Annotated in this window: 59 protein-coding genes (2 of these 59 cut by a window edge); 24 read left to right on the top strand and 35 right to left on the bottom strand. The window is 73.3% G+C overall.

Annotated features, from left to right (window positions below; genetic code table 11):
• Positions 1–1,522 carry the 5' portion of an MMPL family transporter gene (locus GGE06_RS11015; RefSeq protein ID WP_116165696.1) on the bottom strand. Its footprint begins 758 nt before the window's first position, so only the first 1,522 of its 2,280 coding nucleotides appear in the window; the start codon lies at positions 1,520–1,522; its stop codon lies off the left edge, out of view.
• A gap of 175 nt (positions 1,523–1,697) precedes the next feature.
• On the opposite strand from GGE06_RS11015, the gene GGE06_RS11010 reads away from it, so the two are divergent.
• Positions 1,698–2,870 carry a sensor histidine kinase gene (locus tag GGE06_RS11010; protein ID WP_184930707.1) on the top strand — a complete coding sequence of 391 codons (1,173 nt, stop codon included), beginning with the start codon at positions 1,698–1,700 and terminating at the stop codon, positions 2,868–2,870.
• Positions 2,845–3,507, top strand: a complete 663-nt coding sequence (locus GGE06_RS11005; RefSeq protein ID WP_116162997.1) for a response regulator — start codon at positions 2,845–2,847, stop codon at positions 3,505–3,507. Before GGE06_RS11010 ends, GGE06_RS11005 begins: the two co-directional genes overlap by 26 nt.
• Before the next feature lie 144 nt (positions 3,508–3,651).
• On the opposite strand, the gene GGE06_RS11000 is transcribed toward GGE06_RS11005, so the two are convergent.
• Positions 3,652–4,158: a DinB family protein gene (locus GGE06_RS11000; RefSeq protein ID WP_116163000.1), complete on the bottom strand. Its 507-nt coding sequence runs from the start codon at positions 4,156–4,158 to the stop codon at positions 3,652–3,654.
• Positions 4,159–4,282: 124 nt separating this feature from the next.
• Between GGE06_RS11000 and GGE06_RS10995 the strand changes: the two genes are divergently transcribed.
• Positions 4,283–4,975 (top strand): RraA family protein, encoded by a 693-nt coding sequence (locus GGE06_RS10995; protein ID WP_116163002.1) that lies wholly within the window; start codon positions 4,283–4,285, stop codon positions 4,973–4,975.
• Positions 4,976–4,984: 9 nt separating this feature from the next.
• On the opposite strand, the gene GGE06_RS10990 is transcribed toward GGE06_RS10995, so the two are convergent.
• The 4 genes from GGE06_RS10990 to GGE06_RS10980 all read right to left on the bottom strand — a co-directional run bounded on the left by GGE06_RS10990 (position 4,985) and on the right by GGE06_RS10980 (position 6,931).
• Entirely contained in the window at positions 4,985–5,422 is a 438-nt protein-coding gene (locus tag GGE06_RS10990; protein WP_116163005.1) for an OsmC family protein, read from the bottom strand.
• A gap of 65 nt (positions 5,423–5,487) precedes the next feature.
• Entirely contained in the window at positions 5,488–5,697 is a 210-nt protein-coding gene (locus tag GGE06_RS10985) for a hypothetical protein (RefSeq protein WP_116163007.1), read from the bottom strand.
• Positions 5,698–5,820 carry a hypothetical protein gene (locus tag GGE06_RS43390; protein ID WP_281402325.1) on the bottom strand — a complete coding sequence of 41 codons (123 nt, stop codon included), beginning with the start codon at positions 5,818–5,820 and terminating at the stop codon, positions 5,698–5,700.
• Positions 5,821–6,277: 457 nt separating this feature from the next.
• Positions 6,278–6,931 (bottom strand): class I SAM-dependent DNA methyltransferase, encoded by a 654-nt coding sequence (locus GGE06_RS10980; RefSeq protein WP_116163009.1) that lies wholly within the window; start codon positions 6,929–6,931, stop codon positions 6,278–6,280.
• Between the two features lie 164 nt (positions 6,932–7,095).
• Between GGE06_RS10980 and GGE06_RS10975 the strand changes: the two genes are divergently transcribed.
• Entirely contained in the window at positions 7,096–9,459 is a 2,364-nt protein-coding gene (locus tag GGE06_RS10975; RefSeq protein ID WP_184930706.1) for a molybdopterin cofactor-binding domain-containing protein, read from the top strand.
• Positions 9,460–9,473: 14 nt separating this feature from the next.
• Complete coding sequence (locus GGE06_RS10970; RefSeq protein WP_116163013.1) at positions 9,474–9,953, top strand: (2Fe-2S)-binding protein; 480 nt, start codon at positions 9,474–9,476, stop codon at positions 9,951–9,953.
• A gap of 28 nt (positions 9,954–9,981) precedes the next feature.
• Here the strand turns inward: GGE06_RS10970 and GGE06_RS10965 are convergent, their stop codons facing one another.
• Positions 9,982–10,674: a FadR/GntR family transcriptional regulator gene (locus GGE06_RS10965; RefSeq protein ID WP_116163015.1), complete on the bottom strand. Its 693-nt coding sequence runs from the start codon at positions 10,672–10,674 to the stop codon at positions 9,982–9,984.
• 181 nt (positions 10,675–10,855) lie between these two features.
• On the opposite strand from GGE06_RS10965, the gene leuA reads away from it, so the two are divergent.
• Positions 10,856–12,595, top strand: a complete 1,740-nt coding sequence (gene leuA / locus GGE06_RS10960; protein ID WP_184930705.1) for a 2-isopropylmalate synthase — start codon at positions 10,856–10,858, stop codon at positions 12,593–12,595.
• On the top strand, positions 12,592–13,500 hold the full coding sequence (locus GGE06_RS10955) for an ABC transporter ATP-binding protein (protein ID WP_312883095.1): 909 nt from the start codon (positions 12,592–12,594) through the stop codon (positions 13,498–13,500). The genes leuA and GGE06_RS10955 overlap by 4 nt, the downstream gene beginning before the upstream one ends.
• Here GGE06_RS10955 and GGE06_RS10950 read toward each other — a convergent pair.
• On the bottom strand, positions 13,430–13,804 hold the full coding sequence (locus tag GGE06_RS10950) for a MerR family transcriptional regulator (RefSeq protein WP_116163022.1): 375 nt from the start codon (positions 13,802–13,804) through the stop codon (positions 13,430–13,432). The two genes, GGE06_RS10955 and GGE06_RS10950, sit on opposite strands and share 71 nt — an antisense overlap.
• 63 nt (positions 13,805–13,867) lie before the next feature.
• Between GGE06_RS10950 and GGE06_RS10945 the strand changes: the two genes are divergently transcribed.
• Positions 13,868–15,094 (top strand): MFS transporter, encoded by a 1,227-nt coding sequence (locus tag GGE06_RS10945; RefSeq protein WP_184930703.1) that lies wholly within the window; start codon positions 13,868–13,870, stop codon positions 15,092–15,094.
• A gap of 130 nt (positions 15,095–15,224) precedes the next feature.
• Here GGE06_RS10945 and GGE06_RS10940 read toward each other — a convergent pair whose 3' ends face one another.
• The 6 genes from GGE06_RS10940 to GGE06_RS10915 form a co-directional block, all read right to left on the bottom strand.
• Entirely contained in the window at positions 15,225–16,052 is an 828-nt protein-coding gene (locus GGE06_RS10940; RefSeq protein ID WP_184930702.1) for a hypothetical protein, read from the bottom strand.
• On the bottom strand, positions 16,052–17,326 hold the full coding sequence (locus GGE06_RS10935) for a VWA domain-containing protein (RefSeq protein ID WP_116163029.1): 1,275 nt from the start codon (positions 17,324–17,326) through the stop codon (positions 16,052–16,054). Before GGE06_RS10935 ends, GGE06_RS10940 begins: the two co-directional genes overlap by 1 nt.
• A 52-nt stretch (positions 17,327–17,378) precedes the next feature.
• Positions 17,379–17,915: a hypothetical protein gene (locus tag GGE06_RS10930; RefSeq protein ID WP_116163031.1), complete on the bottom strand. Its 537-nt coding sequence runs from the start codon at positions 17,913–17,915 to the stop codon at positions 17,379–17,381.
• 108 nt (positions 17,916–18,023) lie between these two features.
• On the bottom strand, positions 18,024–18,749 hold the full coding sequence (locus GGE06_RS10925; RefSeq protein ID WP_116163033.1) for a flavodoxin family protein: 726 nt from the start codon (positions 18,747–18,749) through the stop codon (positions 18,024–18,026).
• A 119-nt stretch (positions 18,750–18,868) separates the two neighbouring features.
• Entirely contained in the window at positions 18,869–19,132 is a 264-nt protein-coding gene (locus tag GGE06_RS10920) for a DUF6296 family protein (RefSeq protein ID WP_116163035.1), read from the bottom strand.
• A 10-nt stretch (positions 19,133–19,142) separates the two neighbouring features.
• Complete coding sequence (locus GGE06_RS10915; RefSeq protein WP_184930701.1) at positions 19,143–19,985, bottom strand: N-formylglutamate amidohydrolase; 843 nt, start codon at positions 19,983–19,985, stop codon at positions 19,143–19,145.
• Positions 19,986–20,152: 167 nt separating this feature from the next.
• Between GGE06_RS10915 and GGE06_RS10910 the strand changes: the two genes are divergently transcribed.
• Together GGE06_RS10910 and GGE06_RS10905 are read left to right on the top strand one after the other, a co-directional pair.
• Positions 20,153–20,710: an HPP family protein gene (locus GGE06_RS10910; protein WP_116163039.1), complete on the top strand. Its 558-nt coding sequence runs from the start codon at positions 20,153–20,155 to the stop codon at positions 20,708–20,710.
• A 221-nt stretch (positions 20,711–20,931) separates the two neighbouring features.
• The gene (locus GGE06_RS10905; protein ID WP_184930700.1) at positions 20,932–22,425 is read left to right on the top strand and encodes a SulP family inorganic anion transporter; all 1,494 of its coding nucleotides are present in this window, start codon (positions 20,932–20,934) and stop codon (positions 22,423–22,425) included.
• A gap of 12 nt (positions 22,426–22,437) precedes the next feature.
• On the opposite strand, the gene GGE06_RS10900 is transcribed toward GGE06_RS10905, so the two are convergent.
• Positions 22,438–22,866 (bottom strand): ATP-binding protein, encoded by a 429-nt coding sequence (locus tag GGE06_RS10900; RefSeq protein WP_116163043.1) that lies wholly within the window; start codon positions 22,864–22,866, stop codon positions 22,438–22,440.
• Positions 22,867–23,046: 180 nt separating this feature from the next.
• Between GGE06_RS10900 and GGE06_RS10895 the strand changes: the two genes are divergently transcribed.
• Positions 23,047–23,916, top strand: a complete 870-nt coding sequence (locus GGE06_RS10895; protein ID WP_184930699.1) for an RNA polymerase sigma factor SigF — start codon at positions 23,047–23,049, stop codon at positions 23,914–23,916.
• Positions 23,917–23,953: 37 nt separating this feature from the next.
• Here GGE06_RS10895 and ehuA read toward each other — a convergent pair whose 3' ends face one another.
• The 10 genes from ehuA to GGE06_RS10845 form a co-directional block, all read right to left on the bottom strand.
• Positions 23,954–24,751, bottom strand: coding sequence for an ectoine/hydroxyectoine ABC transporter ATP-binding protein EhuA (gene ehuA, locus GGE06_RS10890; RefSeq protein WP_181924731.1), 798 nt, complete (start codon positions 24,749–24,751; stop codon positions 23,954–23,956).
• Positions 24,741–25,376 carry an ectoine/hydroxyectoine ABC transporter permease subunit EhuD gene (ehuD, locus tag GGE06_RS10885; protein WP_116163050.1) on the bottom strand — a complete coding sequence of 212 codons (636 nt, stop codon included), beginning with the start codon at positions 25,374–25,376 and terminating at the stop codon, positions 24,741–24,743. The genes ehuA and ehuD overlap by 11 nt, the downstream gene beginning before the upstream one ends.
• The gene (ehuC, locus tag GGE06_RS10880) at positions 25,376–26,050 is read right to left on the bottom strand and encodes an ectoine/hydroxyectoine ABC transporter permease subunit EhuC (RefSeq protein ID WP_116163052.1); all 675 of its coding nucleotides are present in this window, start codon (positions 26,048–26,050) and stop codon (positions 25,376–25,378) included. Before ehuC ends, ehuD begins: the two co-directional genes overlap by 1 nt.
• A 12-nt stretch (positions 26,051–26,062) precedes the next feature.
• Entirely contained in the window at positions 26,063–26,953 is an 891-nt protein-coding gene (gene ehuB / locus GGE06_RS10875) for an ectoine/hydroxyectoine ABC transporter substrate-binding protein EhuB (protein WP_184930698.1), read from the bottom strand.
• Positions 26,950–27,846 carry an ectoine hydroxylase gene (gene thpD, locus GGE06_RS10870; protein WP_116163056.1) on the bottom strand — a complete coding sequence of 299 codons (897 nt, stop codon included), beginning with the start codon at positions 27,844–27,846 and terminating at the stop codon, positions 26,950–26,952. Before thpD ends, ehuB begins: the two co-directional genes overlap by 4 nt.
• A gap of 31 nt (positions 27,847–27,877) precedes the next feature.
• Positions 27,878–28,288 carry an ectoine synthase gene (locus tag GGE06_RS10865; RefSeq protein ID WP_116163058.1) on the bottom strand — a complete coding sequence of 137 codons (411 nt, stop codon included), beginning with the start codon at positions 28,286–28,288 and terminating at the stop codon, positions 27,878–27,880.
• Positions 28,289–28,316: 28 nt separating this feature from the next.
• Positions 28,317–29,597 carry a diaminobutyrate--2-oxoglutarate transaminase gene (gene ectB, locus GGE06_RS10860; RefSeq protein WP_221518025.1) on the bottom strand — a complete coding sequence of 427 codons (1,281 nt, stop codon included), beginning with the start codon at positions 29,595–29,597 and terminating at the stop codon, positions 28,317–28,319.
• A 73-nt stretch (positions 29,598–29,670) separates the two neighbouring features.
• Positions 29,671–30,201, bottom strand: a complete 531-nt coding sequence (gene ectA, locus GGE06_RS10855; protein ID WP_116163063.1) for a diaminobutyrate acetyltransferase — start codon at positions 30,199–30,201, stop codon at positions 29,671–29,673.
• A 348-nt stretch (positions 30,202–30,549) separates the two neighbouring features.
• Positions 30,550–31,353, bottom strand: a complete 804-nt coding sequence (locus GGE06_RS10850) for an endonuclease I family protein (protein WP_116163065.1) — start codon at positions 31,351–31,353, stop codon at positions 30,550–30,552.
• A 198-nt stretch (positions 31,354–31,551) separates the two neighbouring features.
• Positions 31,552–32,016 (bottom strand): Lrp/AsnC family transcriptional regulator, encoded by a 465-nt coding sequence (locus tag GGE06_RS10845; protein WP_116163067.1) that lies wholly within the window; start codon positions 32,014–32,016, stop codon positions 31,552–31,554.
• Positions 32,017–32,134: 118 nt separating this feature from the next.
• Here GGE06_RS10845 and GGE06_RS10840 point away from each other — a divergent pair, with 118 nt between their 5' ends.
• The 3 genes from GGE06_RS10840 (at position 32,135) to GGE06_RS10830 (ending at position 36,787) form a co-directional block, all read left to right on the top strand.
• A complete protein-coding gene (locus GGE06_RS10840; RefSeq protein ID WP_184930697.1) occupies positions 32,135–33,256 on the top strand; it encodes an asparaginase in 1,122 nt (373 codons plus the stop codon).
• 317 nt (positions 33,257–33,573) lie between these two features.
• Positions 33,574–35,016 carry an aspartate ammonia-lyase gene (locus GGE06_RS10835; RefSeq protein WP_116163071.1) on the top strand — a complete coding sequence of 481 codons (1,443 nt, stop codon included), beginning with the start codon at positions 33,574–33,576 and terminating at the stop codon, positions 35,014–35,016.
• Between the two features lie 121 nt (positions 35,017–35,137).
• Positions 35,138–36,787 (top strand): GMC oxidoreductase, encoded by a 1,650-nt coding sequence (locus GGE06_RS10830; RefSeq protein ID WP_116163073.1) that lies wholly within the window; start codon positions 35,138–35,140, stop codon positions 36,785–36,787.
• 57 nt (positions 36,788–36,844) lie between these two features.
• On the opposite strand, the gene GGE06_RS10825 is transcribed toward GGE06_RS10830, so the two are convergent.
• The 4 genes from GGE06_RS10825 to GGE06_RS10810 form a co-directional block, all read right to left on the bottom strand.
• Entirely contained in the window at positions 36,845–37,333 is a 489-nt protein-coding gene (locus GGE06_RS10825) for a carboxymuconolactone decarboxylase family protein (protein WP_116163075.1), read from the bottom strand.
• A complete protein-coding gene (locus tag GGE06_RS10820; protein WP_184930696.1) occupies positions 37,333–38,409 on the bottom strand; it encodes an NAD(P)H-dependent amine dehydrogenase family protein in 1,077 nt (358 codons plus the stop codon). The genes GGE06_RS10825 and GGE06_RS10820 overlap by 1 nt, the downstream gene beginning before the upstream one ends.
• A gap of 80 nt (positions 38,410–38,489) precedes the next feature.
• Complete coding sequence (locus GGE06_RS10815; RefSeq protein WP_184930695.1) at positions 38,490–38,930, bottom strand: GNAT family N-acetyltransferase; 441 nt, start codon at positions 38,928–38,930, stop codon at positions 38,490–38,492.
• Between the two features lie 31 nt (positions 38,931–38,961).
• On the bottom strand, positions 38,962–40,374 hold the full coding sequence (locus tag GGE06_RS10810; RefSeq protein ID WP_184930694.1) for a pyridoxal phosphate-dependent decarboxylase family protein: 1,413 nt from the start codon (positions 40,372–40,374) through the stop codon (positions 38,962–38,964).
• Positions 40,375–40,625: 251 nt separating this feature from the next.
• On the opposite strand from GGE06_RS10810, the gene GGE06_RS10805 reads away from it, so the two are divergent.
• The gene (locus GGE06_RS10805) at positions 40,626–41,417 is read left to right on the top strand and encodes a L,D-transpeptidase family protein (protein WP_116163083.1); all 792 of its coding nucleotides are present in this window, start codon (positions 40,626–40,628) and stop codon (positions 41,415–41,417) included.
• A 69-nt stretch (positions 41,418–41,486) separates the two neighbouring features.
• Here the strand turns inward: GGE06_RS10805 and GGE06_RS10800 are convergent, their stop codons facing one another.
• Positions 41,487–42,869, bottom strand: coding sequence for an NAD(P)/FAD-dependent oxidoreductase (locus GGE06_RS10800; protein ID WP_116163085.1), 1,383 nt, complete (start codon positions 42,867–42,869; stop codon positions 41,487–41,489).
• A 136-nt stretch (positions 42,870–43,005) separates the two neighbouring features.
• Here GGE06_RS10800 and GGE06_RS10795 point away from each other — a divergent pair, with 136 nt between their 5' ends.
• Positions 43,006–43,578: an NADPH-dependent FMN reductase gene (locus GGE06_RS10795; protein WP_116163087.1), complete on the top strand. Its 573-nt coding sequence runs from the start codon at positions 43,006–43,008 to the stop codon at positions 43,576–43,578.
• Positions 43,579–43,592: 14 nt separating this feature from the next.
• Here GGE06_RS10795 and GGE06_RS10790 read toward each other — a convergent pair whose 3' ends face one another.
• The 3 genes from GGE06_RS10790 to GGE06_RS10780 all read right to left on the bottom strand — a co-directional run bounded on the left by GGE06_RS10790 (position 43,593) and on the right by GGE06_RS10780 (position 45,913).
• Positions 43,593–44,765: a YncE family protein gene (locus GGE06_RS10790; protein ID WP_184930693.1), complete on the bottom strand. Its 1,173-nt coding sequence runs from the start codon at positions 44,763–44,765 to the stop codon at positions 43,593–43,595.
• Between the two features lie 169 nt (positions 44,766–44,934).
• Complete coding sequence (locus GGE06_RS10785; RefSeq protein WP_116163091.1) at positions 44,935–45,516, bottom strand: dienelactone hydrolase family protein; 582 nt, start codon at positions 45,514–45,516, stop codon at positions 44,935–44,937.
• 97 nt (positions 45,517–45,613) lie between these two features.
• A complete protein-coding gene (locus GGE06_RS10780; RefSeq protein ID WP_184931002.1) occupies positions 45,614–45,913 on the bottom strand; it encodes a hypothetical protein in 300 nt (99 codons plus the stop codon).
• A 192-nt stretch (positions 45,914–46,105) separates the two neighbouring features.
• Here GGE06_RS10780 and GGE06_RS10775 point away from each other — a divergent pair, with 192 nt between their 5' ends.
• The 6 genes from GGE06_RS10775 (at position 46,106) to GGE06_RS10750 (ending at position 52,299) form a co-directional block, all read left to right on the top strand.
• Positions 46,106–47,314 carry an RNA ligase gene (locus GGE06_RS10775; RefSeq protein ID WP_116163095.1) on the top strand — a complete coding sequence of 403 codons (1,209 nt, stop codon included), beginning with the start codon at positions 46,106–46,108 and terminating at the stop codon, positions 47,312–47,314.
• Between the two features lie 2 nt (positions 47,315–47,316).
• The gene (locus tag GGE06_RS10770) at positions 47,317–48,234 is read left to right on the top strand and encodes a phosphatase domain-containing protein (protein WP_116163097.1); all 918 of its coding nucleotides are present in this window, start codon (positions 47,317–47,319) and stop codon (positions 48,232–48,234) included.
• Positions 48,235–48,301: 67 nt separating this feature from the next.
• Positions 48,302–49,003, top strand: a complete 702-nt coding sequence (locus GGE06_RS10765) for a ribonuclease H family protein (protein WP_116163099.1) — start codon at positions 48,302–48,304, stop codon at positions 49,001–49,003.
• A 288-nt stretch (positions 49,004–49,291) separates the two neighbouring features.
• Entirely contained in the window at positions 49,292–49,975 is a 684-nt protein-coding gene (locus tag GGE06_RS10760; RefSeq protein ID WP_116163101.1) for a GNAT family N-acetyltransferase, read from the top strand.
• A gap of 267 nt (positions 49,976–50,242) precedes the next feature.
• A complete protein-coding gene (locus tag GGE06_RS10755) occupies positions 50,243–51,379 on the top strand; it encodes an enoyl-CoA hydratase/isomerase family protein (protein ID WP_312883094.1) in 1,137 nt (378 codons plus the stop codon).
• Positions 51,376–52,299: a glutaminase gene (locus tag GGE06_RS10750; protein WP_116163105.1), complete on the top strand. Its 924-nt coding sequence runs from the start codon at positions 51,376–51,378 to the stop codon at positions 52,297–52,299. The genes GGE06_RS10755 and GGE06_RS10750 overlap by 4 nt, the downstream gene beginning before the upstream one ends.
• A gap of 19 nt (positions 52,300–52,318) precedes the next feature.
• Here the strand turns inward: GGE06_RS10750 and GGE06_RS10745 are convergent, their stop codons facing one another.
• Entirely contained in the window at positions 52,319–52,927 is a 609-nt protein-coding gene (locus tag GGE06_RS10745; RefSeq protein ID WP_116163107.1) for a TetR/AcrR family transcriptional regulator, read from the bottom strand.
• A gap of 88 nt (positions 52,928–53,015) precedes the next feature.
• Between GGE06_RS10745 and GGE06_RS10740 the strand changes: the two genes are divergently transcribed.
• Complete coding sequence (locus GGE06_RS10740) at positions 53,016–53,414, top strand: DUF4345 domain-containing protein (RefSeq protein WP_184930691.1); 399 nt, start codon at positions 53,016–53,018, stop codon at positions 53,412–53,414.
• 15 nt (positions 53,415–53,429) lie between these two features.
• On the opposite strand, the gene GGE06_RS10735 is transcribed toward GGE06_RS10740, so the two are convergent.
• Positions 53,430–54,116, bottom strand: coding sequence for a lysophospholipid acyltransferase family protein (locus tag GGE06_RS10735; RefSeq protein WP_116163109.1), 687 nt, complete (start codon positions 54,114–54,116; stop codon positions 53,430–53,432).
• A 198-nt stretch (positions 54,117–54,314) separates the two neighbouring features.
• On the opposite strand from GGE06_RS10735, the gene GGE06_RS10730 reads away from it, so the two are divergent.
• A protein-coding gene (locus GGE06_RS10730) for a hypothetical protein (protein ID WP_184930690.1) crosses the window boundary here: on the top strand, positions 54,315–54,590 show its 5' portion. It continues 219 nt past the right edge of the window; the window shows 276 of its 495 coding nt (coding positions 1–276); its start codon is at positions 54,315–54,317; the stop codon falls past the right edge of the window.

Here is a 54,590-nt window from a genome sequence, read left to right as displayed (position 1 = left end):
CCGTGGCCTCGTCCTGAGGGCTGGTGGTCGGGAACACCACGAGGGTCGCGACGCCGGTGGCCCGATCGATGCGCGCCGGCGCGACGGACGCGATCCCCGGATCCGCCGCGACCCCCGCGACGAGACGGTCCACCACTCCCGGATCACCGGCGGGGTCCGCGGCGATGACGAGGGGACCGTTGGTGCCCGGGCCGAATCCCTCGGCGACGAGTTCGTAGGCCCGGCGCTCGGTACGGCTCTGCGGCAGTGAGCCGTCGTCGGGCAGGCCGACGCGCAGGCCGAGCACGGGCAGCGTCGCCGTCATCAGCAGCGCCACGGCGCCGACCGCGTACGGCACCGGGTGCCGGCCGACGTGGCCGAGCCAGCGCCGCCACCCGACGGCGGGGACGGCGCCCGCCGCCGTGTCCCGTCGTCGGCCGAGGCGGCCCGGCCGCCCGGCCCGAAGTGCCCGGCCGATCCGGCCGATCCGGCCGGGCCGGCCCAGCCGCGGGCCGGCCGCGCCGAGGAAGGCCGGCAGCAGCGTCACCGACGCGAGCACCATCGTCAGGACGACGATCGAGACGGCAACCCCGCCCACCGTCATGAACGGCACGTTCGCGACCGCCAGGCCGAGGATCGACACGACGACGGTGCCGCCGGCGAAGACCACCGGCCGCCCCGCCGTTGCCACCGCTCGTCCGGCCGCCTCCTGCGGATCGAGCCCGCACGCGAGGTACTCCCGGTGCCTGGCGAGCACGAACAGCGCGTAGTCGATGCCCACTCCGAGCCCGACCATGCTGCCCAGGACCGGTGCGAAGGTGGGGACCTCCGTCACCCCCGCCAGTACCGTCATCGTGGCGACCCCGACGGTCAGCCCGAAGACCGCCATGCCGATCGGCAGCGCGGCGGCGACGAGCGAACCGAACGCCAGGAACAGGATCGCGGCCGCGGCGAGGAGGCCGATCAGCTCGCTCGCGCCGCCGTCGGGGTCGGAGAAGGCGTAGAAGAGGTTGCCGCCCATCTCGATGCGCAGCGGCAGCTCGGCGCGCAGCCGGTCGCCGAGAGCGACGAGGGCGTCGAGGTCTTCGGCCGACAGCCGGCTCTGGTCGGGGTACTGCACCCGGACGACCGCGATCCGCCCGTCGGCCGAAACGAGGCCGCCGCGCACGGCGGTGTCCCCGCCCGCGTCGAGCGCCCCCGCCGGGTCGCTCGTGCCGAGCACGTGCGGCAGCCGCTGCACCTCGGCCCGCAGCCGCGTGAGAGCGGTGCGCGCGCCGTCGTCGTCGAAGAACGTCGCACCGTCGTCGAGGGGGGTGACGACCACTTGGGCGGTCATCCCCTCCTGGCCGGTGCCTGCCCGCTCGATCAGTTCCGCGGCCCGTCGGGAGTCCAGTCCCGGAGCGGTCATCGAGTCCGCGGTCCGCCCGCCGATGGCGACGGCGGCGAGGACGGCGAGCGTGGCGGCGAGCAGCCATGACGCGATCACCCGCCAGGGATGGCGGGCGGCGCTTGCGCCCAGGCGCAACAGGGCTTTCGAGAGCATCGGGTCCTCCAACCACCTCGTCGGCCGTCCTTGTACGGCCGCCGATGCCGAGGCTCGTCGCCACGGCGCTCCGCGGCATCGGCCCGCGGGCCGCGGATCCGTCGGCCCCGGGGCGGAGCGACGACCCGTCCTTTCGGCCGATGCGCGGCACGCCGCGGTCCCTAGGCTGAGAACCGTGCTCCGAGACGACCTGCGAACCCTGTGGACCGAACCCCGGCCGCCCGACGCGCCCGCCCGGGTGCGGCGGGACTGGGCGCTGCTCGCCGCGGGCCTTGCCGGTGTGGCGCTGGAGGCCACCCTGCGCGAGGACGTCGTGTGGCGGCCGGTGGCGGTGGTGTTCACCGTATGGCTGTGCCTGCTGCCCCTGTGGCGCCGGACCCGCCCGCTGGCGATGGTGACGCTGGCGTTCGGTTCGGTGATCCTGCTTCCGGTGGCCTCGCTCGTCGCCGCACCGCGCGAGCCCGTCGGCCTGTACACCGGCGCGGTCGTGCTCGTGCTGGTGTACGCGCTGCCCCGGTGGGGATCGGGACGCGAGATCGTGCTGGGCGGCGCGGTGATCCTCGCGGCCGACGCGCTGTGTGTCGTCACGGACGGGACCCCGGTCGTCGAAAAGGCCGTGGGCTTCGTCTTCCTGCTGCTGCCCGGCGTGGTCGGGGCTGCCGTGCGGTTCCGGGTGACCGCTCGCGAGCGGCAGTTGGAGCAGGTGCGCTCCCGCGAGCGCGAGCAGCTCGCCCGGGAACTGCACGACACGGTGGCCCACCACGTGTCGGCCATGGTGATCATCGCCCAGGCGGGCCGGGTGCTCGCGGGCGCCGACCCGTCCGCCGCCGTCGAGGCGTTGGAGGGGGTCGAGGAGGAAGGGGCGCGCACGCTGGAGGAAATGCGCGCCATGGTCGCCGCGCTGCGCGACCGCGGGGTCGGCGCCGAGCTGGCGCCGCCTGCCGGTGTCGCGGATCTGGAGCGCCTGGTGCGCACCCCGGGTGGTCGCCTCAGGGTCGACCTGGGGCTCGACGGCGAACTGGACGCGCTGCCCCCGGCCGTGGACGCGGCCGTCTACCGGATCGTGCAGGAGTCGGTGACCAACGCGCTGCGCCATGCGGTCGACGCGACCGAGCTCGTCGTCCGGGTCGCCGCGGAACGGCACACGGTACGGGTGAGCGTGCGCGACAACGGCCGGCGCACCGGCCGGGGTCGCGACGGATACGGACTTACCGGACTTCGCGAGCGCGCGACCCTGCTCGGCGGCACACTACGAGCCGGCCCGGGTACCGACCGGGGCTGGCATGTCGAAGCCGAACTGCCGAGAGCGAGGATCGAGAGCGGTGTCCATTCGCGTCCTCGTCGCTGACGACCAGACGATCATCCGCACCGGGTTGCGGATCATGCTGAACGCCCAGCCCGGCATCGAGGTGGTCGGCGAGGCCGCCGACGGGCGGGAAGCGGTACGTCTGGCCCGCGAACTACGCCCCGACGTCTGCCTGTTCGACATCCGCATGCCCGTACTCGACGGGCTCGGGGCCACCCGGCTGGTCGCCGGCCCGGGCGTCGCCGACCCGCTGGCCGTGGTCGTCATCACCACGTTCGACCTCGACGAGTACGTCTACGGCGCGCTGCGTGCCGGCGCCCGCGGATTCCTCCTCAAGGACACGGGACCAGACCTTCTGGCCCAGGCCGTACGGTCGGCGTCCGACGGCGAGGCGCTCATCGCGCCCAGCGTCACCGTCCGTCTGCTCCAGGCATTCGCGGACCTGCCCGCCGGCCGGCCCGTGGTCCAGCCGGTCTCACCCGTCACCGCCCGCGAGGAGCAGGTGCTCCTCGCCGTCGCTCGCGGGCTGACCAACACCGAGATCGCCGATGCCCTGCACATCAGCCTCAGCACGGTGAAGACGCATCTGGCCAGCCTGATGGCCAAACTCGGCGCCCGCAACCGGGTCGAGATCGCGATGTGGGCCTACGAAACGCGTCGTATCCTCCCCGGAACCTGAGCCGGCTGCCGGGCCGTGTCCCAGAGACACCCGATACGGACAAGACTCCCGACAGCTACCCCGCCGGTCTCCACCCGCGCGCCTCGATGATCTGGATCAAAGACCTCACCAGGACCACCCGATGATCACGACTCGGTACGCGCCCTAGTCGCCGGTCGTCCCGTCGAGCAGTTCGCGCAGGATGTCCAGATGGCCGTTGTGGCGGGCCGTCTCCTCGGTGAGGTGGAGGAGGATCCAGCGCAGGTCGACGTGGAGGCCGCCACGGACGGGGCGCTTCGCCCGGGCGTCCAGGTCGCTGCCGGCGACCAGTTCGCGGTAGCGGGCGCTCTGACCGGCGTACTCGTCGAGCAGCTGCGCGAGCGGGAAGTCGACGGCGATGCGCATCTCGCGGTCGGGGTCCTCATCGGTCCAGGGCCCCTCGTCCTCCTCGCCGAGGAAGACCATCTGGAACCAGTAGTACTCGACCCAGCGGAGATGGTTGATCAGCCCGCTCACGGTCATCAGCGGGGAGCCCGGCAGGAGCGCCTTGCGGGCGTTCTCCTCGGAGAGGCCCTCGCACTTGACGCGGACGGTGTCACGGGCGTAGTCGAGGAACGTGGTGAGCTGGGTGCGCTCGTCCCACGCGGGCGGTGTGTCGTCGATTCTGGTCATCGCGCGAAGCGTCCCCGATCACCGCGACCGCTGTCGAGTCAATTACCGACCCGTCACCCCCTAGCATCGGACCCAGCCCGCCGCGCCCACCGGGGCCCGCCGAACGGACGGATCGGAACGCCAGATGCTCGAGGACTTCGCCGACCTCTCCACGCCGCTCGTCGCCGACGCCTGCGTACGGCTCGGGGAACCCCTGCGGGCCGCGCCCGCCGGGATCCTGCCCGTCGTCACAGGGCAGCGCGTCGCCGGCCGGGTGCTGCCGGCCCGCCACTACGGAAGCGTCGACGTCTTCCTGGAGGCCTTCACGCACGCCGCGCCCGGGGACGTCCTCGTCATCGACAACGGCGGCCGCCGCGACGAGGCCTGCATCGGGGACCTCGCCGTCCTGGAGGCGGAAGCGGCCGGCGTCGCCGGGCTCGTCGTCTGGGGACTGCACCGCGACACCCCGGACCTGGTCGAGATCGGACTGCCCGTCTTCTCGTACGGACGCCACGCCCCCGGCCCCGTACGCCTCGACGACCGCGACCCCGACGCGCTGACCGCCGCGCGGTTCGGCGACCACGAGGTCACCGCCGCCGACGTGGTGTTCGGCGACGAGGACGGCGTGCTCTTCGTACCGGCCGACCGCGTGGAACCCGTCCTGGAGACCGCCCGGTCCCTCTTCCGCACCGAGCGGGAACAGGCGCGCCGGATCAGGGCGGGGGAGACCCTCCGCGCGCAGACCCGCTTCGACGAGTACCTCACGGGCCGCACCGAGGACCCCTCGTACACCTTCCGCCGCCACCTGCGCCGGATCGGCGGCGCGATCGAGGAGTGAGCGCGCGGGTCAGCCCTCGAAGCCGACCGTGCCGTCCGGCAGGAGCGCCTCCACGCGTGCGCCGTGCTCCACCGTCCGGCTCACCGTGCAGAACTTCTCGTGCGTCAGGCGCACCCCTCGGGCGAACACCTCGGCCGCCTTCGGGTTGTTGTCCGGCAGGTCGAACTCGTAGCTCACCCGGATCCGGCCCAAGCGGCCGCCGTCCTCGGGGCCCGAGACCGACTCCACCACGATCCGCAGGTCGTCGTGGTCCACCGCGCGGGCCGTGCGGTCGATGACGAGGCCGCCGCAGCCGCCCATCGCCGCGAGCAGCAACTCGACCGGCGTGAACGAGGGCTGCGCGTCCGCGTCGTCGGCGGCGGCCATCCGGACCTCCGCGCCCCGGTCGTTGCGGGCGGTCCAGTTGCGGTACCCGGTGCGGACGGTCTCGATCCGGTAGTCGGCCATGGCGGCGGGGCTCCTTCGTTCACGTGCGTGTCCTCGTACCGTACGCGTTGGGGGTGTACGGAGCCTCAGATGCCCCGCGCGTGTGCGTGGGCGCGGACGACCTCGCCCCACGCGTCCGACACCGCTCCCCAGACCGCCCGGAGTTCCGGCTCCGCCTCCCGCACCGACGCCACCGCGCCCGCCGGGTCTCCGCCCGCCGAGCTCAGCAGGCCGCCGTCCCCGGCCGCCCACGCCGCCACCGTGTCCGCGCCCGCCTCGGGATGGAACTGCACCACTCAGCCCGCGCTCCCCACCCGGAACGCCTGGTAGGCGCAGTCGTCACCGGCCAGCAGCGGCACCTCCCCGGCCACGGCCTCCCGGACGAGCACGGCGGGCCCCGCCACATCGGTCTGCTTCATCTGCGCCTCCACGGTCTGCCACCGGAGCGCCCGGGGGCCTTCGCTCTGCCGAGGATCGCTGGTGGAGGGCCGGTGCGGGAGCCCTGGAGAGCGCGTACCCGATCACGTCTGAGTAGCGCGGTACGGGCGGCTGAGTACGCCGACCGATACGGCGCCCGCCGCCCGCTGATGGACTGGGGTCATGACCTTCGACGCCCGGCGCGCCCGCCGCCTCCAGCACGTCACCGCCACCGGCACGGCCCTCGCGGTGGCCCTCGGCCCGCTGGTCATCGGCGCGCTCTTCGCCAAGTCGGTGGGCGGGGACCCGATGGTCTCCGTCAACGCCCTGATCGCGGGCGGCGGCCAGCGCGCCCGGATCTCCCGCGCCCAGCTCCGGACCGGAGCCCGGCTCCGCAGTGGTGCGCGTCTGCGGAGTCGCGGGGCCGTTGTGCGACCCGGCTCCGTCGTGCGGCCCCGCTCAGGCGCCCGGCTTGCGCGTCAGGAGGAAGCCCTGCGGCGTCTTCTCCCCGGCGTCCGGCTCCCGTACCAGCCGGGCCGACTCGACGAGACCCGCCGCCGTCAGCAGGGACGCCAGCCGGTCGGGTGACCAGCGGTACACGTCGAGGTCCACCTCGTGCCCGTACGCCCGCTCGAGACGGACCCGCTCGTCACCCACCTTGAAGGCGACGAGGGCGTATCCGCCCGGTGCGAGGACCCGGTGGAACTCGGCGAAGGAGGACGCGAGTTCGTCCTCGGGCATGTGCACCGTCGAGTACCAGGAGAGGACCCCGCCGAGCGAGGCGCCGGGCAGGTCGAGCGCCGTCATGGACCCCACCTCGAAGCGCAGCCCCGGGTGGCCGTCCCGGGCGACCGCGATCATCCCCGGCGACAGGTCCACGCCGAAGACCTCGGCGCCGAGGTCGCGCAGATGGGAGGTGACCCGGCCCGTCCCGCACCCCAGGTCGCCGATCACGCGCGGCCCGTCCACGGCCGCCACCCTCTCCGCGAAGCCGGAGAGCACCGCCCGGTCCAGCGGAGTCGTCTCCAACCGGCCGGCGAGCAGCCGCTCGTAGTCGGCGGCGACGGTGTCGTAGGAGCGGCGGGTGGCGGTGACGTGCGCGGCTTCGGTCATGCGGTGACCCTACGGCGGCGTTTCCCTCGCGGTGTCCCCGCAGGACGTCCGCACAAGACGTCCACGCCGAACGGCTCCCGGAGGGCCCGGACATGCGCGATGATCGTCGCCTCTGAGGATACCCGGGAGTAGCAAGCCGGGTTCATGGCGAAAGGGCACACCGAATGGCGAGGCGGCACCCCGTGCGGGACGACGACCACACGAGCGGCACCGAGGGCGGAGGGCCCGGCATCGGCCGGCGGCGGTTCCTCGGATACGTCCTGGCCGCGCCCACCCTCACGGTCGCCGCCCAGCTCGGTGCCGAGGCCCTCGCCCCGCGCGAGGCCGCCGCGGCGACGCCCGCGCTCATCCCCTCGCTGCCGGGTCCGGCCGAACTCCTCGACCTCAACGAGCTGCTCACGATCGCGGCGCTGCCCACCAGCAACCTCATCACCATCCGCGTCGACGCCGACGGCACGGCCCACTTCGCCCTGCCCCGCGCCGAGGTCGGCCAGGGCGTCACCACCTCCAGCGCCATGATCGTCGCGGAGGAACTCGACCTGCCCCTGGACAAGGTGAAGGTCACCCTCGCCGACGCCCGCCCCGAGCTGCTCTTCAACCAGCTCACCGGCGGCTCCAACACCACCTACTCCACCTACACCCCCATCCGGGTCGCCGCCGCCCTCGCCCGGGGACGGCTGCTCCACGCCGCCTCCGTCGTCCTCGGCCAGGCCGTCGAGACCCTCACCACGAAGGCCGGCGCCGTCGTCTCCCCGGCCGGCGCGCTGCTCGGTTACGGCGAACTGGCCGTGAAGGCCGCCGCCGTCACCGACGCGGCCGTCGAGGTCACGCTCAAGGACGCGGGCGACTTCCGCGTCATCGGCACCGGGCAGCGCCGGATGGACGCCCTCGAAGCGGTCACCGGGCGCAAGAAGTTCGCCATGGACCTCCAGGTCCCGGACGCGCTGCCCACCATGATCTGCCGCCCGCCGACGATCAACGGAACGGTCCGCTCGGTGGCCAACCTCGACGAGGTGCGGGCCATGCCCGGCATCACCGACGTCGTCACCGTCTCCACCGGCGTCGCCGTCCGCGGCCGCACCTTCGGCCAGTGCGTCGACGCCGTCCGCGCCCTCCGTGTCGACTGGGGGCCCGGCACGGCCGAGGGCGCCTCCGACGCCACGATCCTGGAGAAGCTCCGCCGGGCCGAACTCCCGCTGGTGGTCCCGCCGCTGCCGCTCCTCACCAAGGCCGTCGACGCCCGCTTCACCTTCCACTTCGCCAGCAACGCCGCCCTGGAGACCAACTGCGCCATCGCGGACGTGCGGAAGGACTCGGCGGAGATCTGGGCCTCGCTCAAGTCGCCGATCGTCGCCCAGGAGCAGATCGCCCTCAAGCTCGGCCTGCCGCCCACCGCCGTCCGCGTCCACGTCACGGAGGGCGGCGGCTCCTTCGGCCGCAAGTTGTTCTCCGACGCCGCCCACGAGGCCGCCGAGGTCTCCAAGGCCCTCGGCAAGCCCGTGAAGCTGATGTGGCACCGTACCGACGACTTCCGCCAGGGCCGTACGCACCCGATGTCCACCTCCCGGGTCCGGGCCACGTACTCGCTCGGCGAGATCCTCACGTACGAGCAGCGCCACACCTCCGTGGCCACCGACTTCGGGCACGGCATCGGCGAGGTCCTGACGGCGGAGGCGGCCCGGCTGCCCGTCGCCGACGCCACCTTCTCCGAGACGATGTTCCAGCTCACCCAGATCAGCCCGTACCACCTCGGCGTCACCACCCAGCTGCTCGCCGAGACCGACAAGGGCTTCAACACCGGTTCCATGCGGAACATCTACTCGCCCAACGTCCGCTGCGCCCAGGAACTCGTCCTGGACGAACTGGCCGAGCGGACGGGCCAGGACCGGTACCGGATGCGGCGCAAGCTGCTCAAGGACGGGCGGGCCCGCGCCGTCCTCGACAAGGTCGCCGAGGTGGGGCAGTGGGGCCGGAGCATGCCGGCCGGCACGGGCCAGGGCATCGCCGTCCACACCGAGTACCACTCCGCCGTCGCGATCCTCGCCGAGATCGACTGCCGCCCCGAGACCACCGGACGGAAGATCCCGGGCGCGTACACCGGGCCGCGCGTGACCAAGGTGGTCTGCGCCGTGGACGTCGGCCTCGCGGTCAACCCGCGCGGCCTGGAGGCCCAGATGATGGGCGGCATCGCCGACGGCATCGCCATCACCCTGACGTCCGGACTCCACCTGAGCGACGGGCACTTCCTCGAGGGCAGCTGGGACCAGTACTTCTACACCCGGCAGTGGAACACCCCGCCCGAGCTGGAGATCATCGTCATGCCGCCGAGCGGCGACAAGCCGGGCGGCGCGGGGGAGCTGGCGGTCGCCGGCGCCATGGCCGCCGTCGCCTGCGCCTACGGCCGGGCCACCGGCACGATGCCGACGGTCTTCCCCGTCAACCACGCCGAGCCGCTCGCCTTCACGCCCCTGCCGACCGTCCCGCCCGTCCCGGCCTCGCCCACCGACGGCCGCGACCGCACCATCTGAGACCTGGAGCCCCCGTGCCGCAGCACACCTTCATCCTGAACGGCAAGGCCGTCACCGCCGACGTCGAGGGCGACGTCCGGCTCCTCTGGGTCCTCCGGGACGTCCTCGGCGTCACCGGCCCCAAGTACGGCTGCGGGGTCGGCGTCTGCCGGGCCTGTACGAGCCACCTCAACGGCAAGGCGTTCACCCCCTGCGCCGTGCGCGTCGACGACGTCGCCCCGACTGACGAGATCACCACCATCGAGGGCCTCCCGGACACCGTCGGCGCCGAACTCCACCCGATGCAGGAGGCCTGGCTCGACCTCGACGTCGCCCAGTGCGGCTTCTGCCAGCCGGGCCAGATCATGGCGGCGGTCGCCACCGTCCGCAAGGCGCGCGAGGCCGGCCGCGAGGTCACCGAGGCCGACCTCGACACCATCCGCAACATCTGCCGGTGCGGCACCTACCACCGCATCCGGCAGGCCGTCCTGGAGGGCGCCCGCCGGATGGAATGACGACGGGGGAGCGGCGCCGCCGTCGTGCTCAGGGGGCCGACTGGAGGAGGGCCAGCGTCGACTCCAGCTCCTGCCGGGTCAGCCGGGCGGCCTCCTCCGGGTCGCCCGCCTCCACCGCCCGTACGACCTCGGCATGGGCGTCCTCGCCGTGCCGCAGGTCGGTGCCCCGCAGCCCGAGCAGGTCGAGCAGGTCGATCAGGCCCTCGCGGAGCACCGGCGCGAACTCCCCGAACAGGTCGGTCAGGACGGGGTTGCGCGCCGCCGCCACGATCGCCGCGTGCAGGGCGATGTCGGCGTCGACGAAACCCGCGTCGTCGAGCGCGGCCGCCGCCCGCCGCCCGTCGAGGGCTTCCCGCATCGCCGTCACGTCCTCCTCGGTGCGGCGCCGAGCCGCGAGCCGCGCCGCCTCGACCTCGACCAGCATCCGCACCTCGTACACGTCCGTCACCGCCGCCCGGCGCAGGCGGGCCGGCCAGTCCTCCGTCGGCCGGGTCGCGATCACGAAGACGCCCGCGCCCTGCCGGGGCTGGACGAGCCCCGCGCCCGCGAGGGCCCGCAGCGCCTCGCGGACCGTGGAGCGGCCCACGCCCAGCTCCTTGGCGAGCGTCGTCTCGCCGGGGAGCTTCGTGCCGACCGGCCAGTGGCCCCGGACGATCTGCTCGCGCAGCCGCTCGGCGGCCTGTTCGACCAGGGGGCTGGGACGCAGGGCGCCGAGCGGCATGGGGGTCACCTGATTCTCTTGGGTCTCTGGGCGGAATTCTCCGGACGGAATCCTCCGGACGGCTGGTCCGGACGATCCCTGCAATCCACTGATCTCCGCAATCCACTGATCTCCACAATCTACTCGAACTTGTCTGAGGAGTACTTGTCTGAGGAGCTGAGGAGTGGTTACGGTACCCGCCATGATCCGCAATCCCCAGCGCCCCGGCCCCATGCCGTACCACCGCTACCGACCGTTCCAGGACCGCGTCCACGTCCCCGAGCTCGACCGCCGCTGGCCTTCCGCACGCCTGGAGCGCGCCCCGCTCTGGGTCCCCGTCGACCTCCGCGACGGCAACCAGGCGCTCGTCGAGCCCATGGACACCGACCGCAAGCACCGCTTCTTCGAGCTCCTCGTCCGCACCGGCTTCAAGGAGATCGAGGTCGGCTACCCCTCCGCCAGCCGCGCCGACTTCGACTTCGTCCGCCACCTCGCCGGACTCACCGCCTCCGGCGCCGTCCCCGAGGACGTCACCCCGGTCGTCTTCACCCCGGCCCGCCCCGAACTCATCGAGCGCACCTTCGCCTCCCTCGACGGGCTGCCCCGCGCCGTCGTCCACCTCTACATCGCGACCTCGCCGGTCTGGCGCGACACCGTCCTCGGCCGCGACCGCGCCGAGGTCCGGCGCACCGTCCGCGAGGCCGCCACGCTCATGGCACGGCTCGCCGAGGCCCGCCCCGGCGCCGACATCCGCTTCCAGTTCTCCCCGGAGACCTTCAACCTCACCGAGCCGGACTACGTCCTGGAGCTCTGCGACGGCCTCACCGAACTGTGGGACGCGAGCCCCGACCGGCCGGTCACCCACAACCTGCCCGCCACCGTCGAGATCTCCACCCCCAACGTGTACGCCGACCAGATCGAGTACGTGCACCGCCACCTCGCCCGCCGCGACTCCGTGATCCTCTCCGTCCACCCCCACAACGACCGCGGCACCGGAGTGGCCTGCGCCGAACTCGCCGTCCTCGCCGGCGCCCAGCGCGTCGAGGGCTGCCTCTTCGGCAACGGCGAACGGACCGGCAACGTCGACCTCGTGACCCTCGCCCTCAACCTCTACGCCCAGGGCGTCGACCCCATGCTCGACCTCTCCGACATCGACGCCGTCCGCGAGGTCGTCGAGCACTGCAACCGGATCCCCGTCCACCCCCGCCACCCCTACGCGGGCGACCTCGTTCACACCGCCTTCTCCGGCACCCACCAGGACGCCATCAGCAAGGGCCTCGCCCGGCACGCCGAGGACGCCGCCGAGGCCGGGATCCCGCCGGAGCTCGCCCCCTGGAACGTGCCCTACCTGCCCCTCGACCCCGCCGACCTCGGCCGCGGCTACGAGGCCGTCATCCGCGTCAACTCCCAGTCGGGCAAGGGCGGAGTCGCCCACCTGCTCCGCACCCACCACGGCCTCGACCTGCCGGAGCGGATGCGCCCGGACGTCTCCCGGGCCGTGCAGGCAGTGACCGACGACAGCGGCCGCGAGGCCACCCCCGACGACCTCCACGCGCTCTTCCGGACCGCCTACCTGGAGCCCGGCCGGGGCGCCGGCCGAGTCGCCCTGGAGTCCTGGAGCACCGACGGCGACGCGGCGGGCGGCCACCGCTTCAGCTGCGTCCTGCGCGTCGGCGACCGCACCGCGCCGGTGGAGGGCAAGGGCAACGGACCGCTCTCCGCCCTGGCCGACGCCCTCACCCGGGCCGGAGTCCCCGGCACCGTCGACGTACTCGACTTCGCCGAGCACGCCGTCACCGGCGGCAGCACGGGCGAGGCCGCCGCCTACGCCGAATGCCGGGTGGGGGAGCGCACGGCCTGGGGCGCGGGCCTGGACACCTCCGTCCTCACCGCCTCGGTGCAGGCCGTCCTGTCCGCCGTGAACCGGGCGTACGCGGCGTGAGGCAGCCCCTGCAGCCGGGCCCGCCCCTGTATCCGGCCCCGCCCCCGACGCCCGTCCTCCGTGCCGAAGCCGTCTCCGTCGTCCGCGAGGGGAACCCCCTCCTGAGCGACATCGCGCTCACGGTCCGGCCCGGGGAACACTGGGCGCTCCTCGGGGCCAACGGCGCCGGGAAGACCACCCTCCTCGGCCTGCTCGGCGCGCAGGCCCATCCGACCCGCGGCCGGGTCGAAGTCCTCGGCCGCCGACTCGGCCGGGTCGACCTCCGTGAACTGCGCACAGCCATCGGTCACGTGACGCCGCGTCACCCGCTGCGCTCCGCGCTCGCCGTCCGCGACGTCGTCCTCACCGGGGCCGTCGGCTCCGTCGAACGGCCGCCCCGCTGGACCCCCACCCCCGAGCAGGAGGCGCGCGCGGACCGGCTGATCGCCACCCTCGGGCTCGCCGGGCGGCACACCGCCCGCTGGCCCACCCTCTCGCAGGGCGAGCGCGGCCGGGCCCTGATCGCCCGCGCCCTCATGCCCGCGCCCCGGCTCCTCCTGCTCGACGAGCCCGCCACCGGACTCGACCTGCCCGGCCGCGAACAGCTCCTCGACGCCCTCGACCTGCTCGGTGCCGAACACCCGGACCTCGCCACGGTCCTGGTGACCCATCACCTGGAGGAGCTGCCCTCCGGCACCACCCACGTCCTGCTCCTGCGCGAGGGGCGGGCCCTCGCCCGCGGACCCGTCGGCGAGGTGCTCACGGGGGAGCTGCTCGGCGCCTGCTTCGGCCTGCCCCTCGCCGTGGAGCGGCACGGCGGCCGCTACGCCGTACGCACCGCCCGCCCCGTACGGGCTACGCCCCGGCCGTCAACTTCTCCCGCACCACGTCGAGATACTCCGCCACCGCGTCCCGGTTCCGGGTGAGGCAGCGGATCCGGTCGGTCATCCGGTCCCGCTCGTTCTCCAGGGTCGCCAGCATCTCCGGGGTCGCGTCGGGGAAGTGGATGACCCTCGGCTTGTTCAGGCACGGGAGGATCTGCTTGATGATCCGGGTGGGCAGACCGGCGTCGAGCAGGCCCCGGATCTGCATCACCCGGTCGACGTTCGACCCGTCGTAGACGCGGTAGCCGTTCGGCAGCCGGTCCGCGACGATGAGCCCCTGCTCCTCGTAGTAGCGCAGGAGTCTGCGCGGTGTTCCGGTGCGCTCGGACAGCTCGCCGATCCGCATGGGAGGCCCCCTCCAGGGAATCGCTTGACCTTCACATCAATGTGAGGGTTCGAGCATACGGACATGACCCACGACACGACAGTGGCGGCCGGCCCCGCCACCCCCGCGCCCGCTTCCCCCGACCCCCGTCCCGCCTCCGGCCGGCTGCCCCTTCCGGCCCTTCTCGCCCTCGCCACCGCCGTCTTCGTCACCAGCCTCACCGAGACCCTCCCGGCCGGTGTCCTGCCCGGCATGAGCGCCGACCTCGGCGTCGGCGAGGCCGCCATGGGCCAGTCGGTCACCGGCTACGCCCTCGGGACGGCCCTCACGGCCGTCCCGCTGGCCGCCCGCACCGCCGGCTGGCGCCGCAAGCGCCTCCTGCTCACCTCGATGGCCGGCTTCGCCGCCGCCAACACGGTCACGGCCGTCTCCTCCTCGTACGCCCTCACCATGGGCGCCCGCTTCCTCGCCGGGGTCGCCGCCGGCGTCGCCTGGGCCCTGCTCGCCGGCTACGCCCGCCGCATCGCCCCGGCGCACCTCCAGGGCCGCGCGGTCGCCGTCGCGATGACCGGCATCCCGCTCGCGCTCTCCCTCGGCGTCCCCGCAGGCACCTTCCTCGGCGACGCCGTCGGCTGGCGCGCCGCCTTCACCGCCATGACCGTGATCGCCGTCGTCCTCCTCGGCTGGATCGCCCTCGCCGTCCCCGACCTGCCGGGCGAACCGCGCGGCGGGCGCGCCCCGGTCGCCCGCACCGTGAAGACCCCCGGCGTCCTCCCCGTCCTCGCCGTCACCTTCACCCTCGTCCTGGCCCACACCGTCCTCTACACCTACGTCGCCGCCTACCTCGACCACCTCGGCCTCGCCGGGTCCACCGGCCTCGTCCTGCTGGTCTTCGGCGGGGCCTCGCTCGTCGGGATCTGGTTCACGGGCCGTCACATCGACCGCAGGCTCCGGGCCCTGACCCTCGCCGGGGCGATCCTCTTCGCCGTCGCCGCGGCCGTCTTCGCCGTCCCGGCGGCGAGCGCCGCGCTGGTCCTCGTGGCCGCCGCGCTCTGGGGCCTGGGCTGGGGCGGCGCGCCCACCCTGCTGCAGACGGCCGTCGCCGAGGCGGGCGGGGACGACGCCGACACCGCGCAGACGATGCTGGTGAGCCTCTGGAACGCGGCCATGGCGGCGGGCGGTGTCGCGGGCGGCCTCCTCCTCGACGGGCTCGGCGCCGGAGCCCTTCCCTGGAGCGTCCTCCTGCTGCTCGTCCCGGTGGTCGTCGTCGTGACCGGCGCCCGCGCCCACGGCTTCCCGGCCCGCGGATGAGGAAGACCCCGGATACGAAGGGCCCGGACACGACAACCCCAGGCGCGAAGGCCCCGGATGACGGAAGCCCTGGATGTACGAAGGCCCCCCACCGCGCGCGGTGGGGGGCCTTCGTACATCCAGGGCAGGGTCAGACGCCCGGCGGCACCCGGGACGGGCGGCCCGAGCCGCGCGTCAGGACGTAGCCGCCTATGCCCGAGAGCGCGGCCAGAACGCCGCCCGCGAGGGTCCAGATCCAGCGGTCGGACCACCAGCCGGAGGACCAGCCGTCCTCCGGGGCCGCCGCCTCGACGGCGGTCTTCCGGCCGGCGTCCTCGTCGGCCTTCGCCTGGTCGGCGGTGGTCGCCCCCGGGACGAGCGGCGCGGCGAGCGAGCCGTCGGTGGCGTAGGCGCCGCCCTCGTCGAGGAGGTCGGCCCCGATCCGCGCGGTGAACGGCTGGCCGAGGTCCTCGTCCGGGCCGCCGGTGCGGGTCAGCCGGACGTAGTAGCTGCCGGGCAGCGGGTCGTTCGCCCAGGCGTCGGCCGAGGCCCGGACCGGGCGCAGCACGCAGGCCAGCTCCACGGTCGCGGCGTCCTTCGCCACCGCACGGGACTGCATCCCGTACATGCACGGCTGACGCCGCCGCAGCCCGTCGTACACGTCGATCCGCCAGGTGGCGGGCCCGTGCCGCAGCGCCGCGTCGGGCAGCGTGACCGTGGCCTTCACGGTCGGCCGCTCCCCGGTGTCCGCCGGGAACACCCAGTACAGGTAGTCACCCGTGGCGGCCTGGGCCGTGGCCTGCTGTCCCGGCAGGAACCGGGCGGCGGTACGGAAGGTGGTGCCCGCCTCCGTGGGGCCGGCCTCGCCGGAGGGGGACGCCGAGGCGCTGGGCGAGTCGGCCAGGGCCGCCGGGGCCGCGAGACCGAGCAGGGCCGCGCCCGCGAGGGCGGCCGTGGCGAGCATGCGTACGGTACGCATCAGTTGGTCCTCCAGACAGCGACGCGCCAGCGGGACAGCCAGCCCCAGAGCAGACCGGCCAGGAAGCCGGCGAGCACCAGCACCCCGAGCAGCCACCAGCCGCGGCCGAGACCGAACGAGGCGACGTCCGACGCGCCCGACGGGCCGTCGACGACGTCCACCGTCAGCTCGACCGGCATGCCCGGCGTCGTCTTGACCGACGGGGGAGCGGAGAAGGAGTTGCTGACCTGGAGGCAGACCGTCTCGGCCGCCGGCTTGGCGTCGCCGGGAGCGTCGTCGGCCTCGGGCTTGGGGTAGCGCAGTCCGGTGGAGATGACGTCCGTGCGCCCGTCGCCCGCCTCGGAGCCGCGGACGATCTCCCGGCCGTGGAGGGTGACGGCGCGCAGCAGCACCCCGTAGTCGTTGTTGACGGCCCGGTCGGCCGACACGCTGACGGAGGCGCGCAGTTCCTGGCCGGGCAGCAGGTCCACCCGGTACCAGCGGTGCTCGCCGAAGGACTCGCGGTCCGTGTAGAGGCCGGGCTTCAGCTGCGGCGCCTTGTCGCACTGCAGCGCGCCCTCGGTGGCCACGGGGGTGACGACCGGGTCGGCCGCGCGGTCGACCAACTGCTTGACGCGGTTCGAGAGTTCCTCGGTGCGGTGGACCGAGGTGTACGTGCCTCCGGTCGCCTCGGCGATGCAGGTGAGCTGCTGCCGGGTCTTGGCGTCCGGCACCAGGCCCAGGGTGTCGATGACGAGGTGGATGCCCTTGGCCGCGATCTCGCGCGCCACCTGGCACGGGTCGAGCGGGGCGCAGGTGTCCTCGCCGTCCGTGATGAGCACGATCCGCTTGGTCGCCCCGTCCTCGCCGAGGTCGTCGGCCGCGCCGAGCAGCGCCGGGCCGATCGGCGTCCAGCCGGTCGGGGCGAGGGTGGCGACGGCGGTCTTGGCCTCGGTCCGGTCGAGCGGCCCGACCGGGTACAGCGAGCGGGTGTCCTTGCAGCCGCGCTTGCGGTCGTTGCCCGGGTAGTCGGCGCCGAGCGTGCGGATGCCGAGCCGGACCTCCTCCGGCACCGCGTCCAGGACCTCGTTGAAGGCCTGCTTGGCGGCGCTCATACGGGACTTGCCGTCGATGTCCTTGGCCCGCATGGAGCCGCTGACGTCGAGGACCAGCTCGACCTTGGGGGATTCCTTCGCCGCCGGCTCGTCGGCGGCCGCGCTCGTCGGCAGGAGCACGGCGCTCAGGGCGGCGAGCAGTGCGCAGGCCCCGGTCGCCAGCCGTTTTCTCGTGATCATCGCCGGATCGTATTGATGATCGTCCGACAAACCAAAACCGGGGTGGGTCCTGTCACCCCTGACTGTTGAGGAAGCCGATGAGGCAGGCGCCCCACCAGCCGGTCTGGCTGATGGTCGCCGCCAGGCCCGAGCGGACGAGCAGTCCCCGCGGGACGGAGTCGGAGCGGTGGGCCTCGAGGAGCTGGCCGAGGCGGTGCGCCCAGAGGCCGTTGAGGGTGACGGCGACGACGAGCCCCAGCTTGACCAGCGTCAGCGGGGAGTGGAGGTCGGGGCGGAGGAAGAGCCCGGAGACGACGAGTCCGCCCAGACCGGTCCAGATCGGCGTCTGGAGGGCGACGGCCGTGTCGAGGACGGCGGTGAGCGGCCGCTTCCCCGTCAGCCAGAGCACGGCCAGCCAGTCCACGGCGAGCACCGAGCCGAGCCCCACGACGAGGAAGGCGACGTGGAAGAAACGGGCGACCGTCAGCAGGGAGGCGTCCGCGTGGACGTGTCCGGCGGTCCAGCAGGCTGCCGCGATACCGGCGGTGGCGACGAGCCCGAGGGCGGTGAGGAGCCAGGAAGGGGTGAGCTCCTGCGCGGTTCTGGACATGCGTTGATCTTCCGGACGTATGGACGGAATAAATTAGGTAAGGCGAAGCTAAGTTCCCATCTGTGTGCACGTCAAGCCGGTGTGGTGCACGCCCCGGTCACGGAACCTTCACCGGTGCTCCGGATTCGGGAACTCCGGCTTGCATCCCGCGTCCCAGGCCGAGCGCTGGTTGCCGTGCGCCGGGATGCCGCCGGCCCGCTTCAGGAGCCCGGCCAGATGCATCAGGTTCCACGCCATGAACGTGGTGTTCCGGTTGGTGAAGTCGTTCTCCGGCCCGCCCGAACCCGGATCCAGGTACGAGGGCCCCGGGCCGGCCTCGCCGATCCAGCCCGCGTCGGCCTGCGGCGGCACCGTGTACCCCAGGTGCTGGAGGCTGTAGAGCACGTTCATCGCACAGTGCTTCACGCCGTCCTCGTTGCCCGTGATCAGACAGCCCCCGGCGCGTCCGTAGTACGCGTACTGCCCGGCGTCGTTCAGCAGGCTCGAACAGGCGTAGAGCCGCTCGATGACCCGCTTCATCACCGAGCTGTTGTCGCCGAGCCAGATCGGCCCGCACAGCACCAGGATGTCCGCGGCCATCACCCGCTCGTACAGCTCGGGCCAGGCGTCCGACGCCCAGCCGTGCTCCGTCATGTCGGGCCACACGCCGGTCGCGATGTCCAGGTCCACCGCCCGCACCAGAGAGGTCGTCACGCCCTGCCCCTCCATCACCGACCGGCTGCGCTCGATCAGGCCCTCGGTGTTGCTGGCCTCGGGGGAGCGCTTGAGCGTGCAGTTCAGGTACAGCGCGCTGAGGTCGTCGTACCGGTACTCGGGTGCTGCGGGCGCGGCCATCGGCGGGGTCTCCTCGCTCCGGGTGCGGCCCCCTCCCGGGGCCCGTCCCCAGCCTGCGCACCCGGCGGGCCGCGGGGCCACTCCGGAGCGACCGAACGCATGAGGGCCGGGGGCGGACCTCAGGCGGCCGGAGAGGGTGGATCCTCCGGACCGGGGTCGGGGAGCGCACGGGCCCGGACCGGCCGGGAGATCTCCTGATGGCCCCCGCTCGCGAGAATGCGCACCTCGTCCCGGTCGCTGATCTCGGCCCGGATGATGCCGGTGGCGTCGACGTAGACGGGATGGCCTCCGGACCCCTTGAGGGCCGTGCGCTCCACGACCACGACGTCCTGGGCCGATCCCGTGTCGTCGGAGAACACCAGCTCGTATCGGAGTGGGCTCATCTACCTGATTTTACGCCGATCGGACACGCCCACCCGTCGGAGCCACCGCGTCGACCAGGGCCGCCAGGGCCCTCCCGAGGGCCTCGACACCCGGGCCCGCGGGCCCGCCCGGCTCGCCCATGTACCCGTCCCGGCGGATCTCCACCATCAGGGCACTCACCCGCGGATCCCGTCCGTAGTACTCCAGCGGCACGTACGTCCCCGCGAACGGGCTGTCCGTCCCGACGTCGCCGAACCCGCCGAACGCCTCCCGCGCCGCGTCGAGCAGCGCGGGCGGCGTGTGGAAGGCGTCCGTGCCCAGGCAGACCGGCGGGCGCGGGCCGTCGCCGTGCAGCTCGTACGGCAGCGGCTCCGTCGGGTACGAGTGGACGTCGACGATCACCGCCCGCCCCGCCACCGCCAGACGCTCGGCCACGGCCTCCGTCATCGCCCGCGCGTACGGGACGAAGTACCGGTCGAGCAGCGGCTCCGGATCGAACCCGGCCGGCCGCAGCGCTTCGCGGTGGGTGGTGCGGGTGTACACCGCGCCCATTCCGACGGACAGCATCTCCTCGCGCTCGTCCGGGAACCGCTCGGGGTCGACGACGAGCCGCGACAGCCCGTTGACGAACCGCCAGGGCGCCGCGCCGGCCGCCGCCGCGGCCACGGCGGCGATCTCCGCGGTGTGGGAGTCCGTGATGTGGTCCAGCTCGCGGGCCAGCTCCCCGTCACCGAGCAGGATCCCGTCCCGTACGCCGGCCGGTATCTCGCGGGAGGAGTGCGGCACATGGAGGAGGACGGGGGAGTCCGGGGCCCCGGGGAGGAGCCGGAAGGAGGGCGGGGTGTCGGAGCTCGTGTCGGCTGCGTCGGTCATGGACCGATCCTGCCTCCGACCCCGCCCGCGCCGTGGCGAAACCGCTGGTTAGAGTGGGAGGAGGTCGCGCCGCCGCACCAGGCTCAGGCGTGAGACCGGGCCGACTGTCGACCACAGGGACCCGTACGACCACCCCTGCCCGTCCCAGCCCGGAAATCGCGCATCCCATGAGCATCGACGCCGCACCGCGTCCCGACACCGCCGCCTCCGCCCCACGGGGTGCCCGCCCGCGGTGGATCGCCGGCCGCGCCCCGGCCCGCCCCGCGCCCGGCGCCGCCGTCCACAGCGTCAGCGCCGCGACCGCCGCCCTCCTCGGGCTCGTCGCCCTCGGCGCCCTCATCCACGAGCCGGTGCTGATACCCCCGCTGGCCGCCAGCGCCGCGCTCGTCCACTGCGCCCCCGCGCTTCCCCTCGCCCAGCCCCGCAGCGTGATCGTCGGCCACCTCCTCGGCGCGGCCGCCGGATACGCCGTGGCGGCCGTCGCCGCGCACGGCAGCGCCTGGGCCGCGGCCGTCGCCGCCGGAGTCACCCTCGCGCTGACCACCCTGGCCCGCACCCCGCACTCCCCGGCCTGCGCGACCGCCGTCGTCATCGTGCTCCAGGCCCCCGCGCCCGGCCGGTTCGTCCCCCTGCTGTTCGGGGCGACGGTGCTGCTCGTCCTGACCGCGTTCGCCGCCTCCCGCATCCGCCGCGCCGCCCCGAGGTACCCCGCCTACTGGTGGTGAGCCCCGGGACCCCGGAGCCTCCGCACCCCTGCGCCCCGGCGTGGCGACCGTACGCCCTCCCGCTGATCGCGTGTGCGGGCGCCTGCGGCCCGGTGCGCCCCCGGTGATCCGCACCTCCGGGCGCCTTTCCCCGGGGTGATCGGGTCACCTTCCGGCCGGTTCCGGTCGGAAGCCGCCCGTGGACGCCGGACCGTCCGGAACGAGGGCGTATGACCCCGTGTATGGCCACCTCCTTTCCGTACCTCCGGCAGGACTTCGCCGCCTCCCTCGTCGTCTTCCTCGTCGCGCTGCCGCTCTGCATCGGCGTGGCCGTCGCCTCCGGCGTCCCCGCCGAACTGGGTCTCGTCACCGGCATCGTCGGCGGTGTCGTCACCGGCCTCATGCGGGGCAGCAGCCTCCAGGTCTCCGGCCCCGCCGCCGGCCTCACCGTCCTCGTCCTCGACGCGGTCCGCACACTGGGCCCGGCCGCGCTCGGCGTCGTCGTGCTCCTCGCGGGGCTGCTCCAGGTCGCCCTGGGCCTGCTGCGCTGGGGCCGCTGGTTCCGGGCCATCTCCCTCTCCGTCGTCGAGGGGATGCTCGCCGGGATCGGCCTCGTCATCGTGGCCGGCCAGCTCTATGCCGCGGCCGGACTCAGCGCCCCCTCCTCCGGCCCGTCCCGGCTCGCCGGACTGCCCGCCGCCCTGGGGCGCGCGGTGACCGGCGGCGACACGCTCGTCCCGCTCGCCGTCGCCGCCGCCACGGTCCTGGTGATCGTCGGCTGGCGGCACCTGCCCCGCAGGGTGCGGGCCGTCCCCGGCGCTCTCGTCGCCGTCCTCCTCGCGGCGCTCGCGACCGCCCTGCTCGACCTGCCCGTCGCGACGGTGCGGGTGAGCGGCGTCGTCGACGCCGTACGGCTGCCGGGGGCGGACGGTCTGGCGGCCCTGACCGACCTCGCCCTGCTCGGCACCGTCCTCGCCTTCGCGCTGATCGCCTCCGCGGAGTCCCTGTTCAGCGCGGCGGCCGTGGACCGGCTGCACGACGGACCGCCCACCGACTACGACAAGGAGCTGGTCGCCCAGGGCTTCGGCAACACGCTCTGCGGGCTGCTCGGCGCCCTGCCCATGACCGCCGTGATCGTCCGCAGCTCGGCCAACGTCCAGGCGGGCGCCCGGACCAAGGCCTCCCGTGTGTTCCACGGGCTGTGGCTCCTGGTCTTCGCCGCCCTGCTGCCCGGCACCCTGGAGTACGTGCCGCTCGCCGCGCTCGCCGGCATCCTCGTCCACGCGGGCTGGAAGCTGATCCCGTTCAGGGGCCTGATCACCCTGTGGCGAGGCCACCGCGGCGAAGCGCTCGTCCTCGTGGTGACGGCCCTGGCGATCGTCTCCCTGAACATGCTCGAAGGCGTCCTGATCGGACTCGTCTTCTCCGTCGCCAAGGCGGCCTGGGACGCCTCCCACCTGCGCGTCGACCACACCGACGAAGGCGAAGGGCCCGTCCGCGTCGGCCTGTCGGGCACGGTGACCTTCCTGCGGCTGCCGACGATCCTCGACACCCTCGAATCCCTGCCGCGCGACCGCCCCGTCGTCCTGGACCTCTCCGGGCTCCACCACCTCGACCATGCCTGTCGCGCCGCCCTGGAGTCCTGGGCCGACCGCCACCGCACGAGCGGCGGCCCCGCCTCCGTACACCTCCACGGCCCGCCGGACCGTCACCCCGCCCGCCCCGCGGACGCCTGAGCGCACGCGGCCTCAGCGGTCGACGGCCACCGCCGCGTGGACGGTCTTTCCGTCCGGCCGGGTGTCCACGGACACCTCGCGGCACAGCCGCAGCACGATCGGCCAGCCGAAACCGCCGGGCCGCAGCTCCCCTTGGGGCTCGTGGCGCGGCGGCTCCCCGCTGGCGTCGGCCACGGAGACGGTCACCCGGTCGCTGCCGACGGCGATCCCGAACGAGGTGACACCACCCCCGTGACGATGGGCGTTCGTGACCAGCTCCGAGGTGACGAGCAGCAGGTCGTCGACCTGGGACGGCGGCAGCGGGCCGAGGGCCGTGAGCGTGCGGCTGACCAGCCGGCGTGCCTGCGCCGGGGTGAGGAGCGGCGGCGGTCCGGCCCTTCCGGCGGCTGCCGGAGAAGCCGCGGCGGTCGTACGGGACCGGGTTTCGCTCCGGCTGTTCATCGCGGGTCCCTCACTTCCCGATGTGTCGAAGGCTGACGGGGGACGCCTGCCCGGACACGCCGGAGTGATGCCTCCCGGCCGGGCCGAGGACGACCCGGACCGCCGAGGAGTGGGTCCGCGCGGAGCGGGTACGCGAACCGGGACCGCCGAACGGACAGAGAGCAGGAGGAGGTCGTCCCCGTGCGGACCGAGGTGGCCAAGGCGACGACGGACGTGACGAGCGGTACGACGGGGGAGCTCCCCCTTCTCGAGGCGCCCCGCGAGGTGCCGCCCCGGGACGCCCGCGCCCTGTCGCGGGTGTTCCTCCGCGAACTCGCGGCACGGGAGGAGGGCACGCCCGGGCACCAGTACGTCAGGAACACCCTGATCGAGATGAACATGACGCTCGTGCGGTACGCGGCGGGCCGCTTCTCCATGCGGGCCGACGAGCGGGAGGACATCGTCCAGGTCGGCATGATCGGCCTGATCAAGGCGATCGACCGCTTCGACCTGTCCCGCGAGGTGGAGTTCACCACCTTCGCCGTGCCGTACATCGTGGGCGAGATCAAGCGGTTCTTCCGTGACACCTCCTGGGCCGTCCACGTCCCGCGCCGGCTCCAGGAGGCGCGGGTCGAGCTGGCGAAGGCCACCGACGAACTGAGCGCGCGGCTCGGCCGCGCACCCCGGGTCGCGGAACTGGCGCCCGTCATGGACCTGTCCGAGGAGCAGGTGGTCGAGGCGCAACTGGCCGCGAACGGCTACCGGTCGACCTCCCTGGACGCGGCGCTCGGCAGCGGTGACGAGGAGAACGACGACGCGGCCCTGGCCGACCTCATCGGCGAGGAGGACCCGGCGCTCGCGCTCTTCGAGGACTTCCACACCCTCGCTCCCCTCGTGGAGGCCCTCGGCGAGCGCGACCGGCTGCTGCTGCACCTGCGCTTCGTCGAGGAGCTGACCCAGACGCAGATCGGCGAACGCCTCGGTGTGTCCCAGATGCACGTCTCGCGCCTCCTGGCCCGCAGCCTGGACCGGCTGCGGCAGGGCATGGTCGGGGCGACGACCGGTGACTGACGGGGCGGGGCGCGCCCCGGGCACCCGGCCGGTGGGCTCACCGCACCGAGCCGAGGAACGCGCGCGTACGCGCGTGGGTGGGGGACTCCAGGAGTTCGCCGGCCGGGCCCGACTCCACGATCCGGCCCCGGTCGAACATCAGGATCCGGTCGGAGACGTCCCGGGCGAAGCCCATCTCGTGCGTCACGCACAGCAGGGTGATGTCGGTGTTGCGGGCGATGTCCCGCAGCACGTCGAGCACCTCCGCCACCAGCTCCGGGTCGAGCGCGGACGTCACCTCGTCGAGGAGCAGGATCTCGGGCCGCATCGCGAGCGCGCGGGCGATGGCCACGCGCTGCTGCTGGCCGCCGGAGAGCCGGGTCGGCCGCGCCTCGGCCTTGTCGCCGAGCCCGACCAGGTCGAGCAGGTCCCGCGCCCTGCGACGGGCCTCCTCCCGGCCCTCGCCGAGCACGTGGACGGGCGCCTCGACGACGTTCTCCAGGACGCTCATGTGCGGGAACAGGTTGAACTGCTGGAACACCATGCCGATCCGGCGCCGGAGCACCGCCAGATGCCGTTCGTCCGCCGGCACCAGCTTCCCGCCCGCGCCCCGCGGCATGTGCGAGTAGGGCTGCCCGTCCACGAGGACGAGGCCGTCGGTGACCCGCTCCAGCGTCATGAGCAGCCGGAGGATCGTGGTCTTCCCCGAGCCGCTCGGACCGATCAGCGTCACCCGCTCGCCGCGCCCCACCTCCAGATCGAGGCCGTCGAGCACGGTGTGGTCGCCGAACCGCTTGGTGACCCGTTCGAAGCGCACCGCGGGGGCCGCCGGATCCTTCCGGTCCTCAGTGGGCAAGGCGTTCCTCCAGTCGTCGTACGAGGACGGACGTCGGCCAGCTCGCGAGCAGGAACACCGCGGCGGCCAGGGTGAAGCTCTCCAGATAGGCGAAGTGCGTACTGCCGAAGGTGTTCGCCTCGTGGACCATCTCGTGCACCGTGATCACCGAGAGCAGGGGCGTCTCCTTGAACATGGACACGGCGTAGTTGCCGAGCGGCGGCAGCACGTTCCGTACGGCCTGCGGCAGCACCACCGCCCGCCACACCCGTCGGCGCGGCAGCGAAAGGGCCGTGCAGGCCTCCCACTGGCCGCGTGGCACGGCGTCGATGCCCGTCCGGTACACCTCGGAGAGGTACGTGGCGTAGTGCACGCCGAGCACCAGGACGCCGAGCACCGGGGCGTCGAGCGCGGGCACCAGGACCCAGGCCGCGAACAGCTGCACCAGGAGCGGCGTCGAGCGGACGAACGTGGCCGCCGCGCGTACCGGGAGCGCCAGCCACCGGGGGCCCGCCCGCTGGACGAGGGCGAGGACGAGCCCGAGGACCACGGCGACGGCGAACGCCGGCACGGTCGCCAGGACCGTGACGCCGAACCCCTCCAGTACGGCGGGCAGCGCGGCCCGGGCCGCCTCCCCGTCCCACATCACGCACCGCCTTCCTGCCCGAGCCGGGCCTTCGCCACCCGCTCCAGGGCGTTCATGAGGAGGCTCAGGCCCACGGCCATGGCGAAGTAGAGCCCGAGCAGCAGCAGGTACGAGGCGGCCGTCGCGCCCGTGGCCGAGCGCAACTGGTCGATCTGGAAGGTGAGATCGGGGACGGTGACCAGGGAGAGCAGCGGCGTCGCCTTCAGGAGCTGCACGAGCAGGTTCTTGAACGGCGCGACCATCAGGGCGTGCGCCTGCGGCAGGACGACCCGCCGCAGGCGCAGCGCCGGCCCCATGCCGAGCGCGATCCCCGCCTCGGTCTGCGCGCGGGGGACCGCCGTGATCGCGCCCCGCACCACCTCGGCGCCGTACGCCCCGTAGTTGAGGCCGAGCGCGAGCACGGCGCAGGCGAGCGGTTCGAGCCGGAAGCCGACCATCGGGAGCGCGAAGAACAGCCAGAACAGCTGCACGTACAGCGAGGTCCCCCGGAAGAACTCCACGACGAACCGCGCCGCGCCGCGCACCGGCAGCCGCGCCGACCGGGACGACAGCCCGAGGACGTACGCGAGGAGCAGGGCGAGCGCCGCGCCGAGCACCGTGGCCTCCGCCGTCACCAGGAGCCCTTCCGCGAGCCGGGGCAGCGCGCGCCGGAGCTCGGCCGGGAAGTCAGCCATGCCGGGCGCCCGTCAGCCGGCGCACAGGTCGGCGGTCCGCAGCGAACGGGGCGGCACCTCGCGGGCGGTGAAGCCGTACTTCCCCACGAGCCCGACGAACCGGTCGGGGGAGCCGGTGATCTTCAGGAGTTCCCGGTCGAAGGCGTCCCGCAGCCCGTCCGCCCCCGGCCGGAACACGGCCCCGCCCGCGCCCAGCTGCCGGGCGCCGCCGACCACCGGGACGAACGCCTCGCCCACCTCCACCGGCGCGTCCCCGTTCGTCCGGGCGAGCCAGCGCAGGGAGATGGCGGTCAGCGCGAAGGCGTCGATCCGTCCGGCCAGGAGGGCGTCGAGCCCGTCCTGCTGCTTCGCCAGCGTCTTGACCGATCCGTCCGGGACGCCCGCCGCCTTCGCGTAGGACGCCTCCACGGCCGCGGTCAGCACCCCGACCGTGGCGCCCTTCGCCGCGCAGGACTCCAGGTCGCTCACCCCCTTCGGGTTGCCCTTGCGGACCATGAGCGCGGTGGGGGAGACGAACTCCGGCTCGGAGAAGATCACCTTGGCGCAGCGCTCCGGAGTGATCGCCATGCCCGCGCTCACCACGTCGAACCGGCCGGCGAGCAGTCCCGGGATGAGCGCGCCGAACTCCGTGAGCGTGGGCCGAAGTTCACGTACGCCGAGGGCCCTGAAGATCTCGCGGTGGAGCGTCGGGGCCTCTCCGGCGAGCTCGCCGCCGTCCTGGAAGCCGTACGGCGCCTCACCGGCGAACCCGACCCGCACGAAGCCCTGCTCCCGGAGGGTCGAGAGGAGCTTCGCGTCGCCTTCGGGCGCTCCCGTCCCGGCCTCGGTGCGGGTGCACGAGGTCAGGGCGAGACCGCCGAGGAGGGCCGCTCCGGTGAGGAAGCCGCGGCGGCCGAGCGTCATGAGCGGTCTCCCGGGCGCGCGGCGATGAAGGAGGGGCGTCGGACCGGTGCGGCGAAGGGCGCCTCGGGCTCGTTCTCGACGCTGTTGAAGACGAGGAAGACATTGCTGCGCGGGTACGGGGTGATGTTGTCGCCCGAACCGTGCAGGGCGTTGCAGTCGAACCAGGTGGCCGACCCCGCCGGGCCCGTGAAGTGCCGGATGCCGCAGGCGTCGGCGAAGGTGGTGAGCGCTTCGTGGGACGGGGTCCCGGCGTCCTGCATCCGCAGCGACTGCTTGTAGTTGTCCTTCGGCGTCTCGCCCGCGCAGCCCAGGAAGGTGCGGTGCGAGCCCGGCATGATCATCAGACTGCCGTTGGTGGTGTGGTTCGGGGTGAGCGCGATCGACACCGAGACGGTCCGCATCCGGGGCAGGCCGTCCTCGGCGTGCCAGGTCTCGAAGTCGGAGTGCCAGTAGAAGCCGCTGGCGCCGAAGCCGGGCTTGACGTTGACCCGCGACTGGTGGACGTAGACCTCGGAGCCGAGGATCTGCCGGGCGCGCCCGGCGATCCGCGGGTCCTCGGCGAGCCGGGCGAAGACCGGGCTGATCCGGTGCACCTCGAAGACGGAGCGGATCTCCTGGGAGCGGGGCTCGACGACGGCCCGCTCGTCCGCGCGGACCGCGGGGTCGGCGACGAGCCGGTCCAGCTCGGCGCGGAGCTCGTCGACCTCGTCCGGGGTGACGATCTCGTCCACCGTGACGAAGCCGTCGCGGTCGTACTCCTCCAGCTCCCGGGCCCAGAAGGGTCCCGGTGTGCCGGGCTCGGACCAGACGACGGGGTCCTTGCGGCCGATGAGCTCCTCGCGGGAGCCGCGGGTGGGGTAGAGGTCGACGGGACGGGTGGGTGCGGAGGCCATGGGGTGCCTTCCTTTCGCGTACGGAGGGGGCTCAGGCCTGACCGGTCTCGGGCTCGGTGAGGAGCGGGTAGACGCCGTTCTCGTCGTGGTCCTCGCGCCCGGTGACGGGCGGGTTGAAGACGCACAGGCAGCGGAAGTCCCGCTTGACCCTGAGGGTGTGGCGCTCGTGCCCGTCGAGCAGGTACATCGTTCCGGGCAGGATCGTGTACGTGCGCCCGGTCTCGTGGTCGGTGAGCTCGGCCTCGCCGGCGGTGCAGACGACCGCCTCGACGTGGTGGGCGTACCACATGGAGGTCTCGGTGCCGGCGTACAGCACGGTCTCGTGCAGGGAGAAGCCGACCCGCTCGCGGGCCAGCACGATGCGCTTGCTCTCCCAGGTCCCGGACGCGGCCCGGACGTGCCGCTCGGTGTTCTCCAGCTCGTCGAAGGTACGGACGATCATGGGGTGATGGCCTTTCGTGCGGGGGTGGTCAGGCGGCGCGGCGGCCGGCGGTGTGACGGACGGAGCGGGCCAGGACGCCGAGGCCCTCGTCGAGTTCGTCGTCCGTGGCGGTCAGCGGCGGCAGCAGCTTGACCACCTCGCCGCGCGGCCCGGAGGTCTCCAGGAGCAGACCGGTCTCGAAGGCCCGCCGGCACACGGCCTCGGCGCGCTCCCCGTCGGCGAACTCCAGGCCCCACACGAGACCGCGGCCGCGCACCGCCACCCCCGTCGCCGCGTCGTCGCCGCACAGGTCGAGCAGGGCGCGCTCCACGCGGGCGGCCCGGTTCAGGGTGCGCTCGCGGAGGGCGCCGTCGCGCCAGTAGGCGTCGAGGGCGGCCGTGGCGGTGACGAAGGCGGGGTTGTTGCCGCGGAAGGTGCCGTTGTGCTCGCCGGGCTCCCACAGGTCGAGCTCCGGGCGGAAGAGGCAGAGGGACATGGGCAGGCCGTAGCCGCTGATGGACTTGGACAGGGTGACGATGTCGGGCGTGATGCCCGCCTCCTCGAAGGAGAAGAAGTCGCCGGTGCGTCCGCAGCCCATCTGGATGTCGTCGGCGATGAGGAGCATGTCGTGCCGGCGGCAGAGTTCGGCGAGACCGCGCAGCCACTCGGCCCGGGCGACGTTGATGCCGCCCTCGCCCTGGACGGTCTCGACGATCACGGCCGCGGGGTGGTCGAGGCCGGAGCCGGAGTCGTCCAGGAGCCGCTCGAACCAGAGGAAGTCGGTGACCTGCCCGTCGAGGTAGTCGTCGAAGGGCATGCGGGCGGCGTGGTGCAGCGGGACGCCCGCTCCGGCGCGCTTGGCGGCGTTCCCGGTGACGGCGAGCGAGCCGAGCGACATGCCGTGGAAGGCGTTGGTGAAGGAGACGACCGTCTGGCGCCCCGTGACCTTGCGGGCGAGTTTGAGGGCGGCCTCCACGGCGTTGGTGCCGGTGGGGCCGGGGAACATCACCTTGTACGGCAGGGCGCGGGGTTCCAGGACGGTGGCGCGGAAGGTCTCCAGGAAGGCGCGTTTGGCGGTCGTCGACATGTCGAGGCCGTGGGTGATGCCGTCGTCGGCGAGGTAGTCGAGGAGGGCGCGCTTGAGCACCGGGTTGTTGTGGCCGTAGTTGAGCGAGCCCGCCCCGGCGAAGAAGTCGAGGTACGGGCGGCCGTCCTCGTCGTACAGCCGGCTCCCGGCGGCGCGTTCGAAGACGACGGGCCAGGCGCGGCAGTAGCTGCGGACCTCCGATTCGACGGTCTCGAAGACGGAGGGGGCGGCGATGTCGGTCAGGGTCACGGAGTCTCTTCTCCAGAGTGGGGTGGAGTTCGGCGAGCGGGGGGAGCGGCGGAGCGGTGGTGTGGGCTCAGGACGCCGGTGGTGCGAGGGGACCGATGCGGTAGAGCACCTCGGCCTCGTGTCCCGTCACGGGGAAGGAGGCGGACGGGAAGAGGACCTCGCGGGTGAGGTCCGTGCCGTGCCGGCGGGCGAAGGAGCGGAACAGCCGGTCGGAGGCCAGGTTCCCCGGTGTGACGGTGGCCTCCACCCGGTCGAGTCCGTGCTCGGCCGCCACGCGGGCGGCCAGAGCGTCGAGCAGGGTCCCGGCTACCCCGGTTCCGCGGTGCGAACCCTCCACGGCGACCTGCCAGACGAAGAGCGTCCCCGGCTCGTCGGGCCGCAGGTATCCGGTGACGAAGCCGACCGGTCGTCCGGTGGCGTCACGGGCGACGGCGGTCGTGTCGGCGAAGTCGCGGCACCACAGCAGGTAGCTGTAGGGCGAGTTGAGGTCGAGTTCTCCCGAGCCGCGCGCGATCCGCCAGAGCTCGGCGCCGTCCGCGATCTCGGCCGGGCCGACGGAGACGCCGCCGACCGGGGATGTCAGGGGGGCAGTGGTCATGGGCGCCGAAGTTACCGAGCGGACCGCGGAACTTCCTGGGGCGGAGGTCTTGTTCGAGGCGGTGCGGGCGTGATAGATGCGTCGGCGGCCTCCGTGGCGGGAATCCCTTCCCGAACGCGCGGCACATCCGATCAGAAGCGGTCAAAATGACCGTTTATAACGGGTGGATAACGCATCTTGGTTGTCGGATTCGATCCCTTAAAAACGTGAGACGATCCGGGATTTCGCGTTTGAAGGCGCCGGGAACGGTCAGGCGTAGGGGTCGACATGGCAGGAGCCGGGCCGGGTGCGCCACCGCACCCGGCCCGGCTCCGTCGCGTCCGTGTCGCCCGGACTGCCGGATCGCGACTACCAGATCGCCTCGACCCACTCCGGGTGGTCGATGAACGGGTTCCGGTTGTGCTGGTAGGTGTTGTAGATGACGTCGTTGCGGCGCTCCTCGAAGGCGCTCGGCGGGTCCTGCTCGTTCCACTGCTTCAGGACCGAGAGGCGGCCGTGGAAGGGCACGCTGCCGTTCGTGGACGACTCGTTGGGCTCCAGGTCCGGGAAGCCGTCGTCGCCCTCGTAACGGACGGCCATGTAGAGGATCATGCGGGCCACGTCGCCCTTGTCGGCGTCGCGCGGCTCGAAGGAGTCGCTGTCCGTGTAGCTGCCGGGCGCGCCGCTGACCGCGCTGCCGCCGTTGTCCCAGTCCTTGTTGCCCCGCGTGCTGTTGACCTGCACGTCGCAGGCGCGCAGGTGGTGCAGGTCGGTGCCGGGGCCGGCCGAGGTGCCGAAGTTCCCGTGGGACTGGGCCCAGGTGTGCTCGCGGTTCCAGTCGCCCACGGCGCCGCCGTTGAGGGACTTGCTGCGCGAGACGCCGCTGTAGAGCAGGATCACGTTGTTGGTGTTGTTCGGGTCCTGGTCGGTCGCCTTCAGCGCGTTCCAGACCGCGTCGTACGAGATCTTGCTCTGGCTGCTGATGATGGTGTGCAGCGAGGACTTGAGGCTCGTGCCGGTCTTGCCGATCGCGTTCTTGTAGTACGTGCTGTCGTACGCGGTGGTCGTGGCGCTCGCGGGAGTCGCGGTGACCGCGGGGAGCGTGATGCCGACGAGGGTGGCGGCGACGGCCGCAGCCCACGCCTTCCATCCACCGATCCGCACAACGGACATGGGGGGGCCCTTTCCCGGGGACGGCACGCGCGGGGCGGCGGGCATGGCTCAAAGCCGCCGTTGTCTACGCGTGTTGACTACGTGTCATCGGGAGAGTGGCACACGTCAGGTACCTGTCATGTAACGAGGAGGGGGCTGTTCCATGACGTTCTCGCATCCGGCGCAACCGGAACCGCCCCCTGGTGTTCGTTCGGAGCCTCAGACGCCCCGGACGTCCACCGGCATCCCCTTCGGCTCCTTGATCCGCTTCATGATGATCTGCGAGTTCACCTCGGTGACCCCGGCCAGCGTCGTCAGCCGCTCGATCCACAGCCGCTCGTACGCCGCGAGGTCTGCCACCGCGATCCGCAGCAGACAGCCGGGACTCCCGAACAGTCGGTACGCCTCGATCACGTCCGGCACGTCCTGGAGCGCCGCCTCGAAGGCCTCCACCGTCTCCCGGTCCCGCTTCACCTCCACCGAGACGAGCACCTCGAAGCCCCGCCCCACCGCCTCCGGATCGATGATCGCCCGGTAGCCCTGGATCACCCCGTCCTGCTCCAGCTGGCGCACCCGGCGCAGGCAGGGGGAGGCGCTGAGCCCGACCCGCTGGGCCAGCTCCTGGTTGCTCAGTCGGCCGTCGTTCTGGAGCTCACGCAAGATGTGGAGATCGATCCGGTCCATGGCGCAATTATCCACCACGCCGAAACGAAGGAGGGGCTGATTTCGCAATCGGCTTGCGTGCCTCCTGTCCTATCGTTGCGAGCACAGGAGAAATGGGTACGGAGTGAGGACGGCAGGCATGAAGCGGACGAACGACGGAGGGGCGCGCCGGATCGTCGTCATCAGCACGGGCGGCACGATCGCCAGCCGCTGGCAGGGCACCGGCTACGCGGCCGACGCCTCCGGCGACGACGTCCTGGCCACCGCCCCGCTGCCCGAGGGCGTCACCGTCGAGGTCGTCGACCTGTTCAACGTGAACAGCTCCCGCATGACCTCGGCCCACCAGCTCGCGCTGCTGCGCACCGTCCACGAGACCTTCGCCGACCCCGGCGTCGACGGCATCGTCGTCACTCACGGCACCGACACCCTGGAGGAGACGGCCTTCCTCCTGGACCTCCACCACACCGACGCGCGCCCGGTCGTCCTCACCGGCGCCCAGCGCCCCTTCGGCACCGGCGACGGCGACGGCCCCGGGAACCTCTACGACGCCCTCCAGGTCGCCGCCTCCGTCCGCGACCTCGGCGTCCTCGTCGTCTTCGACGGCCGCGTCCACGCGGCACGCGGCACCGTGAAGAGCCAGACCCTCGCCGCCGACGCCTTCTCCGACCCCTCCGCCGAGCGCCTCGGCCGCGTCGGGTTCTCCCGCGTCGACATCGAGCGGCAGCCGGAGCGCCCCGCCGCGCTGCCCCTGCCGGCCGCCGCGCGGACCGCGGCGCCCGGGGCCACCGGCCCCGACGCCACCCCGCTGCCCCGGGTCGACATCGTCACGCACCACTCCGACGGCGACCCGTTCCTGCTGAACGCGGCCGTCGCCGCCGGCGCCCGGGGCATCGTCCTCGTCGCCACCGGCGCCGGCAACGCCACCCCCGAGATCGCCGCCGCCGTGGCCGACGCGGTCGCCCAGGGCGTCCTCGTCGCCGTGACCACCCGCGTCCCCGCGGGACCGCTGGCCGAGATATACACCGGCGGCGGCGCGGTCGACCTCGTCGCCGCGGGCGCCCTGCTCACCGGCACCCTCCGGGCCGGCCAGGCCCGCATCGCCCTCCTCTCCACGCTCCTCGCCGAAGGCGCCGCCGGCGCGGGCGACCCCGCCCGCAGCACCGCCCTCCTGCGCCGCCTCCTGGAGGGACCGGTCCGCGACGAGCCCGCCCTCGCCACCGGCCACTCCCGCTCGGCCTCGGCGGTCGCCGCCCGCGTGTAGGGCCGACCGGCGGCTCCGGCCCCACAGGTCCGCCCCGCCCGGCGGATCAGGGCCGAGAGCCCCACAGGTCTGTCCCGCCCGGTGGCCCGGGCCCGACAGGCCACCCCACAGCCCCGGCTCGCGGACGGTGCACTCCCCCCGCCCGCCCGCGAGCCGGAACTCAACCTCCCTCACCGGCGCACCGCGCCCGCCGGGGCCGCCCGGCGGCTCCGCCGTGCCCGGAAACGGCCACCCGGCCACAGGCGCGCCTTCCCGCGCCCGCGCCCGCCCCGCACCACCCGGCATCCCTCCCCTCCTCTCCCCAAGGACGGCTCCTCATGGTTCCCGCGGTTCCCGCACCGGCCCCGCACGACGCTCCCGTACGCCGCGAGCACGACCTGCTCGGCGACCGGGACGTCCCCGCCGACGCCTACTGGGGCGTCCACACCCTGCGCGCCACCGAGAACTTCGCCATCACGGGCACGCCCATCTCGGTCTACCCGCTGCTCATCGACGCGCTCGCCGCCGTCAAGGAGGCCGCCGCCCGCGCGAACGAGGAGCTCGGTCTGCTCCCCTCCGACAAGGCCGACGCCATCGCCGGCGCCTGCCGGGAGATCCGTACGGGAGGGCTCCACGACCAGTTCGTCGTGGACGTCGTCCAGGGCGGCGCGGGCACCTCCACCAACATGAACGCCAACGAGGTCGTCGCCAACAGGGCCCTCGAACTCCTCGGTCACGCCAAGGGCGAGTACACCCGCCTCCACCCCAACGAGGACGTCAACCTCGGCCAGTCCACCAACGACGTCTACCCGACCGCGATCCGCATCGCGGCGATCGGCGCCGCCCGCGAGCTCCTCAAGGCCATGGCCGTCCTCCAGGACGCCTTCGCCGCCAAGGCCCTGGAGTTCCGCGAGGTCGTGAAGATGGGCCGCACCCAGCTCCAGGACGCGGTGCCCATGACGCTGGGCCAGGAGTTCTCCACGTACGCCGTGATGCTGGAGGAGGACCGCGGCCGGCTCGCCGAGGCGATCGAGCTCATCCACGAGATCAACCTCGGCGCCACCGCCATCGGCACCGGCCTCAACGCCGCCCCCGGCTACGCCGAGACCGCCCGCCGCCACCTCGCCGAGCTGACCGGGCTGCCGCTCGTCACCTCCGCGAACCTCGTCGAGGCCACGCAGGACTGCGGCGCCTTCGTCCAGCTCTCCGGCGTCCTCAAGCGGATCGCGGTCAAGCTCTCCAAGACCTGCAACGACCTGCGACTGCTGTCCTCGGGTCCGCGCGCGGGCCTCGGCGAGATCAACCTGCCCCCGGTGCAGGCCGGTTCGAGCATCATGCCCGGCAAGGTCAACCCGGTGATCCCCGAGGTCGTCAACCAGGTCGCCTTCGAGGTGATCGGCAACGACATCACCATCACCATGGCGGCCGAGGCGGGACAGCTCCAGCTCAACGCCTTCGAGCCGGTGATCTTCCACGCCCTGTCGAAGAGCCTCCTCTCGCTGCGTGCGGCCTGCCTCACCCTCGCCGAGCGCTGCGTCGTCGGCATCACCGCCAACACCGAGGCGCTCCGGGCGGCCGTGGAGAACTCCATCGGCCTCGCCACGGCCCTCAACCCGCACCTCGGCTACACCGCCGCCACCGCCATCGCCCAGGAGGCGCTCGCCACCGGCCGCGGGGTCCTCGAACTCACCGTGGAGAAGGGCCTGCTGCCCGCGCAGCGGCTCGCCGAACTCCTCACCCCCGAGCGCCTCACCGGAGCCCCGGGTCCGGCCGGCGTCTGAGCGCGGGCGGGGGCGATCAAGAGGGCATGTCCGGCCATAAGTTACCCGGCAGTTTCTCGTGACTTCCTCGGCGGCCGGTCGTAGAACGTGTTCCCATTCACTCGCGACCGAGGAAGATCACATGAGTGAACACCCCCTGTCCGCCCAGGGAAACCAGAGAGTGAGCCGCCGCCGCTTTCTCGCCGGAACAGGTTCTGTTCTCGGCGCCGCCGCCCTCGCCGGTACGATCACGACCCCCGCCCGCGCCGAAGTGCCCGGCCTGAACTGCACCCCCATCCCCGACGGTTCCCAGGTCCGCGCCCTCGTCATCGGCACCGGGTACGGCGGCTCCGTGGCCGCCCTGCGGCTCGCCCGTGCCGGCGTCGACGTCCACATGATCGAGATGGGCATGGCCTGGGACACCCCGGGCCCCGACGGCAAGATCTTCGCCAACACCACCAAGCCGGACTACCGCTCGTTCTGGCTGCGCACCCGCACCAAGCAGCCGCTGAGCCAGTTCCTCGGCTACCCCCTCGACAAGGACGTGCCGGTGCACACCGGCATCCTCGACGCGGAGGACTTCGCCGGCATCACCGTCTACCAGGGGCGCGGTGTCGGCGGAGGCTCCCTCGTCAACGGCGGCATGGCCGTCACCCCGCTCCGGGAGCGGTTCCCGGCGATCCTCCCCACCGTCGACCCGGCCGAGATGTACGCCACCTACTACCCGCGCGCCAACGCGGGCCTGGGCGTCACCTCGGTGGACGTGAACTGGTGGGAGAGCCAGGACTGCTACCAGTACGCGCGCGTGGGCCGCAAGCACGCCGAGCGCTCCGGCTTCCCCTTCGTCTTCGTGCCCAACGTCTACGACTGGGACTACATGAAGCAGGAGGCCGCCGGGACCGTCCAGAAGTCAGCCCTCGCGGGTGAGGTCATCTACGGCAACAACGTCGGCAAGAAGAGCCTCCAGAAGACCTACCTCGCCCAGGCCGCCGCCACCGGCCGGGTGAACGTCTCCCCGCTCCACCGGGTGACCTCCGTCAGCCCGGCCTCCGCCGGCGGCTACACCGTCGTGATCGAGCAGATCGACACCACCGGCACCACCCTCGTCACCAAGACCGTCCGCGCCGACCGGGTCTTCTTCGCGGCCGGCAGCGTCGGCACCAGCAAGCTCCTCACCCGGCTCAAGGCGACCGGCGCCCTGGGTGCCCTCAACGACGAGATCGGCAAGGGCTGGGGCGACAACGGCAACGTCATGTGCGGCCGCGCCAACCACATGTGGGACCCCACCGGACAGCTCCAGTCCTCGATGCCCACCGCGGGCATCGACAACTGGGAGGCGGGCGGCGCCTTCGCCGAGGTCGCCCCGCTGCCCACCGGCATCGAGACCTACGCCTCGTTCTACCTCTCCATCACCCGCACCCCCCGCCGCGCCGAGTTCAGCTGGAACCCGGCCACGGGCAAGGTCGACCTGAGCTGGGACCGGGCCTGGAAGCAGACGTCCATCGACATGGCCAGGTCCATCTTCGACAAGATCAACAGCAAGGAGGGGACGATCTACCGGACCGACCTCTTCGGTGCCTACAAGATCTGGGGCGACCACCTCACCTACCACCCGCTCGGCGGCGCCGTCCTCGACCGGGCCACCGACAACCACGGCCGCCTCCACGGCTACCAGGGCCTCTACGTCATGGACGGCTCGCTCATCCCCGGGAACACCAGCGTCAACCCGTTCGTCACCATCACGGCCCTCGCCGAGCGCAACATCGAGCGCATCATCGCCGAGGACTTCTGAGCGCCCCCATGCGAAAGAGGGGCCGGCCGGAACACCGGCCGGCCCCTCTCCGCACCCTCAGTGCGTCGGCAGCACGCACACCTCGTCGAGCCCGAGCACCCGGTTGAGCCGGCCGAACGCCAGCCACGAGCCCAGGCTCATCGTCAGCTCCACGATCTCCGCCTGGCTGTACCGGGCCGTCATCCGCGCCCAGAACTCCTCGTCGAGACCGTGGTGGTCGAGCGCGTACCGCTCCGCGTACTCGGCCGCGAGCCGCGTCCGCTCGTCGAAGGCCTCCGAGACCTCCGTCTCCCGCCACGCCGCGACGAGCTCGTCGAACCCCTCCTCGACCTTCACCCCGTCCCGGTCCGTACGCCAGTCGAGGCAGAAGCCGCAGCCGTTGATCTGCGCGATCCGCAGCCGCGCCGCCTCGAACTCGCGCAGTCCCAGGGTCGTATGGGCGTACACGGACAGCGAGAAGTTCGCCGCCGCCGTCCCGATCTCCGGGACCATGTCGCCCCACACGTACCCGATCGGCTCCTGGCCCTCGGGAATGTCGATGATCACTACGGTCTCCTTCCCAGCTTCCCGACCGCCGGCCGCAGCGGCACGTCCAGCGCGTCGTACAGTCCCGGCTCCGCCTCGACCAGCCACTCGATGGCCCCGACGAGCCGTCCCACCGCCGTGGCGTTCCCGCCCGCCGACCTGTTCTCGCCCTCGTCGGTCGCCGCCACCGTCACCTCGATCCGGGGGCTCCCCTCGACGATCACCCGGTGCGCGCCCGCCCCGTCCGGCGGCACCGGCCAGTCCGGCGCGCACGAGGGGTGGATCCGGGTGACGTGCTCGATCACGATCCGGGGCTCCCCGCCGACGATCCCCTGGACCTCGAAGCGGACCGCGCCCTGCGTCCCCGCCTCGAACACGCCCATCGTCCGCGTCTTCACCGTGGACTCCAGCGGGCGCCGTTCCAAGGTCTCGCGGATCTCGTCGAGTTCGGCCCCGAGCGCGCGGGCCATCAGACGTATCTGCCCGCCCCAGACCATCGTCGGCACCGACGGCCAGAGCATCGGCGGCTCGTACTCCATCGGCCGGCCCATCCCCACGAGTTCGCGGACCGACTCCTCCTGCTCGTACGTCGAGTAGTCGAAGATCTCCTGGCAGCGGATCACGTCCACCGTGGCGGCGAGCCCGCTCACCAGGAGCGGCAGCACGTCGTTGCCCCAGCCCGGGTCCACGCCCGACACGAAGAGCGAACCGCCGCCCTCGGCGACCGCCGCGAGCACCGGATCCCGGAACTCGGGCGGCGCGTTGCGCTGGTCGTACAGCGGATACAGGGCGGGCGTCACCACCACCGCGCCCGCCGCCACCGCCCGCGCCACATCGGCGAGCGCCCCGTCGGGCCGGGTGTCGCCGGAGGCCGCGTAGACCACCGCCCCCGGCCGCCCGTCGAGCACCGCGCCGACGTCGTCGCCGGCCGGCACCCCGAGATCGCGTCCGAGCCCCGCGAGCCGGCCCGCGTCACGGCCCACCTTGGCCGGGTCGGACACGAGCACGGCCGCGAGCTCGAGACCCGGATGGGCGTCCACGGCGCGAATGGCCGCGCGCCCGACATTCCCCGTACCCCACACCACCGTCCGAATCATGCGCGGAGGGTAGCGCCGGGCACCGGAGGTTCCCAGACCCGTGACGAGATGTTCTGACGGAGCGTCAGAAATAGTGCTGGTCAGGCCAGACGGAGTGCCACGAACGGAATCGTGTCCCCCGGCAGGACGTACCGCTCCACCTCCGTGAAACCGCGCGCCAGGGCGAACCGCAACCCCTCCTCGTTCGAGGCGAGGACCACCGTCTCCACGCCCTCGTCGCTCAGCGTCCGCGCGTGCGCGAGCCCCGCCTCGTACAGCGCGGTCCCGAAGCCCCGCCCCCGGTACCCGGGCAGCGTCCGCGCGATCACCGTCGCCGCCGGGGTCTCCTCGTCCGGCGGACGCACGGTCGAACAGCCCACGGCCACGTCCCCGAGATAGGCGACGTCAAGCCGGTTCCGGCCCGCTCGCTCCCGCACGTCCTCGGCGGAGAGCACCGCCGTCGGGATGATCGTGTTGTGTACGGCCCGCCAGTCGGCGAGCTGCTCCTCGGTCCTGGCCCGCTCGATACGGAGATCACTCATCGCAGCAGGAAACCGCGCCCCGCCGGGCGGGTCAAACGCTTTCGGGCGCGGGGAGCCCCCGGACCGCCCGCGCGAGCGCGTCCCGGACCCGGTCCGTGTCCTCCTCCGTCGTCCGCCAGTTGCTGAACGCGGCCCGCAGCGCGGGCGTCCCGTGCAGGACCGTGGGGGTGAGGAAGGCCTCGCCGGAGTCGGCGACCGCCCGCGCCACGGCGGCGAGCCGCTCCGCCGTCGGACGGTCGGCGAGCGTGAAGCAGACGACGTTCAGGTGCACCGGCGCGAGGAGCCGAAGCCCGGGGACGGCCGAGATCCCCTCGCCGAGGCGGCGGGCGAGCGCCGCGCAGCGCTCCACGATCTCGGCGTGCCCCTCGCGTCCGTACGCGGTCAGCGAGAACCACGTCGCCAGGGCGCGCAGCCTCCGCGAGTTCTCCGGCGTCAGGTGCAGGAAGTCGGGCGTCCCGGTGGGGAGGCCGAGATACGGCGACTCGTTGTGGAAGACCCGCACCTGGAGGTCCTGACGGCGGGTGAACTGGACGGCGGCGTCATAGGGGACGTTCAGCCACTTGTGCAGGTCCACGCAGATCGAGTCGGCGGCGTCGAACCCGTCGACGAGCGAGGCGTGGGCGGGGGAGAGGGCGGCGAACGCGCCGAACGCCGCGTCGACGTGCAGCCAGAAGTCGTACCGCTCCTTGAGCGCGGCGATCGCCCGCAGGTCGTCGAAGTCGACGGTGTTCACCGTCCCGGCGTTGGCGACCACGATCGCGGGCCGCCCGTCCAGCGCTTCCAGCTCCTCGGCGAGGCGCGCCACGTCCACGGCCTCCCGCTCCCCGCCGAGCAGCGGCACCGGCCGCAGCCGGTCCCGCCCGATGCCCAGGACCGACAGGGCCTTGGTGATGCTGGAGTGCGGGCTGCCGGACAGCACGGTGACGGGGCCGAGCGCGGCCGCGCCGGCGCGCGACACCGAGACGCCCAGGCGCTCGCCCAGCCACTCCCGGGCGATGGCGAGCCCCACGGTGTTCGACATGGTGGCACCGCTGACGAACGCGCCCCGGTGCGCCTCGCCCAGCCCGAAGAGCTCCCGCAGCCAGCCCACCGTCTCGCGCTCCAGCGCGTCGGAGGTCGAACCGCCGCCGCTGGAGCCGTTCTGGTCGTACGCACCGGTGAGCCAGTCCCCGGTCAGCGCCGCCGGGGTGGCGCCGCCGGTCACGAAGCCGAGGTAGCGCGGGCCCGCCGAGCCCGAGAACCCGGGCTCCCAGCGCTGCGCGAACCGGTCGAGGGCGCCCTGGGCTCCGACGCCGTCCGCCGGGAGCCGCTCGGGTCCGGGAGCCTCCTCGGCGGTGGCGACGGGCCGCTCGTCCACCCGGGAGAGCTCACGGGCCGCGAAGTCGCGGGCGGTCTGGAGGAGTTCGGGGAGCCGGGCGAGGTCGGCGGCGAGGGTGGGATGCATGGCCTCAGACTAGGCAGTCGATCAAGGGGCATGCGGGGGCCAATTCAAAGAAAGTGGCCTGATATGTGGGTCCATGGGCAGGCCGATCGCTCTCAGTGGTACGGATCCGGTCGGGCCACGCGGGAACAGCGCCGTCGGCCGTTCGCATCACGGACGCAGCCGTACGGGTGAGGGCGCGGCCGCGGCGGCAGTGCCGCCCGTCGAACGGGTACGGATCGCTGCACTGCCCCCGGCCAGGAGGATGCCGTCCCATGCCCGTCCGCAAGGGCGCCCCCGCGCTGCTGAGCGCCGGCACACTGTGCGCCGCCCTGCTGCTCACCGGTTGCGCGAGCCCCACCGCACCCGTACCCGCGCCCGCCCGCACGACCGCGCCCGCCTCGGGCGACGGTCGCCCCCACCCGGCCCCGCCGGCCGCGGGCGCCAACCGTCTCGCCTCCGCCCCGGTCCCCGTGCCCCGGCTCCCCGGAGTCGGGCCCGGCACCCAGGCCCTCGTGCCCGACGGCAGCACCCAGGCCCTCGTCGTCACCGGAGCCACCGAGGACTCCAACACCTCGACCGCCACCCTGTACCGGCGCGACCCCGCCCGCGGCTGGATCGAGGCCGCCGGACCGTGGCGCGCCCACAACGCCCTCCAGGGCTGGACCTCCGACCACACGGCCGGTGACCTGCGCAGCCCCATCGGGGTCTTCCGGATCGGCGACGCGGGGGGCAGGCTGCCCGACCCCGGCACCCGGCTCCCGTACGACGAGGACGAACTGTTCGACATCAGCGGCACCGGCTTCCTGGGCGAGCCCCTGGAAGGTTCGTTCGATCACGTGATCGCGATCGACTACAACCGGGTGCCCGGCCGGAGCCCGCTCGACAAGGAGCGCCCGCTCGGTGACGAGAAGGGCGGCGGCGTCTGGATCCACGTCGACCACGGCGGACCCACGCAGGCGTGCATCGCCCTGGACCAGGAGGCGCTGCGCGAACTCCTGCGCGCCCTCGACCCGGCCGCGGAACCCGTCGTGGTGATGGGCCCGGTGCGGGAACTCGCGGAGTGACGGCCCGGCTCACGTACTGACGGCCCGCGCGGCGCCGGCATCCGGTCACCCGGCGCCGCGATCAGGGCGTCAGTCGTCGCCGCCCGTCCCGACCGCCCCGCGGAACGAGCCCGTGTGCAGACGGACCTGCTCCGGCGTCAGATACGCGTCCGTGTACTCGAAGTCCCGGAGCGTCCCCGCCTTCGAGGCCAGGAACCCGGTCCGTACGTAGTCGTCGCCCGCGACGGCGTTGAGCAGCCAGTTCGTCATCACCCGGGTCTTGGCCACATTGGTCCGCAGCGCCGCCCAGTGGTAGCCGCGGGCCACGGCCTGGGCGGGCGCCCCGTGCAGTTCCACGCCGAGCGGCTTCGACACCCCGTCCATCCCGCCCAGGTCCACGACGAGCCCCAGGTCCTTGTGCGTGTACGGGTGGGTCTGCTCGCGTCGCAGCGTCGCGACCAGGTTGTCGGCGACGGCCTTGCCCTGCCGCATCGCGTGCTGCGCGGTCGGCGGGCAGATCGCGCCCTCCCCGCCCTTGGCGAGGTCGGGGACCGCGGCCGCGTCGCCGAGCGCCCACACCCCGTCGAGCCCCGGCACGTCCATCTCGGCCGAGACGACGAGCCGGCCCCGGACGGTCTCCGCGCCGAGCGTGCCGATCAGCGGACTCGCGGCCACGCCGGCCGTCCAGATCAGCGTCCGGCTGGGCAGCACCCGCCCGTCGGTGAGCGTCACCGCCTCGTCGTCCACCGAGGCCACCGACACTCCGAGCGACACCTCGATGCCGCGCTTCGTCAGGATGTCCATGGCGGCGGCACCGAGCTTGTCGCCCAGTTCGGGCATCAGCTTCGGCGCGATGTCCACGAGGTGCCACTTGATGAGGTCGGGGTCGAGACGCGGGTACCGCTTGACCGCGTTGCGGGTGAGCAGCTGGAGACAGGCAGCCGTCTCCGTGCCCGCGTAACCGCCGCCGACCACGACGAACCGCAGCCGCGCGGCCCGTTCCGCGTCGTCGTCGCTCGCGTCCGCCAGGTCCAGCTGGGCGATGACGTGGTCGCGGATGTAGACGGCCTCCGCGAGGGTCTTCATCCCCCGCGCGTGATCGGCGAGCCCCGGGATGTCGAAGGTGCGGGTCACACTGCCCGGCGCGAGGACGAGATGGTCGTACGGCTCCGTCACGAACTCGCCGGAGATCGTCCGCACCACACAGACCTTCGCGGCCGTGTCGATGCCGACGACACCGCCCGGGACGATCCGGGTCCGGTGCCGCTGGCTGCGGCGCAGCGAGAGCGCGACCGACTGCGGGGTCAGCACGCCCGCGGCCACCTGGGGGAGCAGCGGCAGGTACAGCTGGTACGAGAACGGTGAGAGGAGCGTGATCAGCGCCTCCCGCTCGGCAAGCCGCCGTTCGAGCCGCCGTACGCAGCCCACTCCGGCGAAACCGGCGCCCACCACGAGGATTCTCGGTCGCGTCACGCTGTCCGCCCTTCCGTATGAGCGTTGGTTCACCCTTTTTATCGCGATTGGTGACGTATCGCTCCTCGGGTTACGTTGCGGAAGGCCCTACGGAAGGCCCCGGAAACATCCCCCAGCGGAAGGCAGGACAGCGCGCATGACCACGTACCAGGTCGGCTATTTCGTCGGCAGCCTCTCGACGAAGTCCATCAACCGGATCCTGTCCCGGGCCCTGATCCGCGTCGCGCCCCCCGGCCTGGAGTTCCGGGAGATCCCCATCAAGGACCTCCCGCTCTACAACCACGACTTCGACGCCGACTACCCGCCCGAGGGCAGGGCGCTCAAGGACGCCATCGCGGCCGTCGACGCGGTCCTCTTCGTGACGCCCGAGTACAACCGGTCCATCCCCGGCGCGCTGAAGAACGCCATCGACTGGGCCAGCCGCCCCTGGGGCACGAACTCCTTCACCCACAAGCCGTCCGCCGTCATCGGCGCCTCGCCGGGCAAGATCGGCACGGCCGTCGCCCAGCAGAGCCTCCGTTCGGTGCTCAGCTTCTGCAACTCCCCGCAGATGAACGCCCCGGAGGCGTACATCCAGTTCACCCCGGGGCTGTTCGACGAGGACGGCGAGGTCACCGATCCGACGACCCAGCAGTTCCTGTCGGACTTCATGTCCGACTTCAAGGCCTTCGTGGAGCGGGTCCTCACCGTCCTGCCGCCGCAGCGCTGAGGCCCTGCCGCGGGTCAGAGGACCGCGATCCCCAGGGGCCGCGAGCCCGCCGGGAGACGGCGGGTGTCGCCCGTGTCCAGGTCGACGACGGTCAGACCGTCCCAGTACCCGTCCCGGGTGAAGCCGCCCGTCACGTAGGCGGTGCGGCCGTCCCGGGACACGGCCACGCTCTCGTGCGGGCCCTCCAGCGGGTAGACCCGCTCGGCCCCGCCGGGCGTGCGCACCGTCAGGGAGGGGCCGCGGTCCACGTCCGGGTCGACGGGACCGGTGCCGACGGTCAGCAGCGTCCCGTCGGCGGTCACGGTCGCGCCGTGCTGATGGGTGTTCGCGGTCATCGGCTCGATCGTCGTCCGGCCCGTCCGGGGGTCCACCACCGCGAGCCGCTCGCCCTCGAACGGCAGCAGCAGCTTCCCGTCGGAGGGCCGCACGGCCGTGTAGTGCGGCTTGAGCCAGGAGCCGAGCCCGCCCTCCGTGCCGTACGGGGCGACCTCGATCCGGCGCGGTTCAAGGGTTCCCGCCGCGACGACCGTGACGTCGAAGGAGTCGTGGTCCGTCGCGTACACCTCGGCGCCGTCCCGTGACACGTCCACGTCGAACGGGCGCCGGCCGACCGGGACGGTGTCGGTGACTTCGAGGGCCGCCGTGTCGACGACCTCCAGGGTGCCGTTCCCGCCGGGCACGTTGACCCCCACGTACGCCCGACGTCCGTCCGGGGAGAGCGCGATGCCCATGCCGCCGCCCCGGTACTCGCCCGTGGTGACGGGCCCGGTGTCGGTGCGGTACGGGATCAGCGCGAGGCGTGTGCGGCTCTTCGTGTCCACGACCGCGACGCCCTCGGCGGTCGCCACCCAGGCCCGCCCGTCCTCGCCGACGGCCAGACCGTACGGCGCGGTGCCGACCTTCACGGCACCGGTGGCGCCCCGCGCGGGGTCGACGAAGGTGACCGTGTCGGAGCCGAAGTCGGTGACGAGCAGGGTGCCCGGCGCGACCGTGCCGTCAGGGGCGGGCGTCACCGTGACGGGGGAGCCGGGGGTGGGCGATCCGGCCGTGGGGGAGGTCCCGGCGGGCGTCGTCGGACCGGTGGCGGTCCCGCCGGAGCCCTGGGCGCAGCCCGCGAGCAGGACCACGGCCACCGCGCCGGGCAGGAGCACCCGGGCGGCACGGGACGAACGGCGGAACTTCGGCATGACGGACTCCTCGGTACGGCGACCGCGCGGACGGCCCCGCCGGGGTCCCGCGCCCTGTCCCGATCCTCCGCCCGTGCCGGGCCCCGCCGGGTCCGCCGCCCGTCCCCTCACGGACGGCGGGACGGCCGACCCCGGGGTCCACCGATCGGTTGACCCGGCCCCGCCGGGCTCACCCGTCGAGGGCGTCCAGGAAGCACAGCACCCGCTCGGCGCACAGCGCGGCGACCTCCGGCACGAAGTCCGGCGTCCCGCGCTCCGCGAACAGGTGGGCAGCCCCCGGGTAGAGGAACAGCTCCCGGTCCCCGGATCCCGCCACCAGTTCGCGCGCCGCCGCGAGGTCCCCGTCGCCGACGAAGTACGGATCGGCGTCCATGCCGTGCACCTGGACCCGTACGCCCTCCGGCCAAGCGGCGCCGAACGCGTCCGCCGGCACACAGGCACCGAACAGCAGCGCGCCGGCCGCGCCGGGCCGGGTCTGCGCCAGCTTCTGCGCGGGCACCACGCCCAGCGAGAACCCGGCGTACACGACGTCCTCCGGGAGTCCCTCGGCCGCCCGCTCGCCCCGGGCCGTGATCGTGTCGAAGCCGACCTCCCGGGCGTACCCGACGCCGGCTTCCAGGTCCTCGAACGTGCGCCCCTCGTACAGATCGGGCACGTGCACCGTGTGCCCGGCCCGCCGCAGGCCGTCGGCGAACGCGCCGACGCCCTCCGTCAGCCCGAGCGCGTGGTGGAAGAGCAGTACCTCGGCCATGTCGCCATCCCCATTCCCTGTGTCACCGTACGGCCACGCCGGAAGGCAGCATGACGCAAGCCACTGACAACGGGCCCGGCATTCGGGTCCGACGAGGTCAGTGCATCGGCCGGTGCGGGACGACGGCGCCCGCCTGGCCGATCATGCCCCCGGGGCCGCCGACACCCATCGGGCCGCCGACACCGGGGTGCGGGGCACCGACGGGCACGATCGCGCCCTGCGGCACCATCCCCTGCGGCACCATCCCTTGCGGCGGCATCCCCTGCGGAGGCATCGGGATCACCCGGCTCAGATCCCGCAGAAGCTCCTCGGCGACCTGACGGACGTCACCGGGAACGTCCCCCCGCTCCCGTATGAGCTCGGCATAGATAGGTGCCGTGCCGTCCGCGTGGTTCATGGGGCTCGCTTCCTTCGTCTGGGCCGGTTCCGTCACCGACGGGCAGACGGCGAGTCTACGGGGCACCACCGACACGCCCGGGATCGGGAGCCCGCCCTACGGACCCTCCGACGGCCCCCCGTCACGAAATTCGCTGTTCTGCCCGGCCGCCCCGCCCCGAGAATGGATCATCGAACACACGGGAGGGACCCCATGAGCCAGGCGACCCTGACTCTCCACGACCTGATGCCGTCCGACGAGCTCGCCGACGCACTCGCGAACGGGCACGTCACGCGCAAGCACCACCCCGAGCTGCCGCTGTCGATCTACACGTACACGCGCGCGTGCCAGTACGCCCAGGTATGGAACCGGGTGACCACACGCTGCCGCGGACTCGTCGCCGACGACACCACCGGGCGGATCGTCGCGCTCCCCCTCCCCAAGTTCTTCAACCTCTCCGAGCACGCCGGCGGCCGCCCCTACGCGCCCCCGCTGCCCGACGAGCCCTTCGAGGTGTACGACAAGGTCGACGGCAGCCTCGCCGTCGTCTTCCACTACGCCGACCGCTGGCACGTCGCCTCCAAGGGCTCCTTCACCAGCGGCCAGGCCACCTGGGCCCAGCGCCGCCTCGACGCCGCCGACACCACGGGCCTGACCCCCGGCGTCACCTACCTCGCCGAGATGCTCTACCCGGGCAACCGCATCGTCGTGAACTACGGCGAGCGCCGCGACCTCGTGCTGCTCGCCGCCTTCCGCGCGGACGGCACCGAGCTCCCCCTCGCCGAGGCCGCCGAAGGCTGGCAGCCGCTCGGCTCCGTCGTCCGCACCTGGCCCGCCATGGGCGTCGACGAGCTCGTCGCCCTGACCGAGTCCAACACCCTCCCCGGCGGCGCCCGGGCCACCGGCACCGACGCCGAGGGCTTCGTCCTGCGCTTCGCCTCGGGCCTGCGCGCCAAGGCCAAGCTCAGCGAGTACGTACGCCTGCACAAGGTGCTCACCGGCGTCACCGAGCGGGACATCTGGCGCAGCCACGGCATCCAGCGCTTCGCCGCCCTCCCGGCCGGCGAGCTGGCCAAGGGCCTCGGCTGCGCCGTCACCGACGTCGAGGCCTCCGGCGGCAAGCCCCTCGACGCCCTCCTCGAACAGGTCCCGGACGAGTTCGACGCCTGGGTGCGCGAGGTCATCACCCGCCTCGAAGCGGCCGCGGCCGACCGCGAGCGTGCCGTCGACGAGGCGTACGCCCGCCTGGCCCACCTCGCCGGCGACCGGGCGGCCTTCGCCCGCGCCGCCTCCGGCCTCACCGACCGGGCCCTGCGCGCCCTGCTCTTCCTGCGCCTCGACGGCCGCCCGACCGACCTCCTCGTGTGGCGGCAGCTGCGCCCCGAGGCCACCGACCCCTTCGCCCACGACCAGGAGAACTGAACGTGCCTGTCGTCCACCTCATGACCGGCCTCCCGGCCTCCGGCAAGACGACGGCCGCCCGCGCCCTCCAGGCCGCCGCCGAGGGCCGGATGCGCCGCGTCAACCTCGACGACCTCCGCGCCATGCTCGACGTCCCCTCGCCGGAACGCGGCCGGTCCCACAAGCACGAGCAGACCGTGCTCGGCATCCAGGACGCCGCGGTCCGCGCCGCCGTCGACGACGGCTTCGACGTCGTCGTCGACAACACCCACCTGACCCCGCACGTCCCCAAGCGGCTGAAGGCCGCCGTGGGCGGCCTCGCCACCTTCGCCGTCCACGACTTCACCGACGTCCCCGTCGACGAGTGCGTCCGCCGCGACGCCGCCCGCGAACGGCCCGTCGGCGAGGAGATCATCCGCATCCTCGCCGACAAGCACGCCAAGGCCACCCGGGGCGGCTGGCGGCTCACCGCGGACTGGCTCAACGACCGCCCCACCGTCGGAGAGCCCTACGTCCCCGACCCGAGCCTCCCCACCGCCGTCATGTGCGACATCGACGGCACCCTCGCGCTGCGCGTCGACCGGGGCCCGTACGACTTCAGCCGCTGCGACCGCGACCTGATCAACCCCTCCGTCCGCGACGCCCTGCGGGCCTTCCGGCACGCCGAGCGGGACCGGATCGTCCTGCTCTCCGGGCGCAGCGAGGACCACCGCGCCCTCACCGAGAGCTGGCTCGCCCGGCACGAGGTGCCCTACGACGAGCTGTGGATGCGCGCCTCCGGCGACGGCCGCGGCGACGACCTCGTGAAGGCGGAGCTCTTCGACGCCCATGTGCGCCACCGGTACGCGGTCCGGGTCTCCCTGGACGACCGTGACCGCGTCGTCGCCCTCTGGCGCCGGATGGGCCTGCCCACCTGGCAGGTCAACTACGGCGCCTTCTGACCGGCCCCGGCCCGCACGGCGGAGGGGGTGGGACCGCCCACCCCCTCCGCCGTGTCAGGATCGTGGGATGGTGGAGAAGATCATCGCGGCGTGCGACGGCGCGTCGAAGGGAAACCCCGGCCCCGCGGCCTGGGCATGGGTCATCGGCCGCGCCGACGGAGCGATCGACCGCTGGGAGGCCGGCCCCCTCGGCCGGGCGACCAACAACGTGGCCGAACTCACGGCCCTCGAGCGCCTCCTGGAGGCCCTCGACCCCGCGGTGCCCGCCGAGGTCCGCATGGACTCGCAGTACGCCATGAAGGCCGTCACGACCTGGCTCCCCGGCTGGCGCCGCAAGGGCTGGAAGACCGCCGCCGGCACCCCGGTCGCCAACAAGGACCTGGTCGTGCGGATCGACGAGCTGCTCACCGGCCGGGACGTCGACTTCGTGTACGTCCCCGCGCACCAGGTCGACGGCGACCCGCTCAACGACGCCGCCGACCGCGCCGCCAGCCACTCCGCCCGCACCCAGGAGCCCCTCGACTCCACCGCCGGGGCCGAACTGCCCCCGGCGGAGCCCGCCACGCGCGCCTCCACGCCCCGAGCGCGCTCCTCTGCGCCCCGTAAGGGCTCCGCGAGTGCCGGCGGGGGCTCCGCCCGTAGGACTCGCCCGTCCGGCGGCACCCTCAACGCGAAATTCCCGGGCCGCTGCCGCTGTGGTCGTGCCTACGACAAGGGCGAGACCATCGCGAAGAACTCCGACGGCTGGGGCCATCCCACCTGCGTCTGAACCGACGGGCCGTCCGACTGGCGGGCGGCCCCGTCCGTCCCGTGAGACCGGTCGACCCCGCCGGACGGCAGGCTTCACCCTCGCGTGGACGCAGGTTCTCCCCGGGTTCTGTTCTCGGAGCGGTTGTGGCTGCATACTGATCCTCCTCGCACCCGGTGGCGAACCGTTTTACCTGCTCATTTGCCGTTCTCACGGCACTTTCGGCACCGGGCGAGAACCTCCCTCCTGCTGCCGCCGCGGCCTCCCCGCGGCGGGAGTCGTCCCTGCCCGTGAAAGACCCGAGGTTCCGTGCCAGTACCTGTTCTCCTGACCGGGCGCTCCGTGCGCCTGGAGCCGCTGGCGATGCGGCACGCCGAAGCCCTCGCCCGGGCCGGCGGGGCGGACCGATCGGCCTACGCCTTCACCCCCGTACCCGACGGCTTCGAATCGGCCCTCGACTACATCGCCCGTGCCCTCACCGATCAGGCGGCAGGCCGTTGCCTGCCCTTCGCCCTGGTCAGTACGGCCGACGAGCGAGTCATCGGCTCGACCCGTTTCCTCGAACTCGACTACTGGCGAGGGCCGCTGGTCTGGCCGCCCATGCCCGGCATGCCCCACGGCGATCCGCTGACCGCCGTCCCGGACGCCGCCGAGATCGGCAACACCTGGATCGCCGGCGACGCCCGGGGCACCGGGATCAACACCGAGGCCAAGTACCTCATGCTCCGGCACGCCTTCGAGGCCTGGGGCGTCCGCCGCATCACGATGCGCGCCGACGCCCGCAACACCCGCTCCAGAATCGCCATCGAGCGCCTCGGAGCGACCTGCGAAGGCATCCGCCGCGCCCACTCCCGTGGGCTCGACGGCGCCGTCCGCGACACGGCCTTCTACTCGATCCTCGACGAGGAATGGCCCACCGTCCGGGACATCATCGAACTGCGCCTCTCCACCCCCCGGCAGGTGCGCATCCCGCAGGACCTGCTGCCCGCCTGAGGCACCGGGGGGACGCACGGGGCGCGGTCACCCGGTGACCCGCGCCCCGTGCGCGCACCGGGCACTCGCGCCCCCGTCCCGCCGGTGGTTCCATGGAGGTGACGGGAAGGACTCGGTGTGAGGACGCGGAGTAGCGGCCGTCACAGGACCGCGCACCGTGCAATCAGGATCCGCGAGAAGCGGATGAGTCCTTCCCGCCCTTCGGTGCCGCTCGCGCCTCCCGGTACGGTGGCCGGGTCAGCGAGTCGTGCCACCCGAAGGGACCGAGTGATCGTGCCGACCGGAACTTCCGACGTGCTCCTCCGGACGGAGGGCCGCGCCGGGATCATCACCCTCAACCGGCCCCGCGCCATCAACGCGCTCACCCACGCCATGGTCCGCGCCGTCGACGGCGCGCTCACCGACTGGGAGCACGACCCGGCCGTCACCACCGTCGTCATCGAAGGCGCCGGGGAGCGGGGCCTCTGCGCCGGCGGCGACATCCGCGCCATCCACGACGACGCCCGCGCCGGCGGCTCCGCCTCCGCGGCCTTCTGGCGGGACGAGTACCGGCTCAACGCCCGCATCTCCCGCTACCCGAAGCCCTACGTCGCCCTCATGGACGGCATCGTGATGGGCGGCGGCGTCGGCGTCTCCGCGCACGGCTCCGTCCGTATCGTCACCGAGCGCTCCCGGGTCGCCATGCCCGAGACCGGCATCGGCTTCGTCCCCGACGTCGGCGGCACCCACCTCCTCGGCCGCGCCCCCGGCGAACTCGGCACCCACCTCGCCCTCACCGGCGCCCACGCCGGCGCCGCCGACGCGATCCTCACGGGCCTCGCCGACGCCTGCGTACCCTCCGCCGAACTCCCCGCCCTGGCCCGCGACCTGACGCGGCTGCCCGCCGACGAGGCCCTCGCCCGCCACGTCGTCGCCCCGCCCGCCGGCGTCCTCGCCGAGCAGCGGGAGTGGATCGACGCCTGCTACTCCGCCCCGACCGTCGAGGAGATCGTCGAGCGACTCTTCGACACCGGCGTACCCGCCGCCAAGGAGACGGCCGAGACCCTCCTCGGGAGGTCCCCGGCCGCCCTCAAGGCGACCCTGGCCACGCTCCGCCGCTCCCGGGCCCTCACCACCCTGGAGGAGGTCCTCGACCTGGAGTACCGCGTCTCCTGCGCGGCCCTCTCCACCCCCGACCTCGTCGAGGGCATCCGCGCCCAGGTCGTCGACAAGGACCGCGACCCGCACTGGACCCCGGCCACCCTCGCCGAGGTCACGGAGGCCGACGTCGCCCGCTACTTCGACGCGCCTGCCGACGGCGACCTGGGCCTGGCCGCGGCTTCAGGGGCCGGCGCGGCCGCCGGAACCGCCGCGGGTTCCGCGACCGTCCCGGCCGCAGACCCGGGAGCGCGGGCCGGCGCGTGACCGCGAACACCTCCTTCCAGCCCGTCCTCGACCGCATCGCCGAGGAGATCGCGGAACTCACCGACCGCGGCACCCCGGCCGACTACATCCCGGCCCTCGCGGCCGGCGACCCGCGCGACTTCGGCATGGCCGTGGCGGAACTCGACGGCACGGTCTACGGAGTGGGGGACTGGCAGCGCCCCTTCTCCACGCAGTCCGTCACCAAGGTCTTCACCCTCGCGCTCGCCCTCGCCGGAGAGGGCGAGGCGCTCTGGGCCCATGTCGGCCGGGAACCCTCCGGCGACCCGTTCAACTCCCTCGTCCAGCTGGAGTACGAACACGGCATCCCCCGCAACCCGTTCATCAACGCCGGCGCCCTCGTCGTCACCGACCGGCTGCACCGCCTGACCGGCGACGCCTCCGGAAGCCTGCTCGACTTCCTGCGCGCCGAGAGCGGCAACCCGGACCTCGCCTTCGACGCCGGCGTCGCCGCCTCCGAAGCGGCCCACGGCGACCGCAACGCGGCCCTCGCCCACTTCATGGCCTCCTACGGGAACATCACGGGCCCCGTCCCCGACCTCCTGAGCGAGTACTTCCGCCAGTGCTCCCTGGAGGCCTCCTGCGCCGACCTCGCCCTCGCCACCGGCTTCCTGGCCCGGCACGGGCTCCGCGCCGACGGCAGCCGCCTGCTGACCCGCAGTCAGGCCAAACAGGTCAACGCCGTCATGCTCACCTGCGGCACCTACGACGCGGCCGGGGACTTCGCCTACCGCGTCGGGCTGCCCGGCAAGAGCGGCGTCGGCGGAGCGGTCGTCGCCGTCGTGCCGGGCCGCTGCACGCTGTGCGTCTGGAGCCCGGGCCTGGACAGCCGCGGCAACTCGGTGGCGGGCGTGACCGCGCTCGACCGGTTCACGACCATCACGGGCCTGTCGGTCTTCTGACCCCTCGGCTCCCCGGCGGTCAGCGGGGCCAGTCGGGGGCCGGGTCCTCGTCGAGGAGGGGCCGGAGGGCGCCCACGACCGCGCCGACGCACACGTCGCGCAGCTCGGTGCGCGTACAGGTCTCGTGGGTCAGCCAGTCCACGCACAGCACCTGCACGAAGACCAGCCAGCTCTTCAGGGCCCCCGACACGGCCGCCCGGGTCCGGTCGTCGGCGAGCGGCAGCACACCGAGCAGACGCTCGCGCAGGGCGTCGAGTTCGCCCGTGATGATCGTCTGGACGAGCCGGTCGCCGGCCAGGACGCGGTTCGCCGCGAGCACCGTGTTGCGGTTCGCCGCGAAGTACGCGATGTGCGCGTCCAGACCCTGCGTCAGCTGCTCGACCAGGGTGTCGGCCGGGTCCAGCCGCGTCTGCGCGAGCAGCTGCTCGGAGACCTCCTGGTAGAGCGCGGCGAAGAGGTCCCGCTTGTTGGGGAAGTGCTGGTAGAGCAGCGCCCGCGAGACCCCGGCCCGCTCGGCGACCTCCTCCATCCGCACCTCGTCGTACGGCAGCGCCGCGAAGTGCCGTGCGGCGACGTCCAGGAGCTGGGCGCGGCGTTCGGCGGGGCTGAGGCGTCTGCGGGGCGGCACACCGCCATCCTACTTGACATGTGTCCAGTAAGCGGCCGTACGCTCGTCCTGCTACTAGATGTGTGTCTACTGGATGGGGGTCGCGGACATGACCAGAGCCAAGACGCTTCGAGGCCTCGCCCTCGCCATGGGGTACGCCTGCGTGGCGATCGGACTCCTCCACGTCCTGCTCGGCAACGCCGCGATCCCGGGCGCCGCGTCGGCCGGCCCGACGGTCGACAGCCTCGGCCGGTTCTTCGGCGCGATCTTCGCCGGCTACGGCCTCGCCTGGCTCTGGGCGGCGCGACGGTCGCCGATTCCCGCCGCGGCCGTGCGCGGGCTCACCGCCGTGTTCCTGCTCGGAGCCCTCGGCAGGCTCCTCTCCCTCGCCGTCGAAGGACGGCCCCACTGGTTCCAGCTGGCGCTCGCCGCCCTCGAACTCGCCCTGTCCCCGCTGCTGTTCTGGCTGGCGGACGCGGAGGAGCGGGCCGAGGGCGAGACCGTCTGACGAGGAGCCGGGGACTCAGCCCTCTCGCCGGGGGCCTTCACCGGCGAGAGCCGCCGGCTCGCCCAGGGCCCCGGCCGCCGCCCGCCAGGCCGCGGTCACGGCCCCGTGCGCCAGCTCCGTCGCGGCGGCCACGTCGTCGGGCAGGTGCAGCGGCGCGCCGATGTGGACGTGCAGGCCCGGCCTGCGCACGGGCGCGGTGAGCACGCCCGCGAGCTGCTTCGCCCGCCCGCCCGAGGTGATCCGCCGGGCCCCGGCCTGACCGATCGGCACGACCGGCGCGCCGGTGGCCCGGGCGAGCCGCGCCAGGCCGGTGCGGAACGTCTCCGGCGGGTTCTCGGCGGCGTCCCGGCGCGGCGGGATGCGCCCCTCCGCGTACAGCATCACGTGCCGCCCCGAGGCGAGCGCGACCGCCGCGTGGTCCAGGGCCGCCGCGGCCCGCGCCGAGTTGCGGTGGACGGGCACGTGGCCCTCGCGCGTCAGCGCCCGGCCCAGGACCGGGATCCGCCAGAGGCCCGAGGTGGCGAGCAGGACCGGCTCGACGGACAGCCGCCTGCGGAGCGCGGCGAGCACGAGCGCCGGGTCGGCGAGCGACGTGTGGTTCACGACGAAGATGCTGCCCGGCTCGACCCGGGCCCCGGGGTCCGAGGTGACGGTCAGCCGGCCGAAGAACGGGACGACGTGGGCGGCGATACGGCTGAGCACGGGAGGCCCCCTGGGTCCGAGGCGGAACGGTGACGCGACCATCGTCCGGCGACCCCGGAACCCGGACATGAGCATCCGTACTCAACTGACGGACGCGCACCCGTACTCACCGCTCCGCGCACCCGGTGCGGCGCCGCACCGGGCCCCGTCTACGCTGAGCCCCAAGGACGGGGACCAGCGGAGGGGGCGGGCGGCACGGTGAAGAGCTCCGCACGACCCCTCGCGACCCTCGTACCCGCACTCCTGTGCGTGCTCTGGTCGTTGCTGCTCGCCCCGGCGGCGGACGCGTCCGCGCGGGGTGCCGCGACGCCGGCCGCGCCGACCGTGTCGGCTCAGGGCCTCCGGCCCTCGGCCGCGTCCGCGCACGGCCTCGCCGCCTCCGGCGCGTCCGGCGCGTCCGCGCAAGGACGAGCGGCGGCCGGCACCACCCCCCAGCCCCCCTCCGACGCCGCCCCGCGCGCCCGCTCCCAGGAG

It is taken from the genome of Streptomyces nymphaeiformis, from assembly GCF_014203895.1.
Classification (GTDB): domain Bacteria; phylum Actinomycetota; class Actinomycetes; order Streptomycetales; family Streptomycetaceae; genus Streptomyces; species Streptomyces nymphaeiformis.
Note: the sequence above shows the minus strand (reverse complement) of the source record. Positions and strands in the feature narration are given on the sequence as shown.

Excerpts from the sequence above, each read along its gene's own strand:
- GGE06_RS11000 (WP_116163000.1), bottom strand. The coding sequence starts at position 4,158 with ATGACCAGAATCGACGACACACCGCCCGCGTGGGACGAGCGCACCCAG.
- GGE06_RS10995 (WP_116163002.1), top strand. The coding sequence starts at position 4,283 with ATGCTCGAGGACTTCGCCGACCTCTCCACGCCGCTCGTCGCCGACGCC.
- GGE06_RS10990 (WP_116163005.1), bottom strand. The coding sequence starts at position 5,422 with ATGGCCGACTACCGGATCGAGACCGTCCGCACCGGGTACCGCAACTGG.
- GGE06_RS43390 (WP_281402325.1), bottom strand. The coding sequence starts at position 5,820 with ATGAAGCAGACCGATGTGGCGGGGCCCGCCGTGCTCGTCCGGGAGGCC.
- GGE06_RS10980 (WP_116163009.1), bottom strand. The coding sequence starts at position 6,931 with ATGACCGAAGCCGCGCACGTCACCGCCACCCGCCGCTCCTACGACACC.
- GGE06_RS10975 (WP_184930706.1), top strand. The coding sequence starts at position 7,096 with ATGGCGAGGCGGCACCCCGTGCGGGACGACGACCACACGAGCGGCACC.
- GGE06_RS10965 (WP_116163015.1), bottom strand. The coding sequence starts at position 10,674 with ATGCCGCTCGGCGCCCTGCGTCCCAGCCCCCTGGTCGAACAGGCCGCC.
- leuA (WP_184930705.1), top strand. The coding sequence starts at position 10,856 with ATGATCCGCAATCCCCAGCGCCCCGGCCCCATGCCGTACCACCGCTAC.
- GGE06_RS10950 (WP_116163022.1), bottom strand. The coding sequence starts at position 13,804 with ATGCGGATCGGCGAGCTGTCCGAGCGCACCGGAACACCGCGCAGACTC.
- GGE06_RS10945 (WP_184930703.1), top strand. The coding sequence starts at position 13,868 with ATGACCCACGACACGACAGTGGCGGCCGGCCCCGCCACCCCCGCGCCC.
- GGE06_RS10940 (WP_184930702.1), bottom strand. The coding sequence starts at position 16,052 with ATGCGTACCGTACGCATGCTCGCCACGGCCGCCCTCGCGGGCGCGGCC.
- GGE06_RS10935 (WP_116163029.1), bottom strand. The coding sequence starts at position 17,326 with ATGATCACGAGAAAACGGCTGGCGACCGGGGCCTGCGCACTGCTCGCC.
- GGE06_RS10930 (WP_116163031.1), bottom strand. The coding sequence starts at position 17,915 with ATGTCCAGAACCGCGCAGGAGCTCACCCCTTCCTGGCTCCTCACCGCC.
- GGE06_RS10925 (WP_116163033.1), bottom strand. The coding sequence starts at position 18,749 with ATGGCCGCGCCCGCAGCACCCGAGTACCGGTACGACGACCTCAGCGCG.
- GGE06_RS10920 (WP_116163035.1), bottom strand. The coding sequence starts at position 19,132 with ATGAGCCCACTCCGATACGAGCTGGTGTTCTCCGACGACACGGGATCG.
- GGE06_RS10915 (WP_184930701.1), bottom strand. The coding sequence starts at position 19,985 with ATGACCGACGCAGCCGACACGAGCTCCGACACCCCGCCCTCCTTCCGG.
- GGE06_RS10910 (WP_116163039.1), top strand. The coding sequence starts at position 20,153 with ATGAGCATCGACGCCGCACCGCGTCCCGACACCGCCGCCTCCGCCCCA.
- GGE06_RS10905 (WP_184930700.1), top strand. The coding sequence starts at position 20,932 with ATGGCCACCTCCTTTCCGTACCTCCGGCAGGACTTCGCCGCCTCCCTC.
- GGE06_RS10900 (WP_116163043.1), bottom strand. The coding sequence starts at position 22,866 with ATGAACAGCCGGAGCGAAACCCGGTCCCGTACGACCGCCGCGGCTTCT.
- ehuD (WP_116163050.1), bottom strand. The coding sequence starts at position 25,376 with ATGTGGGACGGGGAGGCGGCCCGGGCCGCGCTGCCCGCCGTACTGGAG.
- ehuC (WP_116163052.1), bottom strand. The coding sequence starts at position 26,050 with ATGGCTGACTTCCCGGCCGAGCTCCGGCGCGCGCTGCCCCGGCTCGCG.
- ehuB (WP_184930698.1), bottom strand. The coding sequence starts at position 26,953 with ATGACGCTCGGCCGCCGCGGCTTCCTCACCGGAGCGGCCCTCCTCGGC.
- thpD (WP_116163056.1), bottom strand. The coding sequence starts at position 27,846 with ATGGCCTCCGCACCCACCCGTCCCGTCGACCTCTACCCCACCCGCGGC.
- GGE06_RS10865 (WP_116163058.1), bottom strand. The coding sequence starts at position 28,288 with ATGATCGTCCGTACCTTCGACGAGCTGGAGAACACCGAGCGGCACGTC.
- ectA (WP_116163063.1), bottom strand. The coding sequence starts at position 30,201 with ATGACCACTGCCCCCCTGACATCCCCGGTCGGCGGCGTCTCCGTCGGC.
- GGE06_RS10850 (WP_116163065.1), bottom strand. The coding sequence starts at position 31,353 with ATGTCCGTTGTGCGGATCGGTGGATGGAAGGCGTGGGCTGCGGCCGTC.
- GGE06_RS10845 (WP_116163067.1), bottom strand. The coding sequence starts at position 32,016 with ATGGACCGGATCGATCTCCACATCTTGCGTGAGCTCCAGAACGACGGC.
- GGE06_RS10840 (WP_184930697.1), top strand. The coding sequence starts at position 32,135 with ATGAAGCGGACGAACGACGGAGGGGCGCGCCGGATCGTCGTCATCAGC.
- GGE06_RS10835 (WP_116163071.1), top strand. The coding sequence starts at position 33,574 with ATGGTTCCCGCGGTTCCCGCACCGGCCCCGCACGACGCTCCCGTACGC.
- GGE06_RS10830 (WP_116163073.1), top strand. The coding sequence starts at position 35,138 with ATGAGTGAACACCCCCTGTCCGCCCAGGGAAACCAGAGAGTGAGCCGC.
- GGE06_RS10820 (WP_184930696.1), bottom strand. The coding sequence starts at position 38,409 with ATGATTCGGACGGTGGTGTGGGGTACGGGGAATGTCGGGCGCGCGGCC.
- GGE06_RS10815 (WP_184930695.1), bottom strand. The coding sequence starts at position 38,930 with ATGAGTGATCTCCGTATCGAGCGGGCCAGGACCGAGGAGCAGCTCGCC.
- GGE06_RS10810 (WP_184930694.1), bottom strand. The coding sequence starts at position 40,374 with ATGCATCCCACCCTCGCCGCCGACCTCGCCCGGCTCCCCGAACTCCTC.
- GGE06_RS10805 (WP_116163083.1), top strand. The coding sequence starts at position 40,626 with ATGCCCGTCCGCAAGGGCGCCCCCGCGCTGCTGAGCGCCGGCACACTG.
- GGE06_RS10795 (WP_116163087.1), top strand. The coding sequence starts at position 43,006 with ATGACCACGTACCAGGTCGGCTATTTCGTCGGCAGCCTCTCGACGAAG.
- GGE06_RS10790 (WP_184930693.1), bottom strand. The coding sequence starts at position 44,765 with ATGCCGAAGTTCCGCCGTTCGTCCCGTGCCGCCCGGGTGCTCCTGCCC.
- GGE06_RS10785 (WP_116163091.1), bottom strand. The coding sequence starts at position 45,516 with ATGGCCGAGGTACTGCTCTTCCACCACGCGCTCGGGCTGACGGAGGGC.
- GGE06_RS10780 (WP_184931002.1), bottom strand. The coding sequence starts at position 45,913 with ATGAACCACGCGGACGGCACGGCACCTATCTATGCCGAGCTCATACGG.
- GGE06_RS10775 (WP_116163095.1), top strand. The coding sequence starts at position 46,106 with ATGAGCCAGGCGACCCTGACTCTCCACGACCTGATGCCGTCCGACGAG.
- GGE06_RS10765 (WP_116163099.1), top strand. The coding sequence starts at position 48,302 with ATGGTGGAGAAGATCATCGCGGCGTGCGACGGCGCGTCGAAGGGAAAC.
- GGE06_RS10740 (WP_184930691.1), top strand. The coding sequence starts at position 53,016 with ATGACCAGAGCCAAGACGCTTCGAGGCCTCGCCCTCGCCATGGGGTAC.